The organism is Oryzicola mucosus (assembly GCF_014534685.1).
Taxonomy (GTDB): Bacteria; Pseudomonadota; Alphaproteobacteria; order Rhizobiales; family Rhizobiaceae; genus Oryzicola; species Oryzicola mucosus.
The window spans coordinates 57,672-114,461 of record NZ_JACVVX010000003.1; the positions used below are offsets into that span (position 1 = coordinate 57,672).

The following is a 56,790-nucleotide window of genomic DNA, read 5'->3' on the forward strand; positions in this document are numbered from 1 at the left end:
GCCAAGATGCTGGAAGATGCAGGCGTGACCGTCCTGATCGCCAACACCGGAGGCTTCAATTGAGCGACGCCACCGCCATCGCGGTCTTCGACCTCGGTAAGACAAATTCCAAGCTGTTCGTGTTCGCAGCCGACGGAGCAATCGTCGGCGAGAGCCGCACCCGTCCGGTCTGGCGCGACGAAGGTGGGTTGCGGGTGCTCGATGACGCGCATCTGCTGGGATGGATTAAGCAGAGCCTGGCTGAGGCCGTCGAACGCCACCATGTCGGCCGCGTGATGTTTTCCGGCCATGGCTGCACCTTCGCGCTGACGGAAGGCGAGGGCCTGGCTTTTCCGATCCTCGACTACGAGCAGGAGCCGCCTGCCGGTATCGCTGCTCGTATCGATGCGGCGATACCGGACTTTTCGGAGACCTTCTCTCCGCGTCTGCCTTTGGGCTTCAACTATGGCCGGCATATCCTATGGCTCGAGGATCGCGATCCCGATCTGCTGGAGCGGTCGGATGCTGTCTTGCCCTATCCGCAGTTCTTTTCGTGGGTCTTTTCGGGCCGCAAGGTGTCGGAAGTCTCCTATCTCGGCTGCCATTCGCATCTCTGGGCACCGCTGAAGAAAGATTTCAGCAGTCTCGTGGACCAAAAGGGTTTGCGCGGCAAGATGCCCGACCTGGTGCGCGCGGGCGCGGCGCTCGGCATCTACAGGCCGGACGGATCGAGCCGGGAGGTGGTCGTGCACAATGGCGTCCACGATAGCAACTCCGCGCTTTATTACTACCGGTCGCTCGGTTTCGACGATTTCACGCTGGTCTCCACCGGCACATGGGTCATCATCTTCAACTCGGCCTGTCCGCTGGACGCGCTCGACCGTGACCGCGACATGCTCGCCAACGTGACGGTGGACGGGCAACCAACCGCCACGATCCGTTTCATGGGCGGGCGCGAATACGATATCGCCAGCGGCGGCTGGACACAGGGCGTCAGCGTCGAGGCGGTGGAATCGGTGATCCGCAAGGGCATCTTCGCGCTGCCGTCCTTTGCGCCGGGCGGGCCTATGCCCGGCCATGAGGGCCATTTCGTCGGGCCGCAGGCTCAGGGCGAGGAGCGGGCGGCGGCGGCCATGCTTTACGTCGCCCTTATGACCGATCTGTCGCTCGATCTGATCCGCTCGACCAACACCATCGTCATCGATGGCGGGCTGGTGAAGACGGGATTGTATGCCGGCGTGCTCGCAGCATTCAGGCCGGGGCAGACCGTGCTAACCAGCGCCAACGCTGAAGGCAGCGCCTATGGTGCGGCGGCGCTCGTCTTTGACAATATTGGGCAAAGCCCATTCACCAATGAATGCCAGCCCGCGTCGGCGGCATCGATTACAGGCCTTGAGGCCTATCGCAGCGCATGGCGTGCGCTGGCGGAAGGCGAGAAAACGCACACCCACCGGAAGGAGGCCGCGCAATGAGCCTCGACACATCCGTGCCGATCCTGGAGATGCGCAACATCTCGAAGACCTTCGGCAATGCACGCGCGCTGTCCAATGTCTCGCTGACTGTCATGGCAGGCGAGGTGCACGCGCTGATGGGCGAGAACGGCGCCGGAAAATCGACGCTGATGAAGGTGCTGTCGGGCGCCTATGTCGCCGACGCCGGCGGCGAAATCCTGATCGACGGCAAGCCGGTGGTCACGGGCGACCCGATCAAGGCCAAGGCAAATGGCGTTGCCGTCATCTATCAGGAACTTGCGCTGGCGCCGAACCTGACCGTGGCGCAGAACATGTTCCTGGGGGCCGAACCCTCGCGCTTCGGCGTGGTGGATTCCGCAGCCTCGAAGGACCGCGCCGCACCCATCCTCAAGCGACTCGGCATTGGTTTCGGACCGTCCACGCCGGTGTCGTCGCTGTCGCTGGGCGAACGGCAGATGGTGGAAATCGCCCGCGCCTTGACCACCAACGCCCGTATCATCGTCATGGACGAGCCGACCACGTCGCTGACGACGCGTGAAACTGAAAAACTGTTCGAGGTCATCGCCAGTCTCAAGGCGCAAGGCATCGCCATTATCTATATCAGCCACCGCATGGAAGAGGTCTACCAGCTTGCCGACCGGGTCAGCGTGCTGCGCGATTCCACCTATATCGGCACGCTGGAACGCTCCGAACTTTCGGCGTCGAAGCTCGTCTCGATGATGGTGGGCCGCGACTTGTCGTCCTTCTACAAGAAAGAGCACCGCACGCCCTCGGGCGAACGCCGCGCAGTGCTTTCTGTCCGCGACATGGGCGACGGACGGCGCGTGCATGGCTGCTCCTTCGACGCTCATGCGGGTGAGGTTTTGGGCATTGCCGGGCTCGTCGGCGCAGGCCGAACCGAACTGGCGCGGCTGATTTTCGGCGCCGACGCCAAGACCAGCGGCACCGTGTCGTTGGAGGGCCGCGAACTCGCCATTTCTGGTCCGCGCGACGCGCTCGATGCCGGTATCGCCTATCTGACCGAGGACCGAAAGGGGCTTGGCCTGTTTCTCGATATGTCGATCAGCGACAACATCAATATCGGGGTTGTTGCGCAGGACGCGTTCAAGGGCGGCGCCCTCAATTTTCCGACGGCAAAAAAACGCGCCGACAAGGCGGTGTCCAACCTGTCGATCCGCACCCCTGGCACCCGCGTCAATGTTGGTGCGCTGTCGGGCGGCAACCAGCAGAAAGCGCTGCTGGCGCGGCTCTTGGAAACCAAGCCCAAGGCCATCATCCTGGACGAGCCGACACGCGGCGTCGATGTCGGCGCCAAGTCGGAAATCTACCGCATCATCGACGAACTCGCCAAACAGGGCATCGCCATCGTGGTGATCTCGTCGGACCTGCCCGAGATCATCGGCATCGCCGACCGGGTTCTGGTGATGCGCGAGGGGCATATCGCCGGTGAAGTAAAGGCCTCGCCCGACGCACCTATCGATCAGGAAGCGATTATGTCGCTGTCGACTGGCGCGGTGGCCGAGCATGCGTGACAATACCAAACAGCACGGGATGATGCGATGACTGCGAACCAGACCGACAAGACCGTTGCCGACAAGGCGAGGCTGCGTTCGACCTTGACGGCGCTCGGCATGCTGCCGGTGCTGATCATCATCGCCATCGGCTTCCACCTGCTCAGCGGCCGCTTCCTGACGGTGAACAATCTGTCCATCGTCACCCAGCAGGCTTCCATCAACACGGTGCTCGCCGCCGGCATGACCTTCGTCATCCTCACCGGCGGCATCGACCTGTCGGTGGGCTCGATCCTTGCCGCATCCGCGATGATCGCGGTCATCGTCTCGCTCGTGCCCGATCTCGGCATGCTGGGCATTCCGGCGGCGATCGCGGTGGGCCTGGCCTTCGGCATGGCGAACGGCGCCATCATCGCCTTCTTCAAGCTGCCACCCTTCATCGTTACCCTCGGCTCGCTGACGGCGGTACGTGGCGTGGCGCGACTGATGGGCGGCGACACCACGGTGTTCAACCCCGACCTGCCGTTCGCCGCCATCGGCAACGGTTCGCTGTTCGGGATACCCTGGCTGGCGATCATCGCGCTGGTGATTATCGTCATCTCGTGGTTCATCCTTAAGCGCACCGTGCTGGGTACCTGGATCTATGCGGTCGGCGGCAATGCGGAAGCCGCGCGCTTGACCGGCATCAAGGTGCCCCTGGTGCTTCTCTTCGTCTATTCGATGTCGGGCATGCTGGCCGGCCTGGGCGGAGCGATGTCGGCCGCGCGCCTTTACGCCGCCAACGGCCTGCAACTCGGCCAGGCCTATGAGCTCGACGCCATCGCTGCCGTAATTCTCGGCGGAACAAGCTTCGTCGGCGGCGTCGGCTCGATCTGGGGCACGCTGATCGGCGCTCTGATCATCGCGGTGCTGTCCAACGGGCTCATCCTCGTGGGGGTGTCCGACATCTGGCAGTACATCATCAAGGGTCTCGTCATCATCGTCGCCGTAGCGCTCGACCGCTATCGCTTGAAAGGTTTGAGCCGGACCTGAGGTCCGGCGGCTATTCCGGATTGTCCGGCTAAACGGCGCGGAAACGCGCCACATCTCAGGAGGAACACAATGCGCATCATATCCAAGTTGTTGATCGGAACGGCGGTTGCCGCCCTTCTCGCTGCACCGGCTTCTGCCAAGGATCTCGAGAAGATCGGCATTTCCGTCGGCTTGCTCGGCAATCCATTCTTCGTCGCCACCATCAAGGGCATTGAGGACGCTGCCAAGAAGATCAACCCGAACGTGCAGGTCACCTCGGTTTCGGCCGACTACGACCTCAACAAGCAGGTCAGCCAGATCGACAGCTTCATCGCTGCCGGCGTCGACATCATCATGCTGAACGCAGTTGACGCCAAGGCCATTGCGCCTGCGGTGAAGAAGGCGCAGGACGCAGGTGTCGTGGTCGCGGCCTTCGACGTGTCGGCTCCCGGCGCTGATGTCACGGTCATGACCAACAACGTCAAGGCCGGCGAAGAAGCCTGCAAGTACATCGTCGACAAGCTTGGCGGTAAGGGCGACGTGGTCATCATCAACGGCCCGGCATCCTCGTCGATCCTCGACCGCGTGCAGGGTTGCAAGGACGCTCTCGCCAAGGCTCCCGACATCAAGATCCTGTCGGATGACCAGAACGGTCAAGGCTCGCGCGAAGGCGGACTTGCCGTCATGCAGGGCCTGCTGACCCGTTTCGACAAGATCGACGCGGTCTTCGCCATCAACGATCCTACCGGCATCGGTGCGGAATTGGCTGCCAAGCAGCTCAACCGCAGCGAGTTCTTCATCACCGCCGTGGATGGCGCGCCGGACATCGAAAAGTCGCTCGCTAGCGGCACCTCAATGATCAAGGCGTCTGCGTCGCAGGATCCCTACACCATGGCCGGACAGGCCTTGCAACTGGGCGTCGACGTGCTGAACGGCAAGAAGCCGGCCGAGGCGACCGTGCTGCTCGACCCGCAGCTTATCACGGCCGAAAACGTCAAGGACTACAAGGGCTGGACCGCCGCGCGCTGAGTTCATCCTCCCAGGCCGGTTCCGCGCACATCGCGCGGAACCGGTTTCTTCGACTGTCTCCAATTGCAGGTCCACATCATGTCCAAAATCGGTGTTCACTCCTTCGTCTGGAGCGCCGGATCGTCCAAGGCCGATCTCGAAGTCGCACTCAAGAACACGCATGAGCTGGGGTACGACCTGATCGAATTCTCCTATCTCGACCCCAGGCAAGTCGATGTCTCCTGGCTCGCTGGACGTCTCAAGGAGCTTGGGCTCAACGTAGCCATTTCGATGGGCCTGCCGCCGGAAGGTGACCTGACCAGCGATGATGCGACTGTGGTGAAGAACGGCGTCGATATCCTCGACAAGGCCGTGGAGCTGACCCGCGACCTCGGCGGCAGCAAGCTCGCCGGCATTCTCAGCTCCGCCCATGGCAAGCAGGAGCGGGCGCTGACCAAGCAGGCCTGGGACACCAGCGTCTCAGCGTTCACCGGCGTGGCCGACCGAGCCAAAACGGCGGGCGTGACGCTCAACCTCGAAGTGGTCAATCGCTTCGAAAGCAATATGCTGAACACCGCCGCACAGGGCATGGCCTATATTGAGGATGTCGGCGCATCGAACGTATTCCTGCATCTCGACACCTTCCATATGAACATAGAGGAAGCCGATGTCGGGCTGGCCATTCGCCATGCGGCCGACAAGATCGGCTATGTCCATATAGGCGAAAGCCATCGCGGCTATCTCGGCACCGGCACGATCGATTTCGCTGCTATCTTCGACGCGCTGGTAGCAATCGGCTGGGATGATTACGTCACCTTCGAATCCTTCTCATCGGCCATCGTCGATAAGGATTTGTCGGTGAAGACAGGCATCTGGCGCAATCTCTGGACCGACAATATCGCGCTTGCCAGGCACGCCCGGCAGTTCATCACCCTGGGACTGGAAACGGCGCGATTGAAGGCAGAGTTGGTGAAGACGGCGCATCGGCCCGACTGAGCCAGGCTTGCAACCGGCACATCGAGATAGCGGTACGGTTGCCATCAGAGGCTTTGGTCTTTGACGGTCGGGCTTCAAACTACGCTTGTTGCATTGCCTTCATGTGGAGTTGAACGTGCCTGCGAAACTGGACATCAGACGCTTATTCGCCGGGGACGAGACGATTTCCGCCTTGTCAGAACTGCTTGTCGAGACGGTTGCCAGCGGCGGTTTCTGTCAGCTTCATGCATCCGTTGGCGCTTGAGACCGCGCATGTCTTTTGGACAGGTGCGCTGGCTGCTGCGGAAAAAGGCGACCGCGTGGTACTCGGTGCGTTCGAAGGCGATCGGCTGATGGGCACCGTGAGCCTGTTCCTCAATTTTCCGCAAAACCAGCCGCATCGCGCAGAGATTGGCAAGCTGATGACAGCGGTAGCCTTTCGTGGCCGAGGCGTCGCCAGCGCTTTAATGGCGGCTGCAGAAAAAATTGCAGCTGAAACCTCGCGGACGCATCTGGTTCTCGACACTGCCATCGACGATGGTGCCGCGCCGCTCTATGAAAAGCTCGGCTACACCCGCGTCGGTGAAATTCCCGACTTCGCTTTCAAGCCCCATGGCGGACTGACCGGCACAATCCTGTTCTGGAAGGCTATTGGACCGTATCCCGCGACCGCGTGGGGCCGTACGATCTTCCCGCTGATCCTTTGGGAGCTCTCATGGCAAGTGCCGGTGGGACAAAATTCCTCATGGACATCGCGGCGCATATCCCTATATCGAGCAGGACTGTTGTTCTACATTGTTAGAGGGAGGCATCATGAAGCGTTCACTGGCCGTGACCTTGGTCGTCATGGGAACCGCCGCTGGCGTCGCCGGCTGCCAGGATCAGGTCATCGATACCGCTGTCTATCAGTCGGTGGACGAATGCATCGATGCCCGGATGTTTGCTCCCGAAAAATGCGAGGCCGATTTCAAACAGGCCGCCGCATCGCATGAAAAGACGGCCCCCGCCTTCGCCTCCAAGGAAGACTGCGAGGCCGATTTCGGGGCCGGCCAGTGCGCCCAGCCGACCCAACAGCATTCTGCCGGCAGCGGCGTTTTCCTTCCGTTGATGATGGGCTACATGCTCGGCAGCGCGATGAACAACAATGCCAATGTCGGCCCGCAGGCGCTCTACCGACAGAACGGTCGCGCCGATTTTGTCAATGGCAATGGCGCGCGCGTCGCCGGCGCCACCGGACCGGTTAAATTCTCGTCGAACTCGCCCGCGGCCCGTCCGCCTGCGGTTCAGACTCAGACCATGGCGCGCGGCGGCTTCGGCTCGCGCGCCGTTGCAGTTTCGAGCTGACGCGGCAGGCATGGAGCGGATCGCCTTCGAGGAGCGAGAAGATTGGCGCACGGACGCCGAAGCTTGCGGCTTCAATTTCCATACCATGTACGGCGCCCGTTACTGGGATGAACGCCATGCCTATTGCTTTAGCCTGGAGCAGATCGAAACCGACATTGAGGATCCGACCGCGGAATTGATGTCGCTGTGCTACGAGGCGGCGGGGCGGATCGTCAACGAACCGGCTTTGATGGACAAGCTCGCCATCCCAGCGGACTTTCACGCGTCGGTGAAGGCCTCCTGGGACCGCTCAGACTACGATCTCTACGGCCGCTTCGACTTCGCCTATGACGGTAAGAGTCCGGCGAAGATGCTGGAGTTCAACGCCGATACGCCGACCAGCCTGTTCGAGAGCGCTGTGTTCCAGTGGCGTTGGCTGGAGGCGATGAAGGCGTCCAGAAAGCTCGCACCCGGCGCCGACCAGTTCAACTCGCTGCATGAGAAGCTCGTCGCTGCCCTGCCGAAAATCGCCGGCCAACCACAGCGCATGCATTTCGCTGCCATTTCAGACAGCGTCGAGGATTGGGGCACGGTTGAATATCTTGTCGATTGCGCAGTCCAGGCCGGGCTCGAGGCTGTTCTGATCGACATCGCCCATATCGGAGTGGACGCTCACGGCTGGTTCACCGATGGCGCCGACCGTCGCATCGAAACGCTGTTCAAGCTCTATCCGCTCGAAGATATGGTGCGCGAGGACTTCGGCGCGCAGTTGAAGAAGACACCGACGCGCCTGGTCGAGCCGTTGTGGAAGCTGGTGCTGTCCAACAAGGGCCTGCTGCCGATTTTGTGGGAAATGTATGAAGGCCATCCCAACCTGCTGCCCGCGTTTTTCGACGACGACCCGGCTGCGGCAAGCCTGGGAGACGCCTATGTGCGCAAGCCGCTTCTATCGCGCGAAGGTGCCAACGTCACCATCGTCGATCCAGCCATGTCCGATGGCGGGCTGTCCGTCGAGGGCGAGTATGGCGCTGAAGGCTATGTCCGGCAGGCGCTGCATCTCGTGCCGCAATTCGGCGAAGACTGGACGGTGATCGGTTCCTGGGTGGTCGCAGGACAGCCGGCCGGCATCGGCATCCGCGAGGATGCCACGCCGGTTACGCGCAACACCTCGCGCTTCGTGCCGCACTTTATTCTGTAGCGCTTTTATCTGTTATCGCATCAGGCCGGCGGTGCGCAGCGCGTCTTCGATGACCTTTCGAACGCCGGTCGCCTCTTCTTCGGGTGCTGACGAAGAAGCTCCGCGACGTGGTGTTTCCGGCACGTAGAGATCGTTCGTGGGCGTTCGACTAAGTTCAGACACTTTGCTGTCCTGCTTTCGTGTCGGCAATTCAGTGGAGACTTCGACCGCGTCGGCGATACCCCAGAATTTGGCGATGTGCCGGGTGGAAGAGATGCCGGCGTCGAGCATGAACGGCCCTGCCGCGCCTAAGCCCTCGGCTCCCTTGGTCATCAAAGGCGTGCCGTGACCCATATAGGCGATGGTATAGGCTTCCATCACTTCATTGCCGCTGTCGTCGCACCACACGTCCCGGCTGTGTCCGGCGATGGTCTGGGACCGCGTCGGCGTTTTCTCCAGCCCATGAACACCGCGCCATTGCCCGGCGATCGCATCGGCGTTGGATGCGGCGACAGTCTGGTCGGCGGTGCCTTGCCAGATCGATATCCGTGGCCACGGCCCTTTATGGGGGGATGCGGATGCCAAAAGCTGTTGAAGCTGCCGTTCGGACGGGCCTCCATGGCCGCGCATGCGATCGAAGGCTTCCGGCACAGTGTTCGCCGATCCGTAGGGCAGGCCCGCGATGATCGCGCCGCCCGCGAACACCTCGGGATAGGCGGCTAGCATGACCGATGCCATGGCGCCGCCCGCCGAAAGGCCGGTGACAAAGATGCGCTTGCGGTCGAGGCCATGGGCGGAAACCATCGTGTCGATCATCTGGCGGATCGACAATGCCTCACCGGCATCGCGCCTGGTGTCGCCAGGCACGAACCAGTTGAAGCACAGATTGGGATTGTTCGCCCGCTGCTGCTCTGCATAGAGCAGCGCAAAACCGGCGCGGTCTGCCAGATCGGACCAGCCTGAGCCATGATCATAAGCCGTAGCGGTCTGGGTGCAGCCGTGCAGCACGACGACCAGCGGCGCGCCTTCAGCCAAATTGTCCGGCAGATAGAACTTTGCTTTCAGTGCGCCGGGGTTCGATCCGAAATCCATCAACTCCTTCAAATCGCCGTTCGGTCCAGCATCCGGGCTAAAGGCGGTCTGCTGCGCGCGGATCGCGGCGAGGCGCGCAATCGTGTCCGACATTTTTCGCAATGGTGGCATCCTTGTATTGACGCCCGGTATCGGACGGTAGTGAGCAAAACGTATCGGCGGGGATATCGTTGCTGCACTGCACAATTTTAAGAGGTGGAGTTGCGGTTAGTCGATTTTTGGCCATGGCGGGGGTTGCGTATCGCTGATAATGCTGTCGCCAACGCAGCACGGGTCTCGTAGATGACATCGGAAACAAAGAATGCAGAGGCGGTCGAGCAGTTGCTCGATACGCCCGATCTCGCGAGCGCTCTGGAGAGCGAGCAGTTCAAGAAGTTCCTCGATCAGGTTCCCATTGCCATAGCAGTCTCCGATCTCGATGCGAGCGAGCGTGTCATCTATGCAAATCCCGAATTCGAGACTTTGTCTGGGCTGAATGCCGCGACCCTCACAAAGGGAAACTGGTCCGATCTTTCGGGCACTGGCATCAACGATCAGAAGGGCAGGGCGCTGGCTGCGGCGCTGGTCGAGGAGACCGATTTCGCAGGCACTTTCCAGCTTGAGCGCGGGCACGACGTGCCAACGGTCGACGTCTACACCAACGTTATCGAAGACGACAACGGCAAGAGCCGGTTCCGCCTCGTGGCCCTGGTCGACGTTTCGGCCCATCGCGAGTCGAACGCCGGTTCGGCCGAGGAACGCGTCCGTGAGAAGGACACTCTGCTGCGCGAATTGCAGCACCGGGTGAAGAACAATCTGCAGATGATCACCGCCCTGATCCGTCTGGAAACCCGCAACGCGACCGAGCCCGACCAGAAACGCTTTGAAAGGCTTGCCGGGCGTGTCGATGCGCTGGCCATTCTTTACCAGACACTGTCGGCGGATGAGCATAAGGAAGAGGTCGATCTCGGCGTCTATCTCAGCCAGATCGCATCCGCGGTCATGACCTCGCACGCGGTCGAAGGCATCCGTCTTGACATGAAAGTGGATACCTATCCGGTTTCGATCAACGTTGCGATGCCGACCGGGCTCGTGGTCAACGAGTTGCTGACCAACGCGCTCAAGCATGCCTTTCGCGACGGCGAGGGCGGCACCATCACTTTGCACAGCATCGTCGATGGAGACGGCTGTCGGGGTCGTGGTCGCCGATGACGGCATCGGCCTGCCCAAGGGCGAGACCTGGCCCAAACGCGGCAAGCTCGGTGCACTCATCGCCCATTCGCTGACGGAGAACGCCAAGGCGGAATTCACCGTTGAGTCGAGCGTGAACAGCGGAACGAAGGTCACCATCGTCTTTAAACGCTCGGCTGCCGAAAGCTGATCGGCAGCCGCATCGCTGGTACCAACCCGTCAGATTATGTCAGATAGCGCTTGAACCATTCGATGGTACGGTCCCAGGCGAGTTTCGCCGCTGCCTCGTCATAGCGTGGCGTGGAATCGTTGTGGAAGCCATGGTTCACGCCGGGATAGATATAGGCCTCGTAGGTTTTACCCTTTTCCTTCAGCGCCGCCTCATAAGCCGGCCAACCCTCGTTGACGCCTTTGTCGAGCTCGGCGTAGTGCAGCAGCAGCGGTGCTTTGATGCGATCGACATCCTCCGCGCGAGGCTGTCGCCCATAGAAGGGCACCGCGACGGCCAGTTCGGGATAGGCCACAGCAGCCGCGTTGGAGACGCCTCCACCATAGCAGAAGCCGGTGATGCCGACTTTGCCGTTGGTCAGATCGCTCGCCTTCAGAAATTCGATGGCCGCGAAAAAGTCGTTCATCAGCTTTTGCGGATCGACCGTTTGCTGCAACTCCTTGCCCTTGTCGTCATTGCCGGGGTAGCCGCCGACAGAGGTCAAGCCGTCCGGCGCAAGCGCCACGAAACCGGCTTTGGCGACCCGCCGCGCAACGTCTTCGATATAGGGGTTGAGGCCGCGATTCTCATGTACCACGACAACGCCGCCGACCGGCCCGGTGGCTGCCTTGGGGCGGACCAGGTAACCGCGGACGTCGCCATTGCCGTTGGGCGAGGGGTAGGTGATGTACTCAGCCAAGATGTCCGGATCAGTGAATTCGACCTGCTGTGCAAGGGCGTAGTTCGGGCTCATAGAGCCGAGAATGGCTGCTGCCGTGAGGCCGCCGACGGCGTATTTGCCGGCGCGGTCCAGGAACTCGCGCTTGGTGATCTTGCCGTGTGCGTAGTAGTCGTAAAGCTCCAGCAGTTCCTGCGGGAAATCCTTGGCGGTCATGCGCGTCATAGATATTCTCCCTGTTGCGGATCGTGACCCACCTTGCCACAGCTTCCAGCAAGATGCGGTCACGATTTCGACAGCGCTGCCACTGTCGGCTGCTGGGCGTACCAACGCGGAACCGAGACGGCTCCATTCGGTTTCTCCCCCGGCGGAGGCTGTTCGGTGTCTTCATGAAAATTGCGAGTTTCAACATCAACGGCATCAATGGCCGCCTGCCTGTCCTGCTGCGTTGGCTGGAAGAGGCGAGGCCGGACGCGGTCTGCCTGCAGGAACTGAAGGCGCCACAGGCTAAATTTCCCATCGAAGCCATTCGGGATGCCGGATACGAGGCGGTCTGGAGCGGGCAGAAGAGCTGGAACGGCGTGGCTATTCTCGCGCGCGGCAAAGAGCCGGTGGAGACACGGCGAGCGCTGCCGGGCGATGACGACGACGAACAAAGCCGCTACATCGAAGCTGCGGTGAACGGCATTCTCATCGGCTGTCTCTATTTGCCGAACGGCAATCCGGCACCGGGTGCGAAGTTCGACTACAAGCTGCGATGGTGCGATCGTCTGATTAAGCATGCACGGTCGTTGATCAAGCTGGACGTGCCTGCTGTATTGGTGGGTGACTACAACATCATCCCGACCGACCGCGACGTCTACAAGCCTGAACGCTGGCAAGACGACGCGCTGTTTCGCTCAGAAGTCCGCGCGAAATTTCGATCATTGGCCAAACAGGGGTGGACGGATGCGCTGCGAACGCTTCATCCCGACGAAGAAATCTATACGTTCTGGGACTACTTCCGAAACGCATGGGGGCGGAATGCCGGTCTGCGGCTCGACCATTTGCTGCTCAGCCCTGTTGTCGCGCCTCGCCTCGTCGCTGCTGAGGTCGACCGAGATGTCAGGGGTTGGGACAAGGCCAGCGATCATGCGCCGGTTTGGATTGAGCTTACATGACGCCGTTTCATCTAAATCGATGACCAACCCACTTGCCCTACTGGCGGCGCTTATTTCGACATCGTTTGGTGCTGGATTTAAAGCCTCAGCGAGGTGATGCGGACGAATCAATTTGGACGATAGCCTTGTGGAAAAGGCACGGTCTTTGACTGGACGAAGGAGACGGCGGCACTGGTCCGGCAGGCACTGGAACGCTTGTGCGGGTCGAGGCGGGTAGACGCCTGATTGCATTGGGCGGAACAATGCCAGATGCGAAAGCGGCGCGGCGACAAACGCTTGCTGCCGGAAAATGATGTTTGCCTATACATCGATCTGGATCGACCATTTTCGCCAGTCGGATCGAGATATCATAGGGGCGATAAACAATGTTGAATTGCTCTGCCACCCAACAGTCATTGAGAACTGGCTTTGGGAAGTTTGCGCGACAGGCGGGCAGTGCTCGGCTTTCTGGGCGCACAATGTCAAGCTGTCGTTGCGGCCCACGATGAGATCAGGACGATGATCGAACACCACCAGATCCACAGAATGGGATAGGCTATACCGATGCGCAGTTGCTTGCCTCTACCCTGATAGACGATTGGGCGGAGCTGTCTACAAGAGACGAGCAACTGCGGGCCGCAGCCGACAAAGTGGGTGCGCGGCTCTATCGTCCCGGAACAGCGCTCAATCTATGACATGTATGGGTCGACAGACATCTAGTCGACCCATACACCGCATCAGTCTCAGGGCAGGCGGCTGCGTTCCTTGGCCTGACGTTCTGCCTCCTGCGCGGATTTGAGCTGGGCCTTCGTGTACATCAGCGCGTGCGCCGCCAGGTCGTGCCCGTCCTCCCAAAGATTGCGCCAGATACCCAAAATGCCTTCGAGCGGCTGACCGACAACGCGCGAGGAGAAGCTTTCGAAGGTGATCGGGCCGGTATAGCCGGATTTCACCAAAGCACGGAACACGCCGGCAAGATCGATGGTGCCCGAGCCCATATAGCCACGATGGGAGTCGCCGGTGTGGAAATAGCCGAGATAGTCGCCGGTATCGAGGATGGCGCCTGAGATGTCGGATTCTTCGATGTTCATGTGGTAGACGTCGAGATGCACCTTCACATTCGGCTTGCCGATGCGCTTGCACATCTCGACCCCTTGGGCCGCGGTGTTCAAGACGTTGGTTTCGTATCGGTTGACCACCTCGAGCACCAGCGTGATGTTGCTTTTGGCCGCGGTCTCGGCGACCTGCTGCAGGATCTCGACCGATTGCGCGACGCCCGCCGCCGTGGTGGGTACGGTGTATTTGCCGAAGGCCGAATGCAGGATGCCGCCGATATACTCGCCGCCGCAATCGCGGCAGACGGCAATCGCCTGCTCCAGCCGCGCCTTGCCGCGCTTGCCCTTTTCCTTGTCGCCGCTTGAAATGTCGGTGTCGAAGTCGAGGCCGAGCGAGAAGTTGATGCCGATGCCGCTTTTTTCAAGCTGCCGCCGGGTAAAATCCGGATCGATCAGGCTCGGATCGAGCGCCGGCGCTTCGATGAAGTCGTAGCCGACCTCCGCGCTCTTGGCGATGGCGCGGGCGCATTCGTCATGGCTCCAGCCAGCCTCCCAGACCAGAGCGTGGACACCCAGTTTGTTCATGTCTTCCTCCCGGTTTTTCGCAAATGCGAATAGAAAATGCTGCGGCGCCACAATATATCGAAAACGATACTTACGATGACTCGTTGACACGCCAATTTTCGAGGTATAGCCTACAATAAATCGTTTCACCAGACGTTTTCGTATAGTCGTTAGGGAGGGCGAGCATGTCGAAACCACGTAGCCCCTCCATAAAGATGGTGGCGGATCGCGCAGGAGTTTCCGTAGCGACCGTGTCGAATGTGCTCAACGGCAAGCCCAGTGTGTCGCCGGATTTCGCGTTGCGCGTTCAGGATGCGGTCAGGGAACTCGGTTACGTCGTGGATATCGGCGCATCTCGGCTTCGGTCGCAAAAATCCCAGCTTGCCGGCGTCGTGGTGCCGGACCTGACGAACCCGATGTTCGCCTCCTTCGTTTCGACGCTGGAGCATCTGGCGCGGGTCGACGGTTTCGACCTCGTCGTCGTCTCGGCGCGCAACAATCCCGAGGAAGAGGCAGACCGGCTGCGCAACATCCGGTCATGGCGTCCGGCCGGGCTCATCGTCATTCCGTGTGATGGGTCTTTTGCCGAGCGGCTGCCCGGCGGGTTTTCCGCGCCGGTGGTTCTGGCCGACCGCATTCCCGACAAGCCGGGTTTCGACCTGATCGCCGTCGACAACTCAGCTGCCGCGGGTGCAATCGCCACGCATCTGGAAAACCAGGGATATAAGGATTGTCTCGTCGTCGGCTCATGGCTGTCGATCAGCAATGTGCGAGAGCGCTGGGAGGGTGTTCGCGGGGCTGTGAAGCGGCTTGGTGTCGAGGTGCTGGAAATCGGCATCGACGATCCGGAAGGCGCCGACCGTCTGGAGCGGCGGCTGCGCGGTCGGCAATTACCCGGCGCCTTGTTCGTGCTCGATCACGGGTCTTCGCTGCTGGCCTACAGGACTATGGCCGAGATAGGCCTTTCGGCGCCGCGCGACATCGGCTTTGCGAGTTTCGACGACATGGAGTGGATGCGGTTGGTCGCGCCCGGCATCACGGCGGTGCGACAGCCAGTGGAGGACATGGCCGAGCAGGCCTGGGCGCTGCTTCTGCGGCGCATCAGGGGGAGTGCCGGCGATCCGGTAACGCGGCGCCTTCGTTGCGCCATTGAGATCCGCGGTTCGACATCGCGGAGCCCGCATCAGGAGGCGGGCGAAGCACCAAAGGGAGGAATGACATGCACATTACAAGAAGGACGGTACTCGCCGGACTAGGCGGTGCAGTGGCGGCCGGAACGCTCGGCGGTACGTTGCTGTCCGCACAGGCCGCCGATCCGCAGGCCGGCATCGTGGTTAAGATCGGCGGCATCCCGTGGTTCAATGCGATGGAAGTCGGCATCAAGAAGGCCGCGCCGGAGTTCAAGATGGACGCATGGATGGTTGGGCCGACACAGGCCGACGCCGCACAGCAGGTCCGCGCCATCGAGGATCTGATTGCCCGCAAGGTCGCCGTCATCGGCATCGTGCCGAACGACTCGGCGGCGTTGGAACCGGTTCTCGGCCGCGCCCGTGCCGCCGGCATCAAGGTTCTCGCCCATGAAGGTCCCGACCAGAAGGAAATGGACTGGGACTTCGAACTGACGACGACCGAGGGCTACGGCAAGGAGCATATGGACCTGCTCGCCAAGGAGATGGGCGAAGAGGGCGAATATATCGTCTATGTCGGTTCGCTGACCGTGCCGCTGCACAATGCCTGGGCCGACGCGGCCATCGCCTACCAGAAGGAAAAATACCCCAAGATGAAGATGCTCGGCGACCGCTTTGGCGTGGCCGAAAGCCTCGACGAGAGCATCAAGACGACGCAGGACCAACTCCGCGCCAATCCCGACCTTAAGGGTATCCTGACCTTTGGCTCGCAAGGCCCGATCGGTGCCGCGCGTGTTCTGGACGATCGCGGCAAGGCGAAAACCATCGCATTGGTTGGCGGTTTCTCGCCGGGGCAAGGTGTCAAATACGTCAAGTCGGGTGTCATCCGTGGCGGCTTCATCTGGAACCCGATGACGGCAGGCGAAATCTTCGTGCAGGTCGCATCCATGCTCGCCGCCGGCAAGGAGCCGACCGACAACATGGAATTGACCGGCGTCGGGCCCGTCAGGGTTTATCCCGACAAGAAGCTGATCCAGGCGCAAAAACTGGAGTCGCTCGATAAGGAGAACATCGATCGCCTGGTTGAGCTTGGTCTCTAGCCGCTAGCCAGTCGATCTATGACCGGCGGCCGAGCCCAAGCGGCTGCCGGTCGAATTTCTCCATGGAGTCTGACGAATGACGGACATCGTCCCCTTCCTTCGTCTCAGCAATGTGTCGAAGAACTTTGTAGGCGTGCGCGCCCTTCAGGATATCGACTGGGAGGTGAGGCCGGGTGAAATCCATTGCCTCGTCGGCGAGAACGGCTGCGGCAAGTCGACCTTGATCAAAATCGTTGCCGGCGTGCATGCGCCCACATCGGGCACGATTGAGATCGGCGGCCAGGAGGTTCTGCCGCTCGACCCGGCCAAGGCCAAGGCGCTCGGCATCCAGGTGATATTCCAGGATTTGTCGCTGTTTCCGAACCTGTCGGTGGCGGAAAACATTGCCATCGACGACACACTGCAGAACATGCTCATGCCGGTGAACAAGGCGGCGATGCGGAAGACGACGCGCGCGGTGCTTGAGCGGCTTGCCTTCGATCTCGACCTCGACGCCGCCGTCTCCGATTTGTCGGTAGCCGAACGCCAGATTGTGGCGATTGCGCGCGGCCTGGCGGCCGAGGCGCGGCTGATCTTCATGGACGAGCCGACCGCGTCGCTGACGCGGGCGGAGGTCGACCGGCTGCTGGCCATCGTCTCGCGGCTGAAAGCCGACGGCATTGCCGTGGTCTTCGTCTCCCACCGGCTCGACGAGGTTGTGGAGATCGCCGAACGTGTCACGGTCATGCGTGATGGCAGGAAAGTCGGCACCTGGCCGGTGGGCGAGGTGGACCAGAAGAAAATCGCCAATCTGATGACCGGGCTCCATATCGACAATTCGATTGTAGCCCGCGACATGAGTTCCGCCGAGCCGGTTTTGGAGGTGAAGAACCTGACGCGGCACGGCGAATTCGCCGATATCGATTTCACGCTCCGCCGCGGCGAGGTGCTCGGCATTGTCGGCCTGCTCGGCTCGGGCCGGACGGAACTGGCGCTGGCGCTGTTTGGCATGCACCGCGTCGATTCCGGCACCATGGCGCTGGAGGGACAACCGCTGACGTTGCGCTCCAACCGCGACGCGGTGCGCGCCGGCATAGCCTATGTCTCGGAAGATCGTCTCGGATTGGGCGTGATCCTGCCGCAGTCGATCGGCGACAACATCATGCTCGCCGTCATGAAGTCCATGACCAACGGGCTTGGCCTGATACCCGACAAGAGCCGCAAGAAGCTTGCCGGCGACTGGGTGCAGCGGCTTGCCATCAAGGTGCCGAGCGCCGACCGCGCAGTTCAGACGCTTTCGGGCGGCAATCAGCAAAGGGTGGTTCTGGCGAAATGGCTGGCGACCAAACCCAAGGTGCTGATCCTGGATTCGCCCACGGTCGGCGTCGACATCAAGAATAAGCAGGGGATTTACGAGGTCGTCACCGATCTCGCTCGCCAGGGTGTCGGCATCATCCTCATCTCCGACGAGGTGTCCGAAGTGTTTGCCACCTGCGACCGCGTCCTGCATATGCGCGGCGGCCGGATTCTGGAAGAGGAAGTGCCGGGCCGGGTCTCCGAACATGAAATGGAGGAGCGCATCTATGCGTGACGGTGTCCCTTCGACATCTGCTCAATCGGCGCTGAGACGGCTTCGCCGGCGGCCCGAAGCCTGGCTGCTGGCGGTGATCCTGATCGTCGGCACGATTTTCAGTCTGACGGCGCGCGACTTCCTTTCACTGCCCAACATCATCGATCTGCTCGAGACCTATTCGGTTCAGGCAATCATGGCCATGGGCCTGTTCGTCGTTCTGGTGTCGGGCGGTATCGACATCTCGTTTGCTGCGACCGCCTCGGTGGCGCAATATTGCGCGGCCCTATTGGCGTCCCAACTCGGCCTGCCGGCGCCGCTGGTCATCCTTGCGGGCCTGGCCGTCGGCGGCATTCTCGGCTGCCTCAACGCGCTGCTGATCCACTATGTCCGCATCACCTCGATCATTGCCACCATCGCCATGATGAGCGTCAGCTTTTCGCTGCTGATGTACTTTTCGGGCGGCAAGTCGATCTACACGCTGCCCGACTGGTGGACCGACCGCATCGTCTTCTGGCAGACCGAAACCGAAAGCGGCGACCTCGTGCGCATCACGCTGCCCATCGTTGCCATGGTCGTCGTCACCCTGTTTACCTGGGCGTGGATGACGCGATCCTCCGCCGGGCGGCAGCTTTATGCCATGGGCGGTAACGCCGAGGCCGCGCGCCGCATTGGCATCAATATAGGCCGGCTGCAATTCGTCGCCTACGGCTATCTCGGCCTGATGGCGGCGATTGCCGGCATGCTGCAGGCGCATCGGGTGGGCGAGAGCGTGCCCAATGCGATGTACAACACGGAGCTCGCTGTGCTGTCGGCGGCCGTTCTCGGCGGTGCCAGCCTGACCGGCGGCATCGGCACGGTGCCGGGCGTGCTGCTGGGCATCGTGCTGCTCGCCATTTTGCAGAACGGCCTGAACCTGCTCGGCGTGTCGTCCTATTTCTTCCAGATCGTCATCGGCATCACCATCCTGGCTTCGACCTCGCTTACGGTCATCAGTTCGCGGCGCGGCCGGCGTCACCGCATCCTGGCGGAGGCGCCCGCCAATGGCTGACCTCACAAACAACCTCAATTCAGGCCTGTCGGAATTAATGAGCCGCCTGCGCTCGGGCGTGCCGGGCGGACATGCCGGGCTTATGGCGCTGCTCATTATTCTCGTGCTCGGCTTTTCGGTGTTCGTGCCGAATTTCGCCAGCGTCGGCACGCTGCAATCCTTCATGTACCAGTTGCCGCTGCTCGGGCTGCTGTCGCTGGCGATGATGGCGCCGCTGCTCACCGGCGGCCTGAACCTGGCGATCATCGCCACGACCAACCAGTCTGCGCTCCTGATGGCCTTCATCATGCGCACCATGATCACGCCGGAAAGCTCGGCGGGAACGACGGGTACGGTGATCCTTCTTGCGCTGGTGGCGGGTCTCGCGCTCTGCCTGCTGATCGGTTTGGCGACCGGCATGTTGATTGCCTATACCGGCGTGCATCCGATCCTGATCACGCTCGGCACCAAGTCGCTGATCGACGGCATCAGCATTTATCTGACCCGTGGCATGGCATTGTCCGGCGTTCCCGAGGCTTTCGCGCGGACGGGGGCGGCGACGGTGATTGGCATACCGCTCGTCTTTGTCCTGCTCGTCATCGTCGCGCTGATCGTCAGCATCGTGCTGAGGCGCACGCCCTTCGGCATCGCCTGCGCCATGATCGGCTCCAACATCGAGGCGACACGTTATTCGGCAATCGATACAAGGCGCGTGCTCGTCGGCGTCTACACCATGTCGAGCCTTATCTGCTTCTTCGCAGCGCTGGTCATGCTGGCAACTTTCAACTCAGCCAGCGCTGATTATGCGCAATCCTACCTGCTGGTCACCATCCTTGCGGCGGTGCTTGGCGGGGTCGATCCCTTCGGCGGCTTCGGAACAGTGGGTGGGCTGATGCTCGCGCTCGCGATCCTGCAAGTGATCTCGTCTGGCTTCAACCAGTTCGGCCTGAGCAACTACCTGACCGTGGCGATCTGGGGCGGCATCCTGATCTTCGTCGCCATGGCGCAAACGATGCGGCCCTATCTGGCCGGATTGCTGCCGCCGCGTGGGGGCAGCCCGAAATGAGCATCGTTGCAGTCTTCGATGTCGGCAAGACCAATGTGAAACTGTCGGCGGCGACCGACGACGGCGTCATGCTGGAGACACTGACGACGCCCAATATCGTCCTCGACGGCCCGCCCTATCGCCACCACGACCTCAAGGGCCTGGAGGAATGGCTGGTGGAGGGGCTTCGCGAACTCCGCAGCCGACACAGAATCGATGCGATCGTTACCTGCGCGCATGGCTCCGGCGGCGTGCTGGCGGGCGAGGACGGGCCGGCCATGCCGATGATCGATTACGAGCAGTCGATACCGGATGATGTCGACCGCGCCTATCGTGCTGCGGTCGGGCCGTATCGGGAGCGGGCGAGCGCCATCATGCTGGGTGCTGCGCATCTGGCCCGGCAGATGCTGTGGCAGGAAATGGTCTGGCCGGAACGCTTTTCCAAAGGCGTCGCTTATCTAGCAACGCCGCAATACTGGGCGTGGCGGCTCTCCGGCGTGCTGGCCGGCGAAGTGACCAGCCTTGCCGCACAGTCGCATCTGTGGGCGTCTGCCGACGGCCGGCCTGCGAGGCTCGTCGCCGAAAGGGGCTGGCAGCAGTTGATGCCGCCGATGCGGCATGCCTGGGAGACGCTGGGGCCGATCACACCCGAGATGGCGCGTCGAACTGGTTTGCCAGCCGCAACACGCATTCTGTGCGGCGTTCACGATTCCTCGGCTAATTTTTATCGCTATCAGGCAGCGGGCCTGTCGGACTTCACCGTCGTGTCCACCGGCACGTGGATCGTGCTTTTGACCGACCGTACGGGCGTCGATTTCGACGACGAGCGGCCAGGGCACGCCTGCAATGCCGACGTATTCGGCAATCCCATGCCGGGTATGCTGACGATGGGCGGACGGGAGTTTTCCGCCGTTGCCGGCAAGGCTTCCGGTCCGGCATCGCAGGACGCGCTGGAACGCATCGTGCGGTCGCAGACTTTTGCCATCCCCTCATTCGGCTCCGACGACGGGTTGTTCCCCGGCACTGCAAAGCAAGGACGGGTGGAAGGACCACTGGCAGGCGACGAGTCCGCGCGCTTTACGCTCGCGGTTCTTTACGCCGCGCTATTGACTGCGACCTGCCTCGAAAAACTGCCGCCGGCACGGACCGTGGTGCTGGATGGCACCTTCGTCAGCGATCCTCTTTATGGTGCGCTCGTTGCGGCTTTGACGCCTGAGACGCGCGTGCTGGTCAGCCGCAGCACGACGGGAACCGCCACAGGGGCGGCGATGCTGGCTGCGCACGACAAACGGACGGCACCGGCCCCGCTCGCCATCGAAACGCCGGACACTTCTCAACTGCCGGATCTTACAACCTATCGGGCGCGCTGGAGCGCCCTTACCAAGCCCATGGAGCAAGCATCGTGACCAAGACCTATGACGACACCGCCCTGCGCGTAGAGATGGTGAGGATCTGCCGGCGCATGAACGATTCGGGGATCAACCAGGGAACCGCCGGCAATATGTCGGTGCGCAACCCAAAGGGCTTCCTGATCACGCCGACATCGCTGCCCTATGACCTCATGGAGGCGAAGGATCTCGTGCAGATGTATTTCGACGGCAGTTTCGAAGGCGAACGCCGCCCGTCGTCGGAATGGCGTTTTCACCGCGACATTCTTGCATCGCGTCCGGACATTGAATGCGTGCTGCATTGCCACTCGGTCTATGCGACGACGCTTGCTGTACATCACAAGACCATTCCGAGCTTTCACTACATGACAGGGGTCGCCGGCGGCACGACGATCCGCTGCGCACGTTATGCCACCTTCGGCACGCAGGCCTTGTCGGATGCCGCCATCGAAGCCTTGCAGGACAGGCTCGCTTGTCTGCTCGGCCAGCACGGCCAGATATCGCTGGGTAAAACGCCCTCGGCCGCCCTGGCGCTCGCCATCGAAGTCGAGACCTTGTCGCGCCTCTATGTCCAGGCGTTGACGATTGGCGAGCCGCCGATTCTCGATGACGAAGAAATGGCGCGCGTGATCCAGCAGATGAAGAATATGAGCTACGGGCAGGCGCCGGATCTGGAAGGGGTCAACGACACGGCGCAATTGCGGCAGGCGCGATAACCCCCGCGCTGAGTCCTATTCGCAGATGCGACAATCTGCGCAGAGATCGATGCAATCGCGATCTTGAACCTCCCCAGCGGGGTTGTTATGTCAGTGTTGTTGACGTTCTTTCCTCCTCCCAGAACGTCAGCATAGAAAGCGGCAAATCTCCTCCCTTGCTGCTTTTCAGATTAAACCCGCCGCACCTCCTCCCGCGGCGGGTTTTTCTTAGAGTAAGATGCTCTATGGCAAATCTGCCACGCTGTTCTGGCGATTTCGGGAGTGAGGGCGTTTCCTTCCCTTGAGAAGGCCGAGCTGCTTCATTTTGGACATTATTCGCGATATTTTGTCCGAAAAGCGGGTTGATAATCAACACAAACATGGGGCTTGGGCAGATGAACTTTGCTGCCAAAATCGAAACCTTTTGGTCTCGTGCCGTGATGTCGGGCGCTGTCCTTGCTGTTGCGGTTTCTGGCTTTGTATCGACGGCCGATGCGGCTTCGCGGATCGAGGCGCGCGAGAGCGTCAGCCCCGCCCTGGGCCGGCCATTGGATGTCAACGTGTATGTTCCGGACGGCATGGCGCCTTCGTCGGGCTGGCCGGTGCTTTATCTTTTGCACGGCCATGGCGGCAACCAGAACAGCTGGACCACGCTCGGCAACATCCAGCAGACGCTCGACTATATGATCAGCGAGAAAGAAATTTCGCCGCTGATCGTCGTCATGCCGGCAGCGCAGAACAGTTGGTATGTCGATTCGGCTGCGGTGAAGGGGCCTGGCGACTATGAGACGGCCTTGACGAAGGATCTCGTCAACTGGGTGCAGGCCAATTATCCCGCCCGTACCGACAAGAGCGGCCGGGCCATTGCCGGGCTTTCGATGGGCGGCTTCGGCGCGCTGCGTTTGGCTTACTCGCATCCAGAGCTTTATTCCTCGACCGTCAGCATGTCCGGCGCGATCTGGAACAACGTGTCGGAAGCGGAGATGAAGAAGACGCCGGACGACTACCGGCTGATCCAGAATGCCGAATTCTACAAGCGCCTCGACAAATACACGCTCGGTACCGGGCGCATTCTGCCGTCGGTGGGCGACCATTATGACGGTTCGTTCGGCACGCCGTTCAATGCGGCGCTGTTCAACAGGGAAAACCTGTTCACGCTGGCCGAGGACGCCAAGGAGGCGGGCGTGCAGTTGCCTCCGAGCTACATCACCGTCGGTGACGACGACGGTTGGCATCTCTGGCGCGGGGCCATCTCGCTGCATCAGACGCTGCTCGAATCCGGCCAGTCCTCGCAGCTCCGCGTCACCGACGGTGACCATCTATGGTCGCTGTGGAAGGTGGTCGTGGCGGATGCACTGGAATTCGTCAACGGAAACTGGGGTGCCGGCGACGCGCCAGCCGTGGTTGCCGCCGATGAGGTTGTGCCCGCCAAGACCGGCCAGGTGCCGGCAAAGGTCGAAATCACCGCCACCCGCTAAAATCGAACAGCGCTCCGGTTCCATGATGGAAGCGGAGCGCTTATAGCATCAGGCAAATACCGACCTGATCGCATCTTCCGTTGCGCCGACAACGATGTCGGCCTCTTCCCGTGTCAGGCACAATGGGGGCGCGAAGCCGAGGATGTCGCCCTGCGGCATGGCGCGGCCAATGACCCCGCGTTCGAGCAAGGCCGCGGCCACCTGGGGCCCGATCTTACGGGCAGGATCGAAGAATGTGCGGTCGTCCTTGTCGTCGACGAATTCGACGGCTGCCAGCATGCCGTCGCCCCGGACATCCCCGACATTCGCATGACCGCCGACCGCCTGCGTGAGTTGTTCGCGGAAATAGGCGCCCGTCGACCCGGCATTCTCGACCAGGCCGAGTTCGTCGATCAGTTCCAGATTGGCGATGCCGGCCGCCGAACAGAGCGGATGCGCCGCGTAGGTCCAGCCATGACCGATGGCGCCGAGTTCGTCCGAACCCTTGACCAGAACCTGCCAAACCTTGTCGGAGACGATGACGCCCGACAGCGGCGCATAGGCCGAGGTAAGGCCCTTGGCTATGGTGATCAGGTCCGGTTTGATGCCGTAATGGTCCGAACCGAACATGGTGCCGAGGCGTCCGAAGCCAGTCACCACCTCGTCTGCCACCAGCAGCACGTCGTACTTCTTCAGCACGGCCTGGATTTTTTCCCAATAACCGGCAGGCGGCGGAACGATGCCGCCGGTGCCAAGGATCGGTTCGCCGATGAAAGCAGCGATTGTGTCCGGGCCCTCGGCGAGGATCATTTCCTCAAGCTTGTCGGCGCAATGCTGCGAAAACTGCTCCTCACTCATGGAGCGGTCTTCGCGGCGGAAATAATACGGCGCTTCGGTGTGCAGGATGGGCGCGCGCGGCAGGTCGAAGGCGTTGTGGAAGAGGTGCAGGCCGGTGAGCGAGCCCGTCATGACGCCCGAGCCGTGATAGCCGCGCCAGCGCGAGATGATCTTCTTCTTCTCCGGCCGGCCGAGCACGTTGTTGTAATACCAGATCAGCTTGATGTTGGTCTCGTTTGCGTCCGAGCCGGACAAGCCGAAATAGACTTTCGACATGCCCGCCGGGGCGCGGTCGATGATCATCTTGGACAGGGTGATCGAGGCGTCCGTGCCGTGGCCGACATAGGCGTGATAATAAGCAAGGTCCTTGGCCTGCGCGGCGATGGCGTCTGCGATCTTCTGCCGCCCGTAGCCGACATTGACGCAGTAGAGTCCGGCGAAGGCATCCAGGCTTTTGCGGCCGGTGACGTCGGTGATGTAGACGCCTTCGCCGCCCGCCATCACGCGGGTGGGCGTCTCGCCGCGCGCGTGCATGCCCATATGGGTCGAGGGATGGAAGAAGTAGTCGCGGTCCCAGGCGGTGCGTTCGTTGGACGGGTCGAGCATGGTTCAAACTCCTTGGTCAGTAAAATGAGGGATGGGCCGTTCCGGTTTGAACATCAGGCGGCGTCGAGGCAGAGATATTTGAGGTTCGTGAACGCCTCGATGCCGTGGCGCGAGCCTTCGCGTCCGAGGCCGGACTGCTTGACGCCGCCGAACGGGACTGGCGCGCCCGTTATCTTGACGCGGTTGATGGCGACCATGCCGTAGTCGAGCGCACGCCCGAGCCGCAATTGTCGCGCGCCATTATCGGTGACGACATAGGCTACCAACCCATACTCGGTTGTATTGGCGCGATCGATGACCTCGGCCTCGGTGTCGAACGGCGTCACCGCCGCGACCGGCCCGAAAGTCTCGTCGCGCATGATATCCGCATCGTCGGGCACATCGACCAAAACGGTCGGCTCGAAGAACAAAGCTCCGGTTGTGGAAACGGCACCTCCAACAAGGCATCGCGCACCCTTCGCCAACGCATCGGAAACCTGGGCTTGAACCTTGGCTACCGCGCGCGCATGCATCAGCGGGCCGATGTCGGTGGTGTCGTCGAGGCCATGGCCGAGCCTCAGCGTCGCCACCCGCACCGCGAAAGCCTTGCAGAATGCAGGATAGAGCGCGCGCTGCACATAGATGCGGTTGGCGGCCAGGCAGTCCTGGCCGGATGTCGCGAATTTCGCGTCCAGGGCGATATCGACGGCGCGCTCCAGATCGGCATCGTCGAACACCATCAGCGGCGCGTGCCCTCCAAGCTCCATCACAAGATGCTTCATGGTCGGTGCGCACTGTGCCGCGATCAGTCTGCCAATCTCGGTTGAGCCGGTGAAACTGAGCGCCCGGACGCGGCGGTCATTGCACAACTCGCCGACGAGGGTCGACGCATCGCCGGTGATGACGTTGAAAACGCCCGCCGGCAAGCCGGCGCGCTCGCCCAATTCGGCCAGTGCGAGGGCTGAAAGCGGCGTTTCCGACGATGGGTGGGCGACAACAGTGCAGCCGGCGGCAAGCGCTGCAGCTGCCTTCCGCGTCAGCATGGCGGCAGGAAAATTCCACGGCGTGACAATGCCTGCGACGCCTAGGGCTTCGCGCCGAACGATCATCTCGGCATGCGGCAGATGGCTGGTCACGCTCTCGGCATTCAGCCTTTTGGCTTCTTCGGCATACCATTCGACAAAAGACGCGGCATAATCAATTTCGCCGCGCGATTCCTTCAGCGGCTTGCCCTGTTCCAGCGTCATGATCAGCGCGAGGTCTTCCCTCGCAGCCAGGATCAGCTCGAACCAGCGGCGCAGGATGGCCGACCGCGCCTGCGGCAGCAGCCCGCGCCACGCCGGCAGCGCCGCGACGGCGGCATCAACGCCCAGTGTCGCCTGGGCAGCATCAAGGGCTGCGACATTGGCAATGACATCGCCATTGGCGGGGTCCGTCACCGCGAAGGAGGCAGCGCCGCTGCCCGCCGTCCACTTTCCGCCGACATAAGCCAGTTGGCGCTGGAGCTTGCGGTCGTTCAGCCCGTCCAGAGCGTGGCTGGGTGCTTCGGTCGCTCGTCTTGCGGTCATCGGGGCCTCCAAGGGTTTCCCGATGATAGGCCCATCATCCTAGCAGGATGGACCAAAGCCGATGCCGGATGCAGATAGTCCGATTATGGCGAGCCCGTTTTGTAGAGAGACTCTCTATCACGCGGCATTGTCGCCAAGCATACCGTCGACGAGAACCGGCTCGTTTTCCTTGACGGTTCGCGTCACAATGTATGTGAAATAGCGGTCGATGCCGATTTCGCGTTCGAGCAGCGAATCGACAAGGCGCTGATAGGCGTCGATGTCGCGGGCGACCACCTTCAGCATGTAGTCGATGCCGCCGCCGACCGACCAGCAACTGACGATTTCGTGCGTCTCGCGGATGACGCGTTCGAAGCGGTCGAAATCCGCCTGACGGTGGCTTCGCAAGGTGACTTCGACCAGCACCGTGGCGATCGGTGCCACCGAGCGCATGTCGAGCGCCGCATGGTAGCCGCGCACAATGCCTGCCTTTTCGAGCTTTCGCAGCCGGAGCCAGGCCGGCGTGGGCGACAGGCCGACCTTTTCGGCCAGGGCGAGCTTGGTGATACGCCCGTCGCGCTGGATGGCGTCGAGGATTTTCAGATCGATGGTGTCGAGTTTCAAGGCGTTCATTCCGACCCGCAAATGTGATGATCTGGAGCATGAAGTGGCGCAGGCCCCATTGTCAATTGAACTGATTTATATCTCTATAGGTCATGACAATTTGGCATCCCGATCCCAGTCTCATCAGGCGTCCGGCCTATCTCTCGCTGGCCGATCAATTCGCGCGTGCCATTCACGACGGGCGCCTCTTGAACGGCACGCGCCTGCCGACGCATCGCAAGCTCGCCTATGATTTGAGCCTATCGGTGCAGACCGTCAGCCGCGCCTATGAAGAACTGATCCGCCGAGGATTGATCTCCGGCGAGATCGGGCGCGGTAGCTTTGTGCAGACGATGCGCCGCGAGGTCGAGCCGCCCTATCTGCCGGAACGGCTAGGCGAGATTATCGACCTGTCGATCCTCAAGCCGGTCTGCGAACCCATGCATTTGGAGCGGATGAAGCAGGCGCTGACATGGCTGGGCGAAAATCTGCCATCCAGTTCGGCGCTGTCGTTCCGCCCCAACGTCGTTTTCCCACGCCATCGCGCCGTGGCGGTCGAGTGGATGAAGGCGTGCGGGCTGAGCGTGTCGCCGCAGAGCGTCAGCCTGACCAACGGGGCGACTGCGGCGATGACGGTTGCGTTGATGAGCGTCGCTCCGCCCGGCTCAACGGTGGCGACGGAAGCCATCGGCCACCACACGCTGGTGCCGCTCGCGCGCTATCTGGGTTTCAACCTTGAGGGCTTGCCCATCGATGAAGACGGCATTCTTCCCAATGCACTCGAGGAGGCCTGCAGGGAAGCCGATATTCGCGCGGTTTTCGTCCAACCCTCGGTCATCAACCCGACGGCAACACTGATGCGGGAGCAGCGCCGTGCCGAACTGGTCAATGTCGCGCGCAAGCACGACATTGCCATTATCGAGAGCGACGTGCTCGGGCCCTTGGTGGAAAACCGGCCGCCGCCGATTGCGGCGATGGCACCGGAGCGGACGCTGTATCTGACGAGTTTCACCAAGATCACAGTGCCTGGCCTCCGCATCGGCTATCTGGTCGCACCAGACCGTTACGCAGCCGCGGTCGCCAACCGGCATCTGGTGTCGAACTGGATGGCGACGCCTATTGTTGCCGAAATCGCTTCGAAATGGGTGACAGACGGAACCGCGCTGGAACTGGTGCGCTGGCAGCGAGCAGCGCTGATGCGGCGACAGCAAATCGTTGACGAAGTGCTAGGGGCCGGGCGTGTGCTGACGCATCCGAACGCGTTGCATTTATGGCTCCCGCTGCCGGATGACCGTACCGAAGAGGGCTTTGTCGCTCAAGCGCGCCTGCAGGGCGTCGGCATTGCGCCCGGCCTCTCGTTCAAGACATCCAATGCGCCTTGGCAGCCTGCCGTGCGAATCTCGCTGGGGTCGACCACCGAAGACGAGTTGCGCGTCGGTCTTGGCATCGTGGCGCGTCTGCTCCTAGGCGACCCCGAGCACCTGCTGCTGGCAATCTAGAGCGTTTCCTGTTTAGATTGAAGCCGTTCTGTTTCGCCGATGGCGAGGCGATCCGCCAGGAAGGCGGCGCAGTCCCGATGTGGTTCATCGGGCAAGCCGGCTGACACAGCGGGCGCCCGCCAGCGGGAAACCCTTCGGGCCGAGTTAATTCGGGTCAAATCCTTCGGGGCTCGTCTCGTCCGGGCCACCAGCCCGACCATCGACGATCCCCTCGACCTTGTCCCGAATTCCCATCGGCAGAACGATTCAATCTAAGCAGGAAACGCTCTAGGCAACGCGATCAAGAACCTGGCACAATTGTAATAATTGTCATGATTTTATTTTACGAATTGACATGATTTCATAAGTTACCCATCGTTTAGGGGTCGGATCGTCAAACCTGGAGAGACGATGACTGAGCCCATCATCAAGATAGACGCGATCAGCAAAAGCTTCGGCAACTTCCAGGTCCTGGACGGGTTGTCGATGCAGGTGATGCCGCGCGAGAAGCTTGCCCTGATCGGTCCTTCGGGATCGGGTAAGACGACGATACTGCGTATCCTGATGACGCTCGAGCGCATCGATGCAGGTCACATCGCCATAGAGGGCGAGCAACTCTACCACATGCCGAAGAATGGCGGACTGGTCGCAGCCGACGAGCGCCACCTGACGAAGATGCGCCAGAAGATCGGCATGGTCTTCCAGCTGTTCAACCTGTTTCCGCACATGTCGGTCATCGACAATGTCACGCTCGCGCCGATGCTGACCAAGGGCGTGGCCCGCGCCGCGGCCGAGAAGCGCGCAATGGAACTGCTCGACATGGTCGGCATGTCCGAAAAGGCCAAGGCCATGCCGGCGCAGCTCTCCGGAGGGCAGAAGCAGCGTGTCGCGATAGCCCGCGCTCTCGCTCTCCAGCCCAAGATCATGCTGTTCGACGAAGTGACGTCGGCGCTTGATCCCGAACTGGTCGAGGAAGTGCTCAACGTTCTTTGGAAGCTCTGCGCCGAGACCGACATGACCATGCTTCTGGTTACGCACGAGATGGGTTTCGCCCATGACTTCGCCGACCGGGTGCTGTTCTTCGATCGCGGCAAGATCGTTGAGGAGGGCAAGCCGGATGAGATGTTCAGCAATCCCAAGCAGGAGCGCACGCAGACTTTCCTACGCAAGATCATCGCGGCCGGACATCGGGTCTGACCGCAATGCCGTGGCAAGGCTTGGTTTCCTGTGCCGCGAAAACCAGAACAGTCAGAACGACAGAAGCAAAGGAATGGGAGCAATGAAAAAAATAGCGATTTTCACCGGCATAGGCGCTTTGGCGCTGGGAGCAGCGGTTGCCGTTTCGGTGCCGTCTTCGGCGCAGGACAACGCCAAGCTGGAACAGTTGAAGGCGCAGGGTTTTGCCCGCGTGGCCATCGCCAACGAGCCGCCCTACACGGCCGTTGGCGCCGACGGCAAGGTGTCAGGTGCAGCGCCCGATGTGGCGCGTGAAGTCTTCAAGCGCCTGGGTGTGCCGGACATCGTCGCCTCTATCTCCGAATATGGCGCGATGATCCCCGGCCTGCAGGCCGGCCGCCATGACGTGGTCACGGCGGGCCTTTTCATGAAACCAGAGCGCTGCGCGGCTGTCGTCTATTCCGAGCCGGTTTTGTGCGACGCCGAGGCGCTGCTGGTGAAGAAAGGCAATCCGAAGGGTTTCAAGTCCTATGCCGATTTCGCAAAGGACGGCGCCACGGTCGGTGCGCCCGGTGGCGGCACGGAAGAGAAGCTGGCGCTCGATGCCGGTGTGCCGCGCGCGCAGGTCATTGTCGTGCCGGACGGCCAGAGCGGCCTGAAGATGGTTCAGGATGGCCGCATCGACGCCTATTCGCTGCCGGTCCTGTCCATCAACGACTTGATGAAGAAGGCCGCCGACGAGAACCTCGAAGTCATCGCCCCCGTCGAAGGCGCGCCGGTTTATTGCGATGGCGCAGCCTTCAAGAAGGGCGACGAGGCGCTGCGCGACGCATTCAACGTCGAATTGGCCAAGATGAAGGAATCGGGCGAGTTCGCCAAGATCATCGAGCCCTACGGCTTCTCGGCGGCGGCGGCGATGTCGACTACAACGGCAAAGCTCTGCGCTCCGGCGCAGTAATGGCGCGACCCCACCTTCTCCCCTGTGGGAGAAGGTGTCGCCCTCGGATTTGCGAAGCAAGGATGAGAATAGGCGACGGATGAGGGGTGCTGGAAGGAATGAGACGTCGGACTTTGTCCAATACCCCTCATCCGACCTCCCCTTCGACAAGCTCAGGGTCGGCCACCTCTCCCGCAAGGGGAGAAGGCCACGCCGCGCAATGCCAGTCAGCTGGAGAATGCATGACCGATTGGTCCGGATATCTCAGCCTTATCCTGCAAGGCGCTGTGGTTACGGTGCAACTGACCGTGATGGGGTCGGCGCTGGCGCTCGTCATGGCGTTTGTGGCCGGGCTTGGACGGCTGTCGCGTTTCGCTGGGCTGCGCTGGCTGGCGACCGCCTATATCGAGTTCTTTCGCGGCACGTCGATCTTCGTGCAGCTGTTCTTCGCCTATTTCGTGCTGCCCTTCGCCGGGATTTCGTTGACGCCCCTGCAAGCCGGTGTGCTGGCGCTGGGCCTCAATGTCGGCGCCTATGCCGCCGAGGTGGTGCGCGGCGCGATCCTGTCGATCGGCAAGGAGCAGTACGAAGCCTGCATCGCGCTCAACCTCAGCCGCTGGCAATGCATGCGCCGTATCATCGTCCCGCAGGCGCTGCTTGTCATGCTGCCGACCTTCGGCAACAACGCCATCGAATTGCTCAAGGCGACCTCGGTGGTGTCGTTGATCTCGCTGGCAGACATGACATTCCAGGCGAATATCGTCCGTTCTCAGACCGGCAACACGCTGTTTCCGTTCGCCACGATCCTCATTCTCTATTTCGCCTTCGCCATGATCATCACCTTCTCCATCCGCGCGCTGGAACGACGTATGGCACGTGGGCTCGACGGAGTGCGCAACTGATGGCCCTGGCTCGTCCCGCAGGAAAGGCCCGCTGATGGAGTGGGATTGGAACTTCGTCTGGCAGATCATGCCCACGCTGATCGAGGGCGTGAAGATCACCATTCTGGCGACCCTGCTCGGCTCGGTACTGGCCGCGGTGGTCGGGCTCGGCATCGCGCTCGGACGGCGCTCCCCGAATCGTATTCTCGCGCGCGGCATCGGCTTCGTCGCCGAGTTCATTCGCGGCACGCCGCTTCTGGTGCAGCTTTACTTCATCTTCTACGTGCTGCCCGACATCGGCATCCTGCTCTCGCCGCTGGTGGCAGGGGTAATCGGGCTCGGCCTGCATTACGGGACCTATACGGCGGAGGTTTACCGCGCTGGTATCGACAATGTGCCGCGCGGCCAGTGGGAGGCCGCCAAGGCCTGCAATCTCAGTGCGCGCCAGACCTGGACGCGGGTCATACTGCCGCAAGCCATACCGCCGATGATTCCGGCGCTAGCGAATTACTTTATCGCTATGTTCAAGGAAACGCCGCTGCTGTCGGCCATCACGGTGCTCGAACTGATGAACCAGGCGAAAAGCGTGGCGAATACCTACTATCGCTACATCGAGCCGATAACGCTGGTGGGTGCGTTCTTCCTCGCGATCAGCCTTGTCGCGGTGGTGCTGCTGCGCTGGCTGGAACACCGCTACGGGAGGGTCGAGCGATGAACGCATCTACGCGCACACCAATCGAACTCGATCTCCGTGCCGACCGTCCAGTGCTTGACGCGCGGCCGTTGGAGAAGCGGATCGGCCTGATCGTGCTCGCCACCGACCACACCAGCGAGCCGGATTTTCGCCGCATGGTAGCCAGTGAACGGGTCGGCGTCTATGTCGCGCGAATTCCTTATGCCAATCCGACGACGCCCGAAAACCTGCGCAAGATGCAGCCAGCGCTGACGGCCGGGGCAGCGCTCATTCTGCCAGACGAAGGCCTGGACGCGATTTGCTATTCCTGCACCTCCGCTTCGGTGGTCATCGGCGATGGGGAGATTAAGGCGGCAATCCAGTCGGCCAAGCCGGGCGTGCCGGTGGTGACGCCGCCGCTTGCCGCCGTTGCGGGGCTCAACGCACTGGGTGCGCGGCGGATTAGCATCCTCACCCCTTACACAATCGAGACCAGCCGACCGATGGCGGACTATTTTTCAGCGCGCGGGTTCCACATCGATCGGTTCACCTGTCTTGGCTTCGACGACGACCGGGAGATGGCGCGTATTGCAACCGAAACCCTCTCCGACCTCGCAGCGGAAGCGATGGCGGGTCAGTCAGAGGCGCTGTTCGTATCCTGCACGGCGTTGCGGGCAGCGTCCGTGGTTCCCGCCATCGAGACGGCGATCGGCCGGCCTGTCGTCAGCAGCAACCAGGCGTCGGCCTGGCAGTGCCTGCGCCTGACGGGCGACCAGACGTCCTATCCTCAATTCGGGCGGTTGATGACGCTGCCGCTGTATGTATCATGACAGTTTCGACTGAAGATATCCGCGTTGCAGCCAGACGCATCGCCGGCACGATCGAGCCGACGCCCATGGTTCTGTCGGCCTCGCTGGGCGAGCTCGCCGGCGTGCCCGTCCATCTCAAGCTCGAGAGCAGGCAGACCACCGGCAGCTTCAAGCTGCGTGGGGCCAGCAATGCAATCCTGCAGTTGAGCGCTAGCGAGAGGCGGCGTGGCGTGGTCGCAGCCTCTACCGGTAATCACGGCCGCGCTCTTGCCCATGCCGCACAACGCGAAAGCGTGCGCGCTGTCATCTGCATGTCTAAGCTGGTCCCGACCAACAAAGTCGCAGAGATCGAACGTCTGGGCGCCGAGATCCGCATTGTCGGCAACAGTCAGGACGATGCGCAACAGGAGGTCGAGCGTCTCGTGGTTGAGCAGGGACTGGTGATGCTGCCGCCCTTCGACCATCCGCATATCGTGGCGGGCCAAGGCACGCTTGGGCTGGAGATGATGCAGGCGGTCCCCGATGCCGCGACAGTGCTTGTGCAACTCTCCGGCGGTGGTCTCGCAGCCGGCATCGCAACTGCGGTCAAAGGCATCAATCCGGCGACCCGTGTCATAGGCATTTCCATGGCGCGCGGTGCTGCGATGAAGGCAAGCCTTGACGCGGGTGGGCCGGTTTTTGTCGAGGAACTGCCGACGCTGGCGGATTCGCTCGGCGGCGGGGTCGGGCTCGACAACCGCCTGACATTTGCGATGTGCCGCGACCTGCTGGACGATGTGATCCTGCTTTCGGAAACCGAAATCGCCGACGGCGTCCGCCATCTCTACCGGCACGAGCGAGAGGTTGTCGAAGGCGCAGGGGCGGTTGGTGTAGCAGCGATCTTGGCTGGCAAGGTGCCCTCGGCGGGGCCGATCGTGGCGCTTGTGTCTGGCCGCAACATCGACATGGATCTGCACCGGCGGATCGTTTCGGGAGAGCGGACGGAATTCGAGACGATGGATGGTGAGCAGGGGAGGGCGGCGTGATGGCGTCCGCCCATCCCCCTCTGGCCTGCCTGCGATCGCCCCCTCAAGGGAGGAAATTAGAGGTTGCATCGGCTTTCGCCAATTGCAAGCGTTGCAGGACGAGCGGTGAGCGCGAAGCTTCCAATCTCCCCCCTTGCGGGGGAGATGTCCGGCAGGACAGAGGGGGGTGCCGTAGAGCGCAATCCGTGGAGGCATCCTCATGCCATCCATGACCATCCTCACCGAAGCCGAGCTGCGAAAGATCGTCAAACTCGATCTCGATGCGGTTGCTTGCGTCGAAAACGCCTTCCGGGCGCTGGCGACGGAAGCTGTCGCCATGCCGCCGATCCTGCGGCTCGACATTCCCGAGCATCGGGGCGAGGTCGACGTGAAGACGGCTTATGTTCCGGGCATCGACGCTTTCGCCATCAAGATCAGCCCTGGCTTCTTCGACAATCCGAAGCTTGGCTTGCCCAGCGTCAACGGCATGATGGTCTTGTTGTCGGCTCGTACAGGATTGGTCGAGGCGCTTCTGCTCGACAATGGTTATCTCACCGATATCCGGACGGCGGCCGCCGGCGCGGTAGCGGCAAAACACCTGTCGCGGCCCGATGCGTCGGTTGCAGCGATCTTCGGAGCCGGTGTACAGGCCGCGCTGCAGCTCGAGGCACTGACCCTGGTGAGGCCGATCGCCGAAGCGCGCATCTGGGCGCGCGACGCCGCCAAAGCGGAACGCCTGGCGGGTGCGATGCGCCAAAAGCTGGGGATCAGGGTTCGCGTCGAACCGGATGCGGCGAAAGCGACGTCTGGCGCCGACATCGTCGTCACCACCACGCCGTCGACCGAACCGCTGGTCCATGAGGGCCTCATTGTCAGCGGCCAACATGTCACGGCGATGGGTTCGGATGCCGAGCACAAGAATGAACTGGCGCCGGCCCTCATCGCCGTGGCTGACCTCTATGTCGCCGACAGCGCGCGGCAGGCCCGACGCCTGGGTGAACTGCATCACGCTATTGCCGCCGGCCTGATCGGCGCGGATGCCGAAGTGGCCGAACTTGGAGAGATCGTCGCCGGCTTGCGGCCAGGGCGCGCCGCAACGAACGACATCACCATCGCAGATCTGACCGGGACCGGCGTGCAGGACACGGCCATCGCCACGCTCGCCCGCGACCGGGCGCGGGCGGCGCATGCCGGTACCCCATTCGAAAGTTGAACTTATCCGGCCCGCGCCAGCGGACCCAACAAGCAGGACCGAGGACATGCAGCCCAATCTGAAATTCACCCGCGAGGAATATGCCGAGCGGCTGGCCAAGACCCGCCGCGCCATGGAGGCGAAAGGCGTCGATTTGCTGATCTGCTCCGACCCGTCCAACATGGCCTGGCTGACCGGCTATGACGGCTGGTCGTTCTATGTGCATCAGGCGGTGCTGGTCCCCCCGCAGGGCGAGCCCGTCTGGTTCGGACGCGGCCAGGACGCCAACGGAGCCAAGCGCACCGCCTATCTCACCCATGACAACATCGTGGGCTATGCAGATCACTATGTTCAGTCGACCGAGCGTCACCCCATGGACTATCTGTCGTCGGTCATTGCCGACCGAGGCTGGGGCAAGCTGACCATCGGCGTCGAGATGGACAATTACTACTTCTCGGCCGCCGCCTTCGCATCGCTGCAGAAGCATCTGCCGAATGCACGTTTGGTCGATGCCACGGCACTGGTGAACTGGCAGCGCGCGGTCAAGAGCGCAACAGAGATCGACTATATGCGCAAGGCGGCGCGCATTGTGGAGGCCATGCACCAGCGCATCGCGGAGAAGACCGAAGTTGGCCTTCGCAAATGCGACCTGGTGGCCGAGATCTACGATGCCGGTATTCGCGGCACACCCGAATTCGGTGGCGACTATCCCGCTATCGTGCCGCTGCTGCCGTCCGGCGCGGACGCATCCGCCCCGCACCTGACCTGGGACGACAAGCCGATGAAGTCGGGCGAGGGAACGTTTTTCGAGATCGCCGGCTGCTACAACCGCTACCACGTTCCCCTGTCGCGCACGGTCTTCCTCGGCAAGCCGACGCAGGCGTTCCTGGACGCCGAGAAGGCGACGCTGGAAGGCATGGAGGCCGGTCTGGAGGCAGCCAAGCCCGGCAATACCTGCGAGGACATCGCCAATGCCTTCTTCGCGGTGCTGAAGAAATACGGCATCGTGAAGGACAACCGCACCGGCTATCCGATCGGCCTGTCCTATCCGCCGGATTGGGGCGAACGCACCATGAGCCTGCGCCCCGGCGACAAGACCGAGCTTAAGCCAGGCATGACGTTCCATTTCATGACCGGTCTGTGGCTCGAGACGATGGGCCTCGAGATTACGGAGTCGATCCTGATCACCGACACCGGCGTCGAGTGCCTCGCCAATGTGCCGCGCAAGCTGGTGGTGAAGGACTGATCATGTCGGGCCAGAGTGATATTCGGCCGTCGCCGATCTCGCCGACCGTCGATTTCGACAGGGACGGCGTGCAGCATGGTCATCTGCGGCTGCCCTATAGCCGGGACGATTCGGCGTGGGGATCGGTGATGATACCGATCTGCGTGGTCAGGAACGGGTCGGGTCCGACAGCGCTCCTGACGGGCGCCAATCATGGCGACGAGTATGAAGGCCCCTTGGCCCTCTTCGATCTGGCGCGCCGGCTTGACGCCAGGGACGTTTCAGGGACGGTGATCATCGTCCCGGCGATGAACTACCCGGCGTTCAGGACGGGCACGCGCACTTCGCCGATCGACAAGGGCAACATGAACCGATCCTTTCCCGGCAAGCCGGATGGCTCGGTGACGCAGAAGATCGCCGACTATTTCCAGCGCGAGTTGCTGCCCCGCGCCGATATCGTGCTCGACTTCCATTCCGGCGGAAAAACGCTGGATTTCCTGCCCTGGTGCGCGGCCCATGTGCTGCCCGACAAGGCGCAGGAGAAGGCCTCGTTCGATGCCGTCGAGGCTTTCTCAGCACCCTGGTCGGTGAAGATGCTCGAGATCGACACCGTCGGCATGTACGACACCGCGGCGGAGGAGATGGGCAAGATCTTCGTCACAACCGAACTCGGCGGCGGCGGCACGTCGACCGCGGCGAGCGTGCGCATCGCACGACGCGGCGTCGCCAATGTGCTTCGCCATGCCGGTATTCTTTCAGGTGACGTCGAAACCGCTCCGACGACTTGGCTCGATATGCCGGACGGCTGTTTCTGCTTTGCCGAAAGCGACGGCATGATCGAAACAATGGTCGATCTCGGCGAGCCTGTGCAAGCCGGCCAAGTGGTAGCGCGCATCCATGCTACCGGTCGGACCGGGCTTGCGCCGCAGGAGGTCAAGTCGGGCATTTCAGGCCTGCTAGCTGCGCGGCATTTTCCTGGGCTGGTGCAGGTGGGCGACTGCGTTTCGGTCATGGCCGTCGAGGTCTGATCCGATCCAAGTCTGGCTGGATGCAAAGATCGGTGTGGCAGAGCTTTTTCTCATGCCGCGCTGATAAAGTGCCATGACGAACAGCCGGCTGGGGTCATGAAAACAATCGTAAAGCCTTCGGAAGGCTGGTCGCTCGCGGCCTTATTGCTCGCGGGCATCATCATCGGGCTGTCGCCAATCTTCGTCCGGCTGTCGGACATCGGGCCGATCAGCACCGCCTTCTGGCGGGTGACGCTTGCGCTGTTGCCGCTGCTGGTATGGCGGGCGGCGGAAGACAGGAAGGAACAGGCTAACCAGCAGCCACGGTCGCTGCGCGAGGTACTTGCCCTGGTGACCCCCGGAGCGATGCTCGCCGGCGACCTGCTGACGTGGCATATCTCGATCCACATTACGTCTGTGGCGAACGCCACGCTGCTCGCCAATCTCGCGCCGATCTTCGTTGTGCTGGGCGGCTGGCTCTTGTTCGGCAACACCGTCAGCCGAACCTTCCTGGCCGGTCTGGCTCTCGCCGTTGCCGGCGTGGCGGTCCTCAACCTCGGCGTTGCATCCGGAGGCGCCGGCGATTTGCGCGGCGATGCCATCGCGGTGGTCGCCGCCATGTTCTACGGCGGATACGTGTTGTCGCTGTCGCGCCTGCGCAGTCGTTACTCGACGCTGACGACATTGCTCTGGTCAACGGGTTCGGCGGCCGTGTGCCTTCTCCCATTCGCGCTGGTCTTCGAGCCCTCGATCTGGCCGCTCACAGCCTACGCATGGGCCATCGTCATTGCCCTTGCATGGATATGCCATATCGGCGGGCAGGGGCTGATCATCTATGCGCTCGCCGTTTTGCCTGCATCCTTCTCGTCGCTGACGCTGCTGATCCAGCCGGTCGTGGCGGCTTTTGTCGCGTGGCTGTTGCTGAACGAGACGATCAGCGCGTTTCAGGCGCTCGGCGGCGTTGTTGTCATCGCCGGCATTTTGGTGGCGCGGCGGGGATGAATGCGCCTCGCCAGTATTGTGTAACTCCCGGGCAATATGCATTGAAGCTGGGATGCATGGTTATGTGCAGCCCAAGCGCAATTCGCATTTTCGAGGGAGCAGACACTCATGATCCGGCTTGTTAGCGGCGATGCCATCGCCGAGTTCGATCTCGTCGGCGCGGAGCCCAAGCGATGGTTCGCCGGAGGCAAGGAGCGGCTCTGGACGCCAAGCCCGGAGTATTGGTGGCCGGACATCGCGCCGAACCTTTTCCCGATATGCGGCGCGGTGCGTGACGCCACCATCCAGGTGGACGGCATTGCCTACCCCATGCCGATCCATGGCTTTGCCCCCACCATGCCATTTGAACTGGTCGAGCGGTCTGCGGATCGGGCTGTTTTCAGGCTGGAGGACAATGCGGCCACCCGCAAGCACTACCCGTTCGCGTTCAGGCTCGATGTCGTCTACACGTTGTCGGCCGACGCGTTACGTGAGGAACTGGTCGTGACCAACAGGGGCGATGTACCATTGCCCTATGCGGTGGGCGTGCATCCCGGTTTTGCTACCGGTGTGCTTGAGCAGAACGTCTGGACGCTTCGTTTCGACGAGCAGGAGGCCGACAGAGTGCCGACCATCGCCACCGGCGGCATATTCACGTCCGAAACGCGCAGCGTGCCGTTCGAAGGCAAGAAACTGCCTCTGTCTTCGGAGATTTTTGCGCCTGGCGCCTTCTGTTTTCTCGATGCTGCAAGCAAGGGGGTTGCCCTTGTCGATGAGACGGGCGGTGGCGTTCGGGTTTTGCTGGAGGACATGCCGCACATCGTTTTGTGGACCAAGCCCGGCGCGCCCTATGTCTGTATCGAGGGGTGGACGGGACATGGCGATCCTGCTGGCTTCGAAGGAGACCTAAAGGACAAGCCGTCGATGAGATTTCTCGATCGCGGCGCCTCCGCCACGCATGCGGCCACCTACACTATCCTTTGAGCATGTAGGTTCGGCCGTTCAGGGCAACGGGTCGTTGCGCAGCACGAAGCGCAGAACCATCTCCACGGCAGTGCGTGACGCGGCCTTTGGCAAGCGTGGAAAGCTCAGGCCTGTTCGGGTTCAAGGTCGCGCCGCCTCACCTCGCCGATCGGCTTGTGAATGCGGAGCGTCTCGATCTTCTCGTTTGGCCGCATGATGCCGATAACGGTCTCGATGTCCGGGCAGCCTTCCTCGCGGCAGGTCAGTTCAGTGATCGAGACAGCGACTTCGTCATCAAGGCCATAAAGTTCCCGCACCCATGCCTTGATTTCCCGCGATTTTTCGGGAAGGGCCCGACGCGGCGCAAACGGGTTCGCAAGGCGGTTCATCATGATCGTGTCTCCGCGCACTGCAAGTCCGGCGGAGCCCGCCGATACCAAAGGGCAAAGTCTTTCGGTGCCGGCTCAAGCGCTCAGCAGCGCGGCCGCTTCCGGTTCTGCCAGACACCTCATGAAACCATCCTCAATCACGTCCCTCGGCAGATTGCGGCCGATAAAGACGAGGCGGCTGACGCGGGGTTCGTCCTTCTTCCACGGCCTCTGGTGATCGCCTTCCAGCAGCATGTGGACGGCTTGCACGACGAAGCGGTCGTCATCATCCTTGAACGACAGGATGCCCTTCATGCGCAGCATGTCGATGCCGAAGCGCTGTGTGATCATCTGGACCCATGGCAAGAACTTGTGCGGATCAAGCGCCGTCTCTGTCACGAGCGAGAAACTGGTCACATGATCGTCGTGGTGGTGATCGTGGTTGCCCTCCAGGAAGTCCGGCTCGACTTCGAGAACCCGATCGAGATCGAAGGCCCCGCGATCAAGCACCTGGTCGAGGGGCACGTCGCAACGCATCGACTGCCTGATTGTCGCCGTCGGATTGATCTTGCGGATGCGGGCCTCGACGGCAGCCAGTTCCTCAGGCGTCACTAGGTCTATCTTGTTGAGAATAACGATGTCGGCGAAGGCGAGTTGTTCCTGCGCCTCGTGAGCCTGATCGATTTCACTCAGCAGGTGCTTCGCGTCCACGACGGTAACGATGGCGTCGAGCTTCGTCTTCTGGCGCACTTCGTCGTCCACGAAGAAGGTCTGGGCGACCGGCGCCGGGTCCGCCAGACCCGTTGTCTCCACCAGGATGGCGTCGAAGCGGTTCTTGCGGCGCATGAGGCCCTCGATGATGCGGATCAGGTCGCCGCGTACGGTGCAGCAGATACAGCCATTGTTCATCTCGAACACTTCTTCGTCGGCGTCGACGATGAGGTCATTGTCGATGCCGACCTCGCCGAACTCATTGACAATGACGGCGTATTTCTTGCCGTGCTGTTCGGAGAGGATGCGGTTCAGGAGGGTTGTCTTTCCGGCCCCGAGATATCCGGTAAGTACGGTGACGGGCGTTTGTTCAACTGCTTGAGCGGGCATTGGTCGTCTCCAGATGTTTCGTTGTGATCAGTCGATCAGGACGCGCGCCAAACGGGCTGTCCCGGACCTGAAAGTGTCTGCAACTGCCGATGCAATTCTACTCAGCGCTCGTCCTGCCTGGATCTGCTTGCCATCGAGGGCGGCTTCAAAAAGCTGCCGCACCGGCTCCGGATCGATGCCGTCGGTGATGAAGACCAGGCGGGTCTGGCGATCCTCGCTGGGCCAGGCGTCCAGGATTGTCGGGGGATAGACAGCGTGCTGTACGACATGAATGACACGTGGCTGTTCCGGCTCGTCCCGATCCTGCACCAGGCCCTTGACCCTGAGCAATCGAGGGCCCGCCGACATCGAAAGGACATTTAGAAACTTCCCGAAGGCTTCACGCCCAATCGGCTCGGTACGCGTGATCGCAAATGTGCGGATTCGTCCTCCATGGCGCGCCAGGGGAGACTTGCCCGATTGCCCGGTCTCCGTTGCGCCGTGACCGTCGTTACCCCGAATGGCCTCCTCCAGGGCCAGCCATCCGGTCACATCATCGCCAAGCGTGGCGGGTGTGTAGGCGCGTCGTTGGAAGAGAACGGCTGGATCGAAATTTGACTGGTGTGCATCGTCGATCGTGGCGGCTGGATTGAGTGCCGCGAGATGTTCCTTGAGCCGCCCAATGTCTCGGATCGAGGCAGGATCGCGCGCAAGGTCCGTCTTGGTCAGCACAATGCGGTCGGCAAAGGCGATCTGTTTGGCTGCCTCGAAATGGTTTTCGATAGACAATTCGCTTGTGACGATGTCGACGAGCGTGACGACGCCCGCCAATTCGTAGTTTCGAGCAACAAGATGATCGCGCAGACCAAGGGCCGGAGCACCGCCCGGCATGAGCTGGTTCACGAGCGGCGCTGGATCGGCAAGCCCGGTGGTCTCGACGATGACACGGGCAAAGGAGACCTCGCCAGCATGCGCAAGAACGTGAAGCTCGTGCAGGGTCGATCGAATGTCGCTGCCGACCGTGCAGCAGAGGCATCCCGTGGTGGTACGGGCGACTTGCGTCTTGCCGATACGCACGAGCTCATGGTCGAGCCCGACATCACCGAATTCATTGATGATGATGGCAGTGTCGGCGAAGGCTGGATCCGCAAGAACGCGATTGAGCAGCGTGGATTTTCCCGCCCCCAAAAAACCTGTCAGCACAAAAACCGGCGTCTTACCCATGTGCGCAGCTCTCGCACAGGCCCGAGAGCTCTATCGTGGTCGCGGTCGTGCGAAAGCCTTCTTTCCTGGCGAGCAGTCGCAACACCCGATGCAATTCTGGATCGTGGAATTCACTGGTCCGCCCACAGGCTCTGCATATCGCGAAAGCTGCGTGACCATGATTGCCGCACTCGAGCCCGGTGCATAGCGCGTAGGCGCTGAGGCTTTCGATCTTGTGGACAGTTCCATCACCGATGAGTTGATCGAGAGCCCGGTAAATCTGAAGCGGTGCGCGCAGTCCGTCCTCCCGCAGAAGCTCGAGAAGCTCATAGGCTCCCAATGGCTTTTGCGCTCGCTCCAGCGCATCGAGCACGAGCTGACGATTGCGTCCGTGCCGGCGATTGGTCGAGGAGATCACATTGGGGGCAACGGTAGCGGTCATCGGTAATGCTATAACATTTTTCATTGACGAATGTTCTAACATAACATAGTCGATCGTCAAGACCGGAGCCGACTGGCTTTGACGAAGACGGAACCAAAATATGGCTGCATGCGCAACCTTCATCGACCCGCTGGGCTACGACAGCTATCCGGCGGACCATCACGTGAATGGGATCACGGCGCGCTCGGCAGGCGGTCGTCGTGGGCCTGCACGGCGCTTGCGCGACCGCGGCCGCGCTTGACGGTTAGCGCAGCCTGACAACTACCGGGATATCTGAATGACAATGATGAAACTGACCCGATTTGGCGCGAGCCTGATTGCGGTATTGTTTGCCGCGTTCGTGCTGCCTGCGCGTGCCGAGACGGAAAAACTCTCCGTGGTCGCCACGTTTTCCATCATCGGCGATTTCGCGCGCGTTGTCGGTGGCGACCGGATCGAACTGCGGACGCTGGTTGGCCCCGACAGCGATGCGCACGTCTACGCGCCCAAGCCGGCCGATGCCATTGCGCTGGCGCGCGCCGATGTCGTTCTGGTGAATGGGCTGTTGTTCGAGGGCTTCCTTCAGCGTCTTGTCGAGGCAAGCGGCACATCGGCAGCGATCGTGACACTGACGGATGGTGCGGACATCGTCCATGATCCTGATGGCGGTCACTACCACTACGTGAATGGCGAGGCGATATTCCACGCCGCGCCGAACGATCCCCATGCGTGGCAGTCGGTCTCGAACGCGAAGGTCTATGTCGAGAACATCGCCCGCGCCTTTTGCACCGCCGACGCTGAGGGCTGTCCAGCTTATGAGGCGAACGCCGCAGTCTATCTCGATGAGTTGACCGCCCTCGGCGACGAGATCAGGCGGGCTGTCGATGCCATTCCCGAAGATCGGCGTGTGGCCGTCGTCGCCCATAACGCCTTCCGCTATTTCGAGCGCGACTACGGCGTAACTTTTCTCGCTCCACAAGGCGTATCCACGGAATCGGAAGCCTCGGCGGCGGATGTCGCCTCGCTCATTCGCGAGATCCGGGAGAAGCGGGCAGCAGCCGTCTTCGCCGAGAACATTTCTGACGCACGCCTCGTTGAACAGATTGCCTCGGAAGCTGGTCTTACGCTTGGCGGCACACTCTATTCAGATGCGCTTTCGCCAGTCGACGGTCCTGCCTCCACCTACGTCGACCTGATGCGCCACAACGTCAGCACGCTCGGCGCGGCGATCACTGGCAACTAGGCATCCACGAACACAGGCTGTCTGCGACCTGCGCATGTAATGTAATATCGTAAAGAAGGAGAGAAGGAATGAGACGTTTGACCCTGGGTGCCTCCGCACTCGCCATTGCTGCCACTCTTGGTGGCGGCGTTGCATTCGCTGACGAGGATGACGTGACCGCCTGGCGGCTGTTCGTTTCGGACCACGCTGAACCGGTCGTCAAGGTGATCGACGCGCTCGACGGCGACCTGCTCGACACCTTTAAGGTCGAGGGACCGGCGACGCTTCACCGCACGTCGAGTGGCGCGGCGGTGTTTGCGGTTCAGGGCGGTGCCGGCGAGGTCAATGCGATCAAGAGCGGCATCGCCTTCCACGATCATGGCGATCACGGCGATATCGACATCGATGACGCCGAGCTCTTGCATGTCCCTATCGACGGATCGAAGCCGGCACACTTTGTCGAAGTTCAGGGCAACATCGCACAGTGGTTCGATGGCGAGGATGAGGTCCGCGTCTTCACCGAAAAGGCGGTCCTCGAGGACAAGCTGGACGTTCGCACCGCTAATGTCGGCGCGCCCCATCACGGCGTTGCGGTTCCCTATCAGAACCATGTCGTCGTCTCGATCCCGAACCCGGAAGACGCGTCCAAGCGGCCGATCGGCGCGCGCGTGGTCGACTTTGAAGGCAACACGGTCGGTGAAGACGTCGCGTGCCCCGGCCTGCACGGTTCGGCAGGTTCAGGCAGCCTCTACGCGCTGGCCTGCGACACCGGTCTGCTTCTGATCAAACAGGAAGGTGGTGCGCCGACCATCGAACACTTGCCCTACGCGTCATCGCTTCCCGAGGGCAGTTCCTCGACCCTGATCGGCGGAAAGGGACTGCAATATTTCATCGGAAACTATGGTGCCGATCGCATCGTCATCGTCGATCCGTCCGAGGGTGAAAACGGCTTTCAGCTCGTGCAGCTTCCCACCCGCAGGGTGCATTTCACGGTCGATCCGATCCGCTCGCGCTTTGCCTATGTGATCACCGAGGACGGCCAGCTTCACAAGGTCGATGTGCTCGACGGCAAGATCGCGCAGTCGCTCAAGGTGACCGATCCCTATTCGATGGACGGACATTGGAGCGATCCGCGTCCGCGCGTGGCGGTCGCCGGCGAGAACGTTATCGTCACCGATCCGCTGAATGCCAAGTTGCATCTGGTGAATGCCGAAACCTTCGCGGAAGCCGGCGAGATTGCCGTGGAAGGCAAGCCCTTCAACATCGTCGCTGTCGGCGGCAGCGGCAAGGTTCACGACGACGATGGCGAGGAGGCTCATGCCCACAGCCACGAGCATGCTCACAGTCACGGGGACGACCAGATCTACAAGGGCTACTTTGAGGACAGTCAGATCAAGGACCGCGCCTTGTCGGACTGGGAAGGCGACTGGCAGTCGGTTTACCCCTATCTCCAGGACGGGACGCTCGATCCTGTGATGGCGCACAAGGCGGAAAGTGGCGAACAGACTGCCGAGGAGTACAAGGCGTATTACGAGGTCGGATACAAGACTGATGTCGAGCGTATCACCATCGACGGCGACATCGTCACCTTCTTCAAGGACGGCAAGCCACTGAAGGCCCGTTATGCCAGCGACGGCCATGAGATCCTGACCTACGAAAAGGGTAACCGCGGCGTTCGCTTCATCTTCAAGAAAGTGGAAGGCGATGCGGATACGCCAGAATACTTCCAGTTCAGCGACCACAAGATCGCCCCGGCCAAGGCTGACCACTATCACCTCTACTGGGGCGACGATCGTGCGGCTCTGCTCAAGGAAGTGACAAACTGGCCGACCTACTATCCTTCTTCGCTGAACGCGAAGGAGATCGTCGAAGAGATGATGGCGCACTGACCGCGGCGCTCCTCTTCGAACGCGCCCGGCCGGAACTCGGCCGGGCGCGCCTCCTGACTTCCCACCGACATAGAGGCCGCCATGCCTTCCGAAGCCACATCGTCAAACCGCCTGCCAGTCACCGTTCTTTCCGGCTTTCTCGGAGCAGGCAAGACGACCCTTCTCAACCACGTCCTCAACAACCGTGAAGGTCGCCGCGTCGCTGTCATTGTCAACGACATGAGCGAGGTGAACATTGATGCGGCGCTCGTCCGCGATGGTGGCGCGAACCTTTCGCGGACCGACGAACAACTGGTCGAGATGACCAATGGCTGCATCTGCTGCACGCTGCGCGACGACCTCTTGAAGGAGGTCCGCAGGCTCTCGCAGGAAGGGCGCTTCGACTATCTCCTGATTGAGGGCACCGGCATTGCCGAGCCGCTACCCGTAGCGACCACCTTCGAGTTCCGCGATGAAAACGGCGAGAGCCTGTCGGACGTCGCGCGCCTCGACACCATGGTGACGGTGGTCGATGCCGCGAACCTATTGAAGGATTACTCCTCCTCCGACTTCCTGCGTGACCGCGGCGAGATCGCCGGCGAGGGCGATGATAGAGCCTTGGTCGATCTTCTGGTCGAGCAGATCGAGTTTGCCGACGTGATCGTGCTGAACAAGGTTTCCGATACGCCCCCACAAGATCTTGACCTCGCGCGCAAGATCATCCGCGCGCTCAATCCCGACGCCGAACTGATCGAGGCGGATTTCGGCCGCGCGCCGCTGGACAAGGTTCTGGACACCGGCCGCTTCGACTTCGACAAGGCGGAGCAGCACCCGCTCTGGTTCAAGGAGTTGAACGGCTTCAAGGACCATGTGCCCGAGACCGAGGAATACGGCATCCGCTCCTTCGTCTATCGCGAGCGGCGGCCATTCGACCCGATGAAGCTCCAGGCTTTCATCAACAGATCATGGCCAGGCGTGGTGCGCGCCAAAGGCTTTTTCTGGCTTGCTACTCGCCCGCATTATGTCGGTGAGCTTAGCCAGGCGGGAGCTCTGATCCGCACCGGCAAGCGCGGCCTGTGGTGGGCGTCCGTTCCGAAACACCAATGGCCAGACCATGCCGATTGGCGCGCTTCCATGAAATCCTATCTCGATCCGGTCTGGGGAGATCGACGGCAGGAAATCGTCTTCATCGGCTGCGATCCGATGGATGAGGCAAGCATCCGCGCCGAGTTGGATGCCTGCCTCGTTGCGGAAACCGACTTCATGCCCGGCCGTTGGCGCGACATGGCAGATCCGTTTCCAAGTTGGGAAAGGCAGGCAGCATAACCGTCGCCCGAGGCATTGCACGCGCTGATGGTGTATTCGGAGGACTGAAGGCGGGTCGCATTTCAGAACAAACAGACTGTTCAAGCCATCCGACCTAAATGTTCGGGCAAGGGCTAAGGGGCAACCCGATGCCTCCTTCACGGGGCGTTAGCGGGCACACGAGAGCGACCTTCATCAATGGGAGAGCATGACAGGCAGTTGGAGGTTGCCCAGTACACCTGCTGTAGCTCCGCCCAGCACAAAGTCCCGCAGCCGGGAATGACCATATCCACCCATGACCAGAACATTTGCTCCGATGCTGCCGGCATGCTGTTGCAATATGTCGCCAATCCGTCCAGTCCCGGCGGGGATCGTCTTCCACTCAGCCAGGAGGCCTCCACGCCGCAGGCTTTCGGCAAGCCGTTCCGCGCCCTGTTCATCCTCAATGTGTTTTTCGCCTGTCGCGGTGACGACTGAGATGCGAACGGCTCGGTCCAGCAGAGGCAGTGCATCGGAGACGGCGCGCGCAGCAACGCGACTGCCGTCCCAGGCAATGACGACATGGTCGAGACGACTAAGGGAGATCGACTCTGGTATGAGGAGGGCAGGGCGACCGGCTCCAAACACCAGAGCTTCAGCGACCATCTGCGCCCCTGTGTTGTCGGGCGAGCAGCCGATCAAAGCCAGATCGTAGTATCTGGCTTGAGCAGCCGCTCTGTCGGCCACAGATGTCAGGGGCGCCTTAGCCACCGTAATCGTAAATGGTACAGAAGCTGAGCGCGCCTGTTCGTCAACGGCCTGCAGCAGTCGTGCGCCGTGGTGCGCGCTGAGCTCCTCGGCCTCCATGATCATCTCGGGCAAATTGAGAAGCATCTGGGAAAAAGCATTCGACACGGGCGGGACGACAATGTCGAAAGCCTGCGCGTTCAGGGTCGCATTCAGCAATTTCGAAACAGTAACCGCATTCTTGATCGTGGCGAGAGAATTTGCATCAGGATAGGTGACAAGAGGCAGGTAGGTCTGGATTGTCATAACAGAAGCTCCACAACCGCTCGGGTTCGGTGCCGCCCCGGAATGGTCGTATCGGGATAAACTATGTTCTGGCGAGTGAGAAACCAGAATTGTCTAGACACCTCATGGCGGCAAACCTACGACATCCGCCGGATGAGAGTATTGATTGAGATCAAGGCTTATACGCAGCATTGTAAACCGGCCGTTTGGTGTCTTGGTTTTGGCCACTTCCTGTTGGGCAACTGCGGGCGCGATTGAACTGAAGGGGTCGAAATGCACATCTTGGTCTTTAATGCGGGCAGCTCGAGCCTGAAATTCAGCATGTTCGAAACGGCTGACGACATGCGGGAAGTCTTCAAGGGCTCATTCGACAGGTTTCAGCAGGGTCGTTGCGACTTTCGATTCCGCGGTGGGGCTTCGAACGAGAGCGGTGAAATGCAATGCGCGAGCATCGACGTCGCGATTGCGGAAATCCCGGCCATACTGAAGCGGTTCGGCCTGCCGGATCCAGATGCCATCGGGCACCGGATCACCCATGGCGGTGCGCGGTTCTCCTCAGCCGCGCTGCTCGACGAGACTACGATCGCCGCAATTGAGGCTCTCAACCCGCTGGCTCCGCTTCATAACCCCGCCAATCTTCAGGCGGTGAGGCTAGGGCGCAGGCTTTGGCAGGATAGGCCGCAAGTCGCGGTGTTCGACACCGCTTTTCATCAAAGCAATCCCCCCTTTGCCACCACCTATGCCGTTCCGAAATCCTGGCGCGAGGCCGGTCTGAGGCGCTACGGATTCCATGGAACCTCGCACAAATATGTCGCACTCCGGGCCGCCCAGGAGGTCGGGCGACCGCTTGACGATCTCCAGCTTGTCAGCGTTCACCTTGGCAATGGGGCCAGCGTCTGCGCTGTCAACCGCGGCGAGAGCATGGACAGTTCCATGGGCATGACCCCGCTTGAAGGCCTCGTGATGGGGACGCGCTCGGGCGACGTCGATCCGGGAGCATTCGGCTTTCTGAACCGGGAATTCGGCCTTTCGCCCGCAGAGATAGAGAACGCTCTGTACAACGACAGCGGGCTGAAGGGACTGACCGGTTCTTCCGATATGCGGGATATCGAGGATTTGGCAGCAACGGGAAATCGCGAGGCCCAACTCGCCATCGAAATCTATGCCTACAGGGCAAAAAAATATGTGGGCGCCTATGCCGCTGCGATGGGCGGTCTCGATGCGGTAGTCTTTACTGGTGGCATCGGCGAGAATTCGCCTTCGATGCGCCGGCGTATCTGCGATGGTCTCGACTTCATGGGCCTGCAACTCGATCACGACCGCAATCAGGCCGTCGACCTTGCAAACGCCGCGGCACCCCAGATCCAGGCATACGGCTCCCGCGTGCGTGTGTTCGTTACGGAAACCGCAGAACAGCTCATGATAGCGCGCGAGACGGCTGCGGTCCTCGCCCTTCCACAGCCGGCGTTCGAGCCCATTCCCGTGGCTGTGTCCGCGCGTCATGTGCATTTGTCAAAAGAGGCCGTTACGGCGCTGTTCGGGCCCGGTTATGCGCTGACCCCTGAAACACCCTTGCGTCAACCCGGCCATTGGGCGGCGAAAGAACGTGTTGTTCTCCAGGGTCCCAAGGGGCAGCTGGATCGCGTCGCCATCCTTGGCCCGATACGACCGCGCACGCAGATCGAGGTGTCGCGTACGGATAGTTTTTCGCTCGGCATCAACGTGCCAGTCCGCGAAAGCGGTAAGCTCGACAAGACCCCGGTCGTGACGATTGTCGGCCCGGCCGGCAGCATAACGACCGATGGGCTGATCGTGGCCGCTCGGCACATTCACACCAATCCGCGCGATGCCGCCCGGCTTGGCCTTGAGGATGGAGAATTCGTGGATGTTCGCGTTGGTGAGCCGGAACGCGGACTCGTATTTGCGCGCACGCTCGTCCGGGTCGGCGCGACTTCATTCACAGAAATGCACATCGACACCGACGAGGCCAATGCGGCTGGGATCGGCGCCGGGGCCGAAGGCGCGATCATAGACGATCACGCAACCGTCCATGCAAGAGCGCCGATCTGAAAACGCTATCGACGGGGATCACATCTCAGGAGGTCGCGGACCAGCGCCAATTGAGTATTTCGGGCATGTCCTCGCCATGCTCGCACACATATGCCCAGTGTTCTTCCAGTTTTGAGCGGAGGGTGGTTTCCAGCGTCGCTGCGCGCTCGCCGAAGGCGGGCAAGCGCTTGAGCGCCGCGAGCACCAGGTGGAAGCGGTCGAGTTCGTTCATGACGGCCATGTCGAATGGCGTGGTTGTCGTGCCTTCTTCGCGGAACCCGTGCACGTGAAAGTTTCGGTGGTTGGTGCGCCTATAGGTGAGGCGATGGATGAGGTACGGATAGCCATGATAGGCGAAGATCACCGGCCTATCCTTCGTGAACAACGCATCGAAGGCCTCGTCGGTGAACCCGTGCGGGTGCTCGGTGTGCGATTGCAATGTCATCAGGTCGACGACATTCACGACGCGGATTTTCAGATCGGGGAGGGCTTTGCCTAGAATGGTCACCGCAGCGAGCGTTTCCAGTGTGGGCACGTCGCCGCAACAGGCCATGACAAGATCAGGTTCTTGGCTCGTCGATGACGAACTGGCCCATTCCCACACGCCCGCGCCGGCGCGGCAGTGCGCCTCGGCTTCGTCCGCCGTCAACCATTGTGGCGCAGGCTGCTTGCCTGCGGTGATGACATTGATGCGGTTGTATGTCCTCAGGCAATGGTCCGTGACCCAAAGCAGCGTGTTTGCGTCGGGCGGAAAATAGAGCCGCACGGTATCGGCCTTCTTGTTGGCGACGAAATCGGCGAAACCAGGGTCCTGATGGCTGAATCCGTTGTGATCCTGACGCCAGACATGGGACGTGAGCAGATAGTTGAGAGAGGCGATCGGTTTGCGCCAAGGGAGTTCAGCCGATGTCTTCAGCCACTTAGCATGCTGGTTGACCATGGAATCCACAATATGGATGAACGCTTCGTAGCAGGAAAACAATCCATGCCGGCCGGTCAGCAAGTATCCCTCCAGCCAACCCTGGCAGAGATGTTCACTTAGAACCTCCATAACCCGGCCCTCATGGGCGAGTTCGACGTCGTAGGGTTGGATCGCCTCCATCCAGACCCGGTTCGTCACCTCGAACACGGCATCCAGTCGGTTTGACGCCGTTTCGTCCGGTCCGACGATCCGGAAGTTGTCCGCGTTCAGCGTTATGACGTCCCTGAGATATTGTCCCATTCTGCGCGTCGCTTCGCCCATCGATTGGCCTGGCGCGGCCACCTCCACCGCATGGTTTTTCCAATCGGGCAGAGCGAGGTCGCGTTTGAGAAGTCCGCCATTGGCATAAGGAGTAGCCCCCATACGTTTCGTGCCTGTGGGAGCCAGAGCGGCCAACTCGGGCAGTAGACTTCCATCCTCGGCGAAAAGCTCTTCCGGTCGATAGCTCTTCATCCACCCTTCGAGGATGCGCCGATGAGCTGCGTCACCTCGAGCGTTGGATACCGGCACCTGATGAGAGCGCCAGAAATCCTCGACCTTCTTTCCGTCGACGTCCTTGGGACCGGTCCAGCCCTTCGGACTGCGCAGCACGATCATCGGCCAACGCGGCCGTTCGCCCGACCAGGTTTGCGCTCGTGCGGCGTCTTGTATGGCTCGCACGCGATCCAGCACAAGATCCATAGTCTCAGCCATCTGCTTATGCATAGTGATCGGATCGCTTCCCCCGACGAAGACCGGTTCATAGCCATAGCCTTCGAACAGCTTCGTCAGTTCGGCGTCGTCCATGCGCGCGAGAATGGTTGGATTGGCGATCTTGTACCCATTCAGGTGCAGGATCGGCAGTACTGCGCCGTCACTTTGGGGATTGAGAAACTTGTTGGAATGCCACGCCGCGGCGAGAGGCCCTGTTTCAGCCTCGCCGTCCCCGACCACGCAGGCAACAAGCAGGTTCGGATTATCGAAGGCCGCGCCGAAAGCATGAACCAGGGCATAGCCCAGTTCACCACCTTCGTGGATCGACCCGGGCGTCTCGGGCGCCACGTGGCTGGGTATGCCGCCTGGGAAGGAGAACTGACGAAACAGCTTCTTCAGCCCGGCTTCGTCCCGCGAAATGTCGGGATACACCTCGCTGTAGGTGCCTTCGAGGTAGGTATTGGCCACCATAGCGGGGCCACCATGGCCGGGTCCGCAGATATAAAGCACGTCCAAATCGCGCTGTTTGATGACCCGGTTGAGGTGGACATAGAGGAAGTTCAGTCCTGGCGTCGTGCCCCAGTGACCAAGGAGGCGGGGCTTGACATGCTCCGCGGCTAGCGCCTCCTTCAGCAGGGGATTATCCATGAGATAGATTTGGCCGACTGAGATAAAATTCGCCGCTCGCCAATAACGGTCTATCAATTCGAGTTCGTTGGCAACGATACTGGGCATTGATTACCGCCTCTCTGGTCATGTTTAAGATTACCGGCGAAAGCCAATATACCATGCCGCGGCCGCGGCCATGCACATGATATTCGAAGATTCGCAATTTGCCCGAAATCGATAGAACGGCTCTTCCGCTGGCTACGGCGTGGGCCGGCCTTTCTCATTAATCCACCCGCGCGCGCGTGCAAGCTGTCCTTGCCCTGACGAGCCAGGGGAGGGAGGTTGCTTGATTGGAACCGTGCCAAGAACAAATCGTTAGCTGTGTCCTACACCACTCAGATAAGACAAGGACATATCCGTGAAACTCAACGGCAAGAAGATTGCAATTCTTATTGCACCAAAGGGTACCGAGGAACCCGAATTCACCAAACCAAAGGAAGCTGTCGAGGCGGCCGGTGCAACCGTCATCGTTGTCGGCATCGAAGCGGGCACTGCAAAGACGGTGAACAGCGACCTCGATGCCGGTGGTTCATACACAGTGGACAAAGCGGCCGCCGATGTCTCCGCCGCCGACTTTGACGGCCTCGTGATACCCGGCGGCACCGTCGGCGCCGATAAGCTTCGCGCTGACAAAGCCGTCGTGAAGTTCATCCACGCCTTCTTCGAACAAGGCAAGCCGGTGGGCGCGATCTGCCACGGTCCCTGGACGCTGGCTGAAGCCGATGTTCTCGACGGGCGCATGGTAACCTCCTACCACTCCATCCGAACCGACCTCGAGAATGCCGGAGCGGAATGGGTCGATCAGGAAGTGGTCGTAGACAAAGGGTTGGTTACGAGCCGCAAGCCCGACGACCTGCCGGCGTTCTGTGCCAAGATTGTCGAGGAATTTGCCGAAGGTACGCACAGCGAACAGGCGCGGTCGGCTTAGCCTTTGCTGTTTAAACCGCGGAGGAGCAAGCTCTGAATGCTCCTCCGGTAAGCCTGTCAAAAGTTTAGCCGACGGCACATGAGCCCACAGGATTTGGGTTCAGTTCGTCGACAACACCTCAAAGCGCTTCAGTTGGCCAAGCGTGAAACTCGTCTCGATGGAGAAGTCGCCTTTGAGCAGTGTCAGTTCTATCTTCAGGAACTGCTCATCTGCGGCGAGCTTCGCGCCGCCGCCGCCCATCAATAGTCGAATTGTCCGGTCATCGGATATCAGTCGAGCACGGCGTGCGGCTCAGGCGCTGGCCGGACGAACTGGCTTCCGCCGCGCTGTTTCTCGCTAGGCCGGCAGCTATGTGCTGACCGTCGATGGCGGTCTGCCGGGAACAGATGCAGAGCGCGGTCACTCATTTAACACACTCTGTTAACACACTCTGTCGAGCAGACATCCTTTTCAAAAACCAATGCACGCGTTAACGACGGCGAGGGCAAACGGGCTGCGTCGGGCTCGCGCAAACATCAGGTCATCGAAAGGTCCGCAGTTGTCTCTCAGGGAACCCGTCCGAAAGCGGATCGTGCTGCATTTCCCAGGCTTCGAGCCGTTGGATGCCGCAAGCCACCATGATCGCTACAGCCGGTCGGCTCAGCAAAGCGCTGCCCTGTGGGATATCGATGTGGCCGTTGGTCCTTTGTCTGAGAGCGGGCGGGACTTTGAGGTGGAAAGCAGCGGTCCGGGTTGGCATACGACCAGCCGGATCTATCTGTTCGACCACGCCGCCGTGGTCAATGGGCTGAACGGCAGGCCCCTGCCGCACCGCATTGCGTCCGGTTTCCTCAGCGCCGCTCGGGTGGTGGCCGAGGGCGGCGCGTTCGGCTATTTCAAACATGCCTGGCGGTTCGGCCTGTTTTTCGTGTTTCCGTTTCTGCTGGTCGCTCTTGCCCTGACAGTCAGCCTTGCGATCGCGGCTGTTCCATACTGGTTTGGGCTGAGCGCTTGGTTCTGGATCGCCAGCGTGCCGGTTGCCTACGCGTTCTTCGTCTGGCTCTTTGTGCCGTGGTCGGATGGTCTGCATACGCTGCATCTGTTCTCGGATTGGGAGATGGCAGTCGCAGTCGCGCGGCTCGACCACAGCACGATCAACACTTGGCTGGAAGAGTGCGCCGCAGCTGCCCGCATCGCTCTTGAAGAGCCTGCCGACGAATATGTCATAAGCTCGCACAGCATGGGCTCAAGCGTTGCCGTTCAAGTGGTGGGGATGCTGATGGAGAAGGAACCGGCCCTGTTCGAGGGCAAGCGCGTGGTGTTCGTGACATTAGGAGGTGCCGTTCTTCAATGCGCCCTGCTTGGTAGCGCTCGTGTTCTGCGCGCGCGGGTTGGGTTGATCGCGCGCGCCAAGGAGGTGTTCTGGCTGGAGGTTCATTGCCTGACGGACATCGTTCACTTCTACAAGTCGAAGGTCGTCGCAGCCGTCGGGCACCCCGACGCGCCGCAGCCGAAGATCGCCTTTATCCGTCTGAAGAGCATGCTGACCCCCGAACGCTACAAGAGGATCAAGAAGGACCCTTTGCGGGTGCATCGCCAGTATGTGCTGGCTTCGGATGTTCGCGCTCCGTTCGATTTCACGCTCATGACCGCCGGCCCGTTGCCGGCTGCTTCGTTTGCCGAACACTCGCCAGCGAACATGCCGCGACTTCATACCGGCGATTGACTTAACGCTTCAAACGATCGGCTTCAGCACTTGGTTACCGTATCTGGAGGCTCCGGTTGTCATCGTTTGGTCGGGCACTCAAAGTGTCTGCGAGGAGACTGAAAACATGGGAAAACCGATGCGTTATAGCCGTTTTGGACTTGGAGCGATTGCCATGCTGGGGCTGCTGGCCGCCCCGGGGACGCCAGCATACGCCCAATGGGCGCCGAGCACATCGTGCGATCAGTTTGGCGGGTACGAGTTGGAAAACTGCCTCAACAAGGCACTTGCTACTGCCGACGCCACGTTGAACGATACCTACAAGAAAGCCGAGGCGGCGATTACCGCAGACAGCGATGCATCGGCCGAGGACAAGAAAACCTGGCTCGGCAATCTGGTTGCCGCCCAGCGTGCATGGGTCGCCTTCAGAGACGCCAACTGCAAGTTCGATCTGATCGCAGCCGAGTGGAACTCCGGAAGCGGCACGACCTCAGCGCAACAGGCTTGTGTTCTGGCTGCGACGCTCGCGCGCACGACTGAACTGCAGCAGCGCTACACCCTGTCGAACTGATGGCGGCTTTCGACAAGGCGGCGAAAATCGCGCGCCTTGCCGATCGTATCAACTACTCCGATATCTTCCGGAAGCCGACATAGCCGTTGTCGGCATCGTAGAGATAATCGAATGCGTTCAGCGCATGGACGCTGGTGTTGACGAAGGTCGGCCTGTTCTCGCCTCCGACAAGCACGATCCGCTCAGGCGCGGCAGGCTGGTCGGTGTCGCCGACGCTAAAGGCATAGCCGGGCGCCTCGGCCGACGGGGTCGCACCGAAGATCACGCTCAGTTCGGTCTCGGGCACGAGTGTCTTCGCACCGTTCTCGCCATCCTGGGTGTTCCCCTTCTCACGGTCGGTGGGCAAGGTAAGATACATGACGGTCACGCCCGTATCCACCAGCGCCGTGCCGCAAGCGGGTTCGCCGCCACCGAGCGAGATGCAGGCCGCGACGCCCGACCAGTCATTGGTGGTGCTGTTCTGCGTCAGCTGGACGAACTCGAAACCGCGCGTGTTGCCTCCGGTCAGGCCGAGATAGATGCTCTCGCGCGTGACGATATAGCCACGGCTCATGGAGCCGGGTCCACCGGCCGTGCCCATATCCGCGACATTGAGAAACGGGTTTTTGTCGGGTGTACTCTGGCCCTGATGGTCGCTTTCTCGCCCGAAGCCAATGCCCATCATGGCGACACGCGTCGGATTGTCGGTCGGTTCGCAGTCGCGTGCATTGCTGAAACAGTCGATGCGGTTCACCGCCAGAACCGGCAGGGGCGTGGTGGTGACGCTTTCGCCGTTGCTGCCGGTGATGGTGACAGGGGTAACGACCCAGTTGCCGTGCATGATCCGGCCCGAGCTGGAGTAGGTCAGCGTACCGGTGCCTGTCGACTTCAAATTCTGCACGTCCGGGATCACATCCGCCGAGACGACGATGCCGGTCGAGCCCGTATCCATGATGGCGCGGGTCGGTTCGCCCCCGAACGACATCTCCAGAGTGGGTGAAAAGCGGATCGGCGCGCCGGCTTCGGGCGCATTGTGGAAACGCAGCAGCGTTTCCTTCTCGAAGCCGGAATAATCCGGGTCTGCCATGGCGGGAAAGGTGCAAAG

Annotated in this window: 52 protein-coding genes and 4 pseudogenes (2 of these 56 running past the window's edge); 41 read left to right on the plus strand and 15 right to left on the minus strand. The window is 61.3% G+C overall.

The window, feature by feature from the left end:
- The 9 genes and pseudogenes from ICI42_RS10570 to ICI42_RS10610 form a co-directional block, all read left to right on the plus strand.
- Positions 1-63, plus strand: partial view of a DeoR/GlpR family DNA-binding transcription regulator gene (locus ICI42_RS10570; RefSeq protein WP_188164546.1) — the 3' end only. 717 nt of this gene lie to the left of the window's left edge; only the last 63 of its 780 coding nucleotides appear in the window; the start codon falls outside the window, past its left edge; its stop codon occupies positions 61-63.
- Positions 60-1,451, plus strand: coding sequence for an FGGY-family carbohydrate kinase (locus ICI42_RS10575; protein WP_188164547.1), 1,392 nt, complete (start codon positions 60-62; stop codon positions 1,449-1,451). The genes ICI42_RS10570 and ICI42_RS10575 overlap by 4 nt, the downstream gene beginning before the upstream one ends.
- Complete coding sequence (locus tag ICI42_RS10580) at positions 1,448-2,983, plus strand: sugar ABC transporter ATP-binding protein (protein WP_188164548.1); 1,536 nt, start codon at positions 1,448-1,450, stop codon at positions 2,981-2,983. Before ICI42_RS10575 ends, ICI42_RS10580 begins: the two co-directional genes overlap by 4 nt.
- Before the next feature lie 27 nt (positions 2,984-3,010).
- Positions 3,011-3,994 (plus strand): ABC transporter permease subunit, encoded by a 984-nt coding sequence (locus tag ICI42_RS10585; protein WP_188164549.1) that lies wholly within the window; start codon positions 3,011-3,013, stop codon positions 3,992-3,994.
- Between the two features lie 69 nt (positions 3,995-4,063).
- A complete protein-coding gene (locus ICI42_RS10590; RefSeq protein ID WP_188164550.1) occupies positions 4,064-5,002 on the plus strand; it encodes an ABC transporter substrate-binding protein in 939 nt (312 codons plus the stop codon).
- A gap of 78 nt (positions 5,003-5,080) precedes the next feature.
- Positions 5,081-5,977, plus strand: a complete 897-nt coding sequence (locus ICI42_RS10595) for a sugar phosphate isomerase/epimerase family protein (RefSeq protein WP_188164551.1) — start codon at positions 5,081-5,083, stop codon at positions 5,975-5,977.
- A gap of 332 nt (positions 5,978-6,309) precedes the next feature.
- Positions 6,310-6,483 (plus strand): annotated as a pseudogene (locus tag ICI42_RS24120) (GNAT family N-acetyltransferase); the annotation flags it as partial.
- 286 nt (positions 6,484-6,769) lie between these two features.
- A complete protein-coding gene (locus ICI42_RS10605; RefSeq protein ID WP_230980275.1) occupies positions 6,770-7,300 on the plus strand; it encodes a DUF1190 domain-containing protein in 531 nt (176 codons plus the stop codon).
- 10 nt (positions 7,301-7,310) lie between these two features.
- Positions 7,311-8,477, plus strand: a complete 1,167-nt coding sequence (locus ICI42_RS10610; RefSeq protein ID WP_188164553.1) for a glutathionylspermidine synthase family protein — start codon at positions 7,311-7,313, stop codon at positions 8,475-8,477.
- A 12-nt stretch (positions 8,478-8,489) separates the two neighbouring features.
- On the opposite strand, the gene ICI42_RS10615 is transcribed toward ICI42_RS10610, so the two are convergent.
- Complete coding sequence (locus tag ICI42_RS10615) at positions 8,490-9,650, minus strand: extracellular catalytic domain type 1 short-chain-length polyhydroxyalkanoate depolymerase (protein WP_210317143.1); 1,161 nt, start codon at positions 9,648-9,650, stop codon at positions 8,490-8,492.
- 180 nt (positions 9,651-9,830) lie between these two features.
- Between ICI42_RS10615 and ICI42_RS10620 the strand changes: the two are divergent.
- A pseudogene (locus ICI42_RS10620) lies at positions 9,831-10,908 on the plus strand (sensor histidine kinase).
- A 34-nt stretch (positions 10,909-10,942) separates the two neighbouring features.
- Here ICI42_RS10620 and yghX read toward each other — a convergent pair.
- Positions 10,943-11,830: a YghX family hydrolase gene (gene yghX, locus ICI42_RS10625; protein WP_188164554.1), complete on the minus strand. Its 888-nt coding sequence runs from the start codon at positions 11,828-11,830 to the stop codon at positions 10,943-10,945.
- A 164-nt stretch (positions 11,831-11,994) separates the two neighbouring features.
- Between yghX and xth the strand changes: the two genes are divergently transcribed.
- The 3 genes and pseudogenes from xth to ICI42_RS23625 all read left to right on the plus strand — a co-directional run bounded on the left by xth (position 11,995) and on the right by ICI42_RS23625 (position 13,439).
- A complete protein-coding gene (gene xth / locus ICI42_RS10630; RefSeq protein ID WP_188165043.1) occupies positions 11,995-12,765 on the plus strand; it encodes an exodeoxyribonuclease III in 771 nt (256 codons plus the stop codon).
- 106 nt (positions 12,766-12,871) lie between these two features.
- Positions 12,872-13,058 (plus strand): annotated as a pseudogene (locus ICI42_RS10635) (type II toxin-antitoxin system VapB family antitoxin).
- Positions 13,055-13,439 (plus strand): annotated as a pseudogene (locus tag ICI42_RS23625) (type II toxin-antitoxin system VapC family toxin). The pseudogenes ICI42_RS10635 and ICI42_RS23625 overlap by 4 nt, the downstream one beginning before the upstream one ends.
- Positions 13,440-13,487: 48 nt before the next feature.
- On the opposite strand, the gene ICI42_RS10640 reads toward ICI42_RS23625, so the two are convergent.
- The gene (locus ICI42_RS10640) at positions 13,488-14,384 is read right to left on the minus strand and encodes a sugar phosphate isomerase/epimerase family protein (protein ID WP_188164555.1); all 897 of its coding nucleotides are present in this window, start codon (positions 14,382-14,384) and stop codon (positions 13,488-13,490) included.
- A 164-nt stretch (positions 14,385-14,548) separates the two neighbouring features.
- On the opposite strand from ICI42_RS10640, the gene ICI42_RS10645 reads away from it, so the two are divergent.
- The 7 genes from ICI42_RS10645 to ICI42_RS10675 all read left to right on the plus strand — a co-directional run bounded on the left by ICI42_RS10645 (position 14,549) and on the right by ICI42_RS10675 (position 22,318).
- Positions 14,549-15,619, plus strand: coding sequence for a LacI family DNA-binding transcriptional regulator (locus ICI42_RS10645; RefSeq protein WP_188164556.1), 1,071 nt, complete (start codon positions 14,549-14,551; stop codon positions 15,617-15,619).
- Entirely contained in the window at positions 15,583-16,590 is a 1,008-nt protein-coding gene (locus ICI42_RS10650; RefSeq protein ID WP_188164557.1) for a substrate-binding domain-containing protein, read from the plus strand. Before ICI42_RS10645 ends, ICI42_RS10650 begins: the two co-directional genes overlap by 37 nt.
- Before the next feature lie 76 nt (positions 16,591-16,666).
- Positions 16,667-18,160, plus strand: a complete 1,494-nt coding sequence (locus ICI42_RS10655; protein WP_188164558.1) for a sugar ABC transporter ATP-binding protein — start codon at positions 16,667-16,669, stop codon at positions 18,158-18,160.
- Positions 18,153-19,190, plus strand: coding sequence for an ABC transporter permease (locus ICI42_RS10660; protein ID WP_188164559.1), 1,038 nt, complete (start codon positions 18,153-18,155; stop codon positions 19,188-19,190). Before ICI42_RS10655 ends, ICI42_RS10660 begins: the two co-directional genes overlap by 8 nt.
- On the plus strand, positions 19,183-20,235 hold the full coding sequence (locus ICI42_RS10665) for an ABC transporter permease (RefSeq protein ID WP_188164560.1): 1,053 nt from the start codon (positions 19,183-19,185) through the stop codon (positions 20,233-20,235). Before ICI42_RS10660 ends, ICI42_RS10665 begins: the two co-directional genes overlap by 8 nt.
- Complete coding sequence (locus tag ICI42_RS10670; protein WP_188164561.1) at positions 20,232-21,620, plus strand: FGGY-family carbohydrate kinase; 1,389 nt, start codon at positions 20,232-20,234, stop codon at positions 21,618-21,620. Before ICI42_RS10665 ends, ICI42_RS10670 begins: the two co-directional genes overlap by 4 nt.
- Before the next feature lie 35 nt (positions 21,621-21,655).
- Positions 21,656-22,318: a class II aldolase/adducin family protein gene (locus ICI42_RS10675; RefSeq protein WP_188165044.1), complete on the plus strand. Its 663-nt coding sequence runs from the start codon at positions 21,656-21,658 to the stop codon at positions 22,316-22,318.
- Between the two features lie 85 nt (positions 22,319-22,403).
- On the opposite strand, the gene ICI42_RS23630 is transcribed toward ICI42_RS10675, so the two are convergent.
- Positions 22,404-22,877: a hypothetical protein gene (locus ICI42_RS23630; RefSeq protein ID WP_230980276.1), complete on the minus strand. Its 474-nt coding sequence runs from the start codon at positions 22,875-22,877 to the stop codon at positions 22,404-22,406.
- On the opposite strand from ICI42_RS23630, the gene ICI42_RS10680 reads away from it, so the two are divergent.
- Entirely contained in the window at positions 22,858-23,775 is a 918-nt protein-coding gene (locus ICI42_RS10680; RefSeq protein WP_330999148.1) for an alpha/beta hydrolase, read from the plus strand. The genes ICI42_RS23630 and ICI42_RS10680 overlap by 20 nt on opposite strands.
- A gap of 48 nt (positions 23,776-23,823) precedes the next feature.
- Here ICI42_RS10680 and ICI42_RS10685 read toward each other — a convergent pair whose 3' ends face one another.
- From ICI42_RS10685 to ICI42_RS10695, 3 genes are all read right to left on the minus strand, one after another.
- Positions 23,824-25,197: an aspartate aminotransferase family protein gene (locus ICI42_RS10685; RefSeq protein WP_188164562.1), complete on the minus strand. Its 1,374-nt coding sequence runs from the start codon at positions 25,195-25,197 to the stop codon at positions 23,824-23,826.
- 53 nt (positions 25,198-25,250) lie between these two features.
- Positions 25,251-26,744 carry an NAD-dependent succinate-semialdehyde dehydrogenase gene (locus ICI42_RS10690; protein ID WP_188164563.1) on the minus strand — a complete coding sequence of 498 codons (1,494 nt, stop codon included), beginning with the start codon at positions 26,742-26,744 and terminating at the stop codon, positions 25,251-25,253.
- Between the two features lie 117 nt (positions 26,745-26,861).
- Complete coding sequence (locus ICI42_RS10695) at positions 26,862-27,356, minus strand: Lrp/AsnC family transcriptional regulator (protein ID WP_188164564.1); 495 nt, start codon at positions 27,354-27,356, stop codon at positions 26,862-26,864.
- Positions 27,357-27,439: 83 nt separating this feature from the next.
- Here ICI42_RS10695 and ehuR point away from each other — a divergent pair, with 83 nt between their 5' ends.
- The 12 genes from ehuR (at position 27,440) to ICI42_RS10755 (ending at position 39,673) form a co-directional block, all read left to right on the plus strand.
- Positions 27,440-28,825: a MocR-like ectoine utilization transcription factor EhuR gene (ehuR, locus tag ICI42_RS10700; RefSeq protein WP_188164565.1), complete on the plus strand. Its 1,386-nt coding sequence runs from the start codon at positions 27,440-27,442 to the stop codon at positions 28,823-28,825.
- A gap of 390 nt (positions 28,826-29,215) precedes the next feature.
- Positions 29,216-30,001, plus strand: a complete 786-nt coding sequence (ehuA, locus tag ICI42_RS10705; protein ID WP_188164566.1) for an ectoine/hydroxyectoine ABC transporter ATP-binding protein EhuA — start codon at positions 29,216-29,218, stop codon at positions 29,999-30,001.
- A gap of 73 nt (positions 30,002-30,074) precedes the next feature.
- Positions 30,075-30,938, plus strand: coding sequence for an ectoine/hydroxyectoine ABC transporter substrate-binding protein EhuB (ehuB, locus tag ICI42_RS10710; protein WP_407945149.1), 864 nt, complete (start codon positions 30,075-30,077; stop codon positions 30,936-30,938).
- Between the two features lie 221 nt (positions 30,939-31,159).
- Entirely contained in the window at positions 31,160-31,819 is a 660-nt protein-coding gene (ehuC, locus tag ICI42_RS10715) for an ectoine/hydroxyectoine ABC transporter permease subunit EhuC (protein ID WP_188164568.1), read from the plus strand.
- A gap of 34 nt (positions 31,820-31,853) precedes the next feature.
- Entirely contained in the window at positions 31,854-32,513 is a 660-nt protein-coding gene (gene ehuD / locus ICI42_RS10720) for an ectoine/hydroxyectoine ABC transporter permease subunit EhuD (RefSeq protein WP_188164569.1), read from the plus strand.
- The gene (gene eutA, locus ICI42_RS10725) at positions 32,510-33,301 is read left to right on the plus strand and encodes an ectoine utilization protein EutA (RefSeq protein WP_188164570.1); all 792 of its coding nucleotides are present in this window, start codon (positions 32,510-32,512) and stop codon (positions 33,299-33,301) included. Before ehuD ends, eutA begins: the two co-directional genes overlap by 4 nt.
- Complete coding sequence (eutB, locus tag ICI42_RS10730; RefSeq protein WP_188164571.1) at positions 33,298-34,305, plus strand: hydroxyectoine utilization dehydratase EutB; 1,008 nt, start codon at positions 33,298-33,300, stop codon at positions 34,303-34,305. The genes eutA and eutB overlap by 4 nt, the downstream gene beginning before the upstream one ends.
- A 199-nt stretch (positions 34,306-34,504) precedes the next feature.
- The gene (locus ICI42_RS10735; RefSeq protein ID WP_188164572.1) at positions 34,505-35,497 is read left to right on the plus strand and encodes a cyclodeaminase; all 993 of its coding nucleotides are present in this window, start codon (positions 34,505-34,507) and stop codon (positions 35,495-35,497) included.
- A gap of 46 nt (positions 35,498-35,543) precedes the next feature.
- A complete protein-coding gene (doeA, locus tag ICI42_RS10740) occupies positions 35,544-36,722 on the plus strand; it encodes an ectoine hydrolase DoeA (protein ID WP_188164573.1) in 1,179 nt (392 codons plus the stop codon).
- 2 nt (positions 36,723-36,724) lie between these two features.
- On the plus strand, positions 36,725-37,729 hold the full coding sequence (doeB, locus tag ICI42_RS10745) for a N(2)-acetyl-L-2,4-diaminobutanoate deacetylase DoeB (protein ID WP_188164574.1): 1,005 nt from the start codon (positions 36,725-36,727) through the stop codon (positions 37,727-37,729).
- Between the two features lie 96 nt (positions 37,730-37,825).
- Positions 37,826-38,710, plus strand: coding sequence for a DMT family transporter (locus ICI42_RS10750; protein WP_188164575.1), 885 nt, complete (start codon positions 37,826-37,828; stop codon positions 38,708-38,710).
- 108 nt (positions 38,711-38,818) lie between these two features.
- On the plus strand, positions 38,819-39,673 hold the full coding sequence (locus tag ICI42_RS10755) for an aldose 1-epimerase family protein (RefSeq protein WP_188164576.1): 855 nt from the start codon (positions 38,819-38,821) through the stop codon (positions 39,671-39,673).
- A gap of 104 nt (positions 39,674-39,777) precedes the next feature.
- On the opposite strand, the gene ICI42_RS10760 is transcribed toward ICI42_RS10755, so the two are convergent.
- From ICI42_RS10760 to ICI42_RS10775, 4 genes are all read right to left on the minus strand, one after another.
- Complete coding sequence (locus ICI42_RS10760; protein WP_210317145.1) at positions 39,778-40,044, minus strand: nitrate reductase; 267 nt, start codon at positions 40,042-40,044, stop codon at positions 39,778-39,780.
- A gap of 72 nt (positions 40,045-40,116) precedes the next feature.
- A complete protein-coding gene (locus tag ICI42_RS10765) occupies positions 40,117-41,121 on the minus strand; it encodes a CobW family GTP-binding protein (RefSeq protein ID WP_188164577.1) in 1,005 nt (334 codons plus the stop codon).
- Between the two features lie 27 nt (positions 41,122-41,148).
- Positions 41,149-42,324, minus strand: coding sequence for a CobW family GTP-binding protein (locus ICI42_RS10770; protein ID WP_188164578.1), 1,176 nt, complete (start codon positions 42,322-42,324; stop codon positions 41,149-41,151).
- Complete coding sequence (locus tag ICI42_RS10775) at positions 42,317-42,805, minus strand: Fur family transcriptional regulator (RefSeq protein ID WP_210317147.1); 489 nt, start codon at positions 42,803-42,805, stop codon at positions 42,317-42,319. The genes ICI42_RS10770 and ICI42_RS10775 overlap by 8 nt, the downstream gene beginning before the upstream one ends.
- Before the next feature lie 40 nt (positions 42,806-42,845).
- Between ICI42_RS10775 and ICI42_RS10780 the strand changes: the two genes are divergently transcribed.
- The 4 genes from ICI42_RS10780 (at position 42,846) to zigA (ending at position 47,140) form a co-directional block, all read left to right on the plus strand.
- Positions 42,846-42,986 carry a hypothetical protein gene (locus tag ICI42_RS10780; protein WP_188164580.1) on the plus strand — a complete coding sequence of 47 codons (141 nt, stop codon included), beginning with the start codon at positions 42,846-42,848 and terminating at the stop codon, positions 42,984-42,986.
- A gap of 42 nt (positions 42,987-43,028) precedes the next feature.
- Entirely contained in the window at positions 43,029-43,967 is a 939-nt protein-coding gene (gene aztC, locus ICI42_RS10785; protein WP_188165047.1) for a zinc ABC transporter substrate-binding protein AztC, read from the plus strand.
- Between the two features lie 68 nt (positions 43,968-44,035).
- The gene (aztD, locus tag ICI42_RS10790; RefSeq protein WP_188164581.1) at positions 44,036-45,835 is read left to right on the plus strand and encodes a zinc metallochaperone AztD; all 1,800 of its coding nucleotides are present in this window, start codon (positions 44,036-44,038) and stop codon (positions 45,833-45,835) included.
- Between the two features lie 81 nt (positions 45,836-45,916).
- Positions 45,917-47,140, plus strand: a complete 1,224-nt coding sequence (zigA, locus tag ICI42_RS10795) for a zinc metallochaperone GTPase ZigA (protein ID WP_188164582.1) — start codon at positions 45,917-45,919, stop codon at positions 47,138-47,140.
- A gap of 174 nt (positions 47,141-47,314) precedes the next feature.
- On the opposite strand, the gene ICI42_RS10800 is transcribed toward zigA, so the two are convergent.
- Positions 47,315-48,151, minus strand: coding sequence for a universal stress protein (locus ICI42_RS10800; RefSeq protein ID WP_188164583.1), 837 nt, complete (start codon positions 48,149-48,151; stop codon positions 47,315-47,317).
- A 252-nt stretch (positions 48,152-48,403) separates the two neighbouring features.
- Here ICI42_RS10800 and ICI42_RS10805 point away from each other — a divergent pair, with 252 nt between their 5' ends.
- A complete protein-coding gene (locus ICI42_RS10805) occupies positions 48,404-50,200 on the plus strand; it encodes an acetate/propionate family kinase (protein WP_188164584.1) in 1,797 nt (598 codons plus the stop codon).
- Between the two features lie 25 nt (positions 50,201-50,225).
- Here the strand turns inward: ICI42_RS10805 and ICI42_RS10810 are convergent, their stop codons facing one another.
- A complete protein-coding gene (locus ICI42_RS10810; RefSeq protein WP_188164585.1) occupies positions 50,226-52,589 on the minus strand; it encodes a phosphoketolase family protein in 2,364 nt (787 codons plus the stop codon).
- Between the two features lie 292 nt (positions 52,590-52,881).
- Here ICI42_RS10810 and ICI42_RS10815 point away from each other — a divergent pair, with 292 nt between their 5' ends.
- The gene (locus ICI42_RS10815; protein ID WP_188164586.1) at positions 52,882-53,451 is read left to right on the plus strand and encodes a type 1 glutamine amidotransferase domain-containing protein; all 570 of its coding nucleotides are present in this window, start codon (positions 52,882-52,884) and stop codon (positions 53,449-53,451) included.
- 99 nt (positions 53,452-53,550) lie between these two features.
- Here ICI42_RS10815 and ICI42_RS10820 read toward each other — a convergent pair whose 3' ends face one another.
- Positions 53,551-53,691, minus strand: a complete 141-nt coding sequence (locus tag ICI42_RS10820) for a hypothetical protein (RefSeq protein WP_188164587.1) — start codon at positions 53,689-53,691, stop codon at positions 53,551-53,553.
- A gap of 331 nt (positions 53,692-54,022) precedes the next feature.
- On the opposite strand from ICI42_RS10820, the gene ICI42_RS10825 reads away from it, so the two are divergent.
- Together ICI42_RS10825 and ICI42_RS10830 are read left to right on the plus strand one after the other, a co-directional pair.
- The gene (locus ICI42_RS10825) at positions 54,023-55,156 is read left to right on the plus strand and encodes a hypothetical protein (protein WP_330999150.1); all 1,134 of its coding nucleotides are present in this window, start codon (positions 54,023-54,025) and stop codon (positions 55,154-55,156) included.
- Positions 55,157-55,310: 154 nt separating this feature from the next.
- Positions 55,311-55,706, plus strand: coding sequence for a lysozyme inhibitor LprI family protein (locus tag ICI42_RS10830; RefSeq protein ID WP_188164589.1), 396 nt, complete (start codon positions 55,311-55,313; stop codon positions 55,704-55,706).
- 52 nt (positions 55,707-55,758) lie between these two features.
- Here the strand turns inward: ICI42_RS10830 and ICI42_RS10835 are convergent, their stop codons facing one another.
- Positions 55,759-56,790, minus strand: the 3' portion of a protein-coding gene (locus ICI42_RS10835; protein ID WP_188164590.1) for a hypothetical protein. It continues 45 nt past the right edge of the window; only the last 1,032 of its 1,077 coding nucleotides appear in the window; its start codon lies off the right edge, out of view; the stop codon is at positions 55,759-55,761.

Excerpts from the sequence above, each read along its gene's own strand:
- ehuB (WP_407945149.1), top strand. The coding sequence starts at position 30,075 with ATGGGAGCAATGAAAAAAATAGCGATTTTCACCGGCATAGGCGCTTTG.
- ICI42_RS10670 (WP_188164561.1), top strand. The coding sequence starts at position 20,232 with ATGAGCATCGTTGCAGTCTTCGATGTCGGCAAGACCAATGTGAAACTG.
- ICI42_RS10590 (WP_188164550.1), top strand. The coding sequence starts at position 4,064 with ATGCGCATCATATCCAAGTTGTTGATCGGAACGGCGGTTGCCGCCCTT.
- aztD (WP_188164581.1), top strand. The coding sequence starts at position 44,036 with ATGAGACGTTTGACCCTGGGTGCCTCCGCACTCGCCATTGCTGCCACT.
- eutB (WP_188164571.1), top strand. The coding sequence starts at position 33,298 with ATGACAGTTTCGACTGAAGATATCCGCGTTGCAGCCAGACGCATCGCC.
- ICI42_RS10735 (WP_188164572.1), top strand. The coding sequence starts at position 34,505 with ATGCCATCCATGACCATCCTCACCGAAGCCGAGCTGCGAAAGATCGTC.
- ICI42_RS10810 (WP_188164585.1), bottom strand. The coding sequence starts at position 52,589 with ATGCCCAGTATCGTTGCCAACGAACTCGAATTGATAGACCGTTATTGG.
- ICI42_RS10580 (WP_188164548.1), top strand. The coding sequence starts at position 1,448 with ATGAGCCTCGACACATCCGTGCCGATCCTGGAGATGCGCAACATCTCG.
- ICI42_RS10800 (WP_188164583.1), bottom strand. The coding sequence starts at position 48,151 with ATGACAATCCAGACCTACCTGCCTCTTGTCACCTATCCTGATGCAAAT.
- ICI42_RS10650 (WP_188164557.1), top strand. The coding sequence starts at position 15,583 with ATGCACATTACAAGAAGGACGGTACTCGCCGGACTAGGCGGTGCAGTG.
- ICI42_RS10760 (WP_210317145.1), bottom strand. The coding sequence starts at position 40,044 with ATGATGAACCGCCTTGCGAACCCGTTTGCGCCGCGTCGGGCCCTTCCC.
- ICI42_RS10645 (WP_188164556.1), top strand. The coding sequence starts at position 14,549 with ATGTCGAAACCACGTAGCCCCTCCATAAAGATGGTGGCGGATCGCGCA.
- ehuC (WP_188164568.1), top strand. The coding sequence starts at position 31,160 with ATGACCGATTGGTCCGGATATCTCAGCCTTATCCTGCAAGGCGCTGTG.
- doeA (WP_188164573.1), top strand. The coding sequence starts at position 35,544 with ATGCAGCCCAATCTGAAATTCACCCGCGAGGAATATGCCGAGCGGCTG.
- ICI42_RS10640 (WP_188164555.1), bottom strand. The coding sequence starts at position 14,384 with ATGAACAAACTGGGTGTCCACGCTCTGGTCTGGGAGGCTGGCTGGAGC.
- ICI42_RS10595 (WP_188164551.1), top strand. The coding sequence starts at position 5,081 with ATGTCCAAAATCGGTGTTCACTCCTTCGTCTGGAGCGCCGGATCGTCC.
- zigA (WP_188164582.1), top strand. The coding sequence starts at position 45,917 with ATGCCTTCCGAAGCCACATCGTCAAACCGCCTGCCAGTCACCGTTCTT.
- ICI42_RS10695 (WP_188164564.1), bottom strand. The coding sequence starts at position 27,356 with ATGAACGCCTTGAAACTCGACACCATCGATCTGAAAATCCTCGACGCC.
- ICI42_RS10765 (WP_188164577.1), bottom strand. The coding sequence starts at position 41,121 with ATGCCCGCTCAAGCAGTTGAACAAACGCCCGTCACCGTACTTACCGGA.
- xth (WP_188165043.1), top strand. The coding sequence starts at position 11,995 with ATGAAAATTGCGAGTTTCAACATCAACGGCATCAATGGCCGCCTGCCT.
- ICI42_RS10780 (WP_188164580.1), top strand. The coding sequence starts at position 42,846 with ATGGCTGCATGCGCAACCTTCATCGACCCGCTGGGCTACGACAGCTAT.
- ICI42_RS10665 (WP_188164560.1), top strand. The coding sequence starts at position 19,183 with ATGGCTGACCTCACAAACAACCTCAATTCAGGCCTGTCGGAATTAATG.
- ICI42_RS10605 (WP_230980275.1), top strand. The coding sequence starts at position 6,770 with ATGAAGCGTTCACTGGCCGTGACCTTGGTCGTCATGGGAACCGCCGCT.
- ehuA (WP_188164566.1), top strand. The coding sequence starts at position 29,216 with ATGACTGAGCCCATCATCAAGATAGACGCGATCAGCAAAAGCTTCGGC.
- ICI42_RS10755 (WP_188164576.1), top strand. The coding sequence starts at position 38,819 with ATGATCCGGCTTGTTAGCGGCGATGCCATCGCCGAGTTCGATCTCGTC.
- ICI42_RS10750 (WP_188164575.1), top strand. The coding sequence starts at position 37,826 with ATGAAAACAATCGTAAAGCCTTCGGAAGGCTGGTCGCTCGCGGCCTTA.
- ICI42_RS10805 (WP_188164584.1), top strand. The coding sequence starts at position 48,404 with ATGCACATCTTGGTCTTTAATGCGGGCAGCTCGAGCCTGAAATTCAGC.
- ICI42_RS10830 (WP_188164589.1), top strand. The coding sequence starts at position 55,311 with ATGCTGGGGCTGCTGGCCGCCCCGGGGACGCCAGCATACGCCCAATGG.
- aztC (WP_188165047.1), top strand. The coding sequence starts at position 43,029 with ATGATGAAACTGACCCGATTTGGCGCGAGCCTGATTGCGGTATTGTTT.
- ICI42_RS10690 (WP_188164563.1), bottom strand. The coding sequence starts at position 26,744 with ATGACCGCAAGACGAGCGACCGAAGCACCCAGCCACGCTCTGGACGGG.
- eutA (WP_188164570.1), top strand. The coding sequence starts at position 32,510 with ATGAACGCATCTACGCGCACACCAATCGAACTCGATCTCCGTGCCGAC.
- ICI42_RS10610 (WP_188164553.1), top strand. The coding sequence starts at position 7,311 with ATGGAGCGGATCGCCTTCGAGGAGCGAGAAGATTGGCGCACGGACGCC.
- doeB (WP_188164574.1), top strand. The coding sequence starts at position 36,725 with ATGTCGGGCCAGAGTGATATTCGGCCGTCGCCGATCTCGCCGACCGTC.
- ICI42_RS10585 (WP_188164549.1), top strand. The coding sequence starts at position 3,011 with ATGACTGCGAACCAGACCGACAAGACCGTTGCCGACAAGGCGAGGCTG.
- ICI42_RS10675 (WP_188165044.1), top strand. The coding sequence starts at position 21,656 with ATGGTGAGGATCTGCCGGCGCATGAACGATTCGGGGATCAACCAGGGA.
- ICI42_RS10655 (WP_188164558.1), top strand. The coding sequence starts at position 16,667 with ATGACGGACATCGTCCCCTTCCTTCGTCTCAGCAATGTGTCGAAGAAC.
- ehuD (WP_188164569.1), top strand. The coding sequence starts at position 31,854 with ATGGAGTGGGATTGGAACTTCGTCTGGCAGATCATGCCCACGCTGATC.
- yghX (WP_188164554.1), bottom strand. The coding sequence starts at position 11,830 with ATGACGCGCATGACCGCCAAGGATTTCCCGCAGGAACTGCTGGAGCTT.
- ICI42_RS10770 (WP_188164578.1), bottom strand. The coding sequence starts at position 42,324 with ATGGGTAAGACGCCGGTTTTTGTGCTGACAGGTTTTTTGGGGGCGGGA.
- ICI42_RS10820 (WP_188164587.1), bottom strand. The coding sequence starts at position 53,691 with ATGGGCGGCGGCGGCGCGAAGCTCGCCGCAGATGAGCAGTTCCTGAAG.
- ICI42_RS10685 (WP_188164562.1), bottom strand. The coding sequence starts at position 25,197 with ATGCTCGACCCGTCCAACGAACGCACCGCCTGGGACCGCGACTACTTC.
- ICI42_RS23630 (WP_230980276.1), bottom strand. The coding sequence starts at position 22,877 with ATGCCGTCCGGAACATACACGTTGACATCCAATGGCCGGCCCAGGGCG.
- ICI42_RS10660 (WP_188164559.1), top strand. The coding sequence starts at position 18,153 with ATGCGTGACGGTGTCCCTTCGACATCTGCTCAATCGGCGCTGAGACGG.
- ehuR (WP_188164565.1), top strand. The coding sequence starts at position 27,440 with ATGACAATTTGGCATCCCGATCCCAGTCTCATCAGGCGTCCGGCCTAT.